The following is a 57671-nucleotide window of genomic DNA, read 5'->3' on the forward strand; positions in this document are numbered from 1 at the left end:
TCAAGGCGCGCGGCCACTTCCCGTCGGACGAGGCCGCGCTCAAACTGATCTGGCTGGCGCTGCGCAACGTCGTTGCCAAGTGGACCGGCTCCCGGCACGATTGGAAGAGCGCGATGACGCAGTTCGCGCTGCTTTACCCGGAACGATTCAACATTGGAGTCTGAATCTCAACCCGCCTCACACACGAAATTCCGGATACCTCCATCCGATCGGGAACACGATCGCCCCCGTTCTTCGCCCCTTTCGCGCCTTTCGCGCCTTTCGCGCCGGCCAACGGCTTCGTGCTTCGTACGATGCGTGATCCGCGATGCGGATTCCGGCCGCGAACGGGCGCTGCGCGCCGGGCTTCGGCACGACACCGGTTCTGTCGTCGGCAGCGCACCGACTCCTCCGTCGCCCGCAAAAACGAAACCCGGCACGCGTGAGCGCACCGGGCTTCAGATACCGGACGGAAATACCGTCCCGCCTTACTTCCGGTCAACCGAATACCGGCCTGGCCCGCTCAACGCGAGCAACAACAACCCGCCGATGATGCTCACGTTCTTGTAGAAGTTGATCATCGCCATGTACTGCTCCATGCCCTGCAGCGCCCAGTAGCGATGGCCGATCAGCGCGGTGGCGAGCGTATAGGCGGCGAACGCCAGTGCGAGCGGACGCGTATAGAAACCGATCGCGATCAACACGCCGCCCACCAGTTCGACCGCCACCGCGATCACGGCCGCCAGCTCGGGCGCCGGATTCCCCGTCGACGCCATATACGCGACCGTGCCCGAGAACCCGTTCAGCTTCTGCCAGCCGAACAGCACGAACAGGATCATCATCAGTACGCGAGCCGCCAGCAGCAACTCGTCCTTCTTCGACTCCAATGAAACGTAACGCATAACAATCACCCTTGAATTGACGGTTCGATGCATCCAGTGCCGCTGCGCGCCCAATCGGCACGCTCTGCCGGCTACGGACCAACTCTTCGCGCAATCGGACGGCAAGCCACGTGGCCTGCCGTCGAAGAATCCGCCCGGTGACGCCGCGAGTAGCGGCGCGCTCCGAATCGGTTCTGGCGAAGCACGGGTGCAGTCTACTGTCCCGCCGCAAATCATCAATCCGTCCAAATATGATTCGCCGTCTCGAATCAGTTGACAATCAGGGAAGACCGGCCCGTTGTGCGACGGGTGGTTGGCCACGCAAACCATCGGCCTCCTTGTTTCTCAGCAACGCGAAAGGTGTCCGTTTTCTTTTACGTTATGGGAATCAGTGGATATTTCCGGATTGAATTGGAACGCGCCATCAAAACGGCGCATTTCACTAGTGACCCATCGGCACCCGCCAATACGCAACTCCTCAACGCCGTCTTTAGCCCGGTTACTCCCCGTCTTTACCAGCGATACCCGTATTATTTTTCAAGTCACGGACATGGCGCGAATGCGCCTCTCCGACCAAAACGCATGGAAACCAGACCTGCGAGACGACTCATCCGCCTTATATTTAGCGAAATCAACGAAAAGCATGTCACCAAACATTCATGCTTTCTCAAACTTCCACTCTACCGAAATTCCTTTAATAAATTCGATATAAATCATGCCTTTGTGAGAAATGCATCACACGTTTCCAGCATTCCACATCCTTCCATTCATCCACCTACATTCCCCTCAAGAAACATTACAAAAAATGACTAATTAATACCGATTTAAGAATACGATAGCGCACCGATTCGTTCTTACGTTTTCCCGACACTCCCGCGAGCCACGCGACGCGTCATACGAGAAAGCGCCATGCACGCGAATCGCCGCGCGCCCGCCCCGATCGCCGCAGGCCGACTCGACCGCCGTACGCCACTGGATCGCCTTTCAACCGGAGCTCACCCATGCCAACGAACACGCCCGTCAACAGTGGCGCGAACGCGAACAGCCTGATGCAACAGGCGGCGCAATCGATCATCAACGGCTCGACCGGCAATCCGGCGATGGACGTCGGCTCGCTCGTCAAGACGCTCGTGAACGCGAAGACGGCCGGACGGGCCGCGATGCTTGCCGCGTCGCAAGCGACCGGCAGCACGCGGATTTCCGCGTTCGGCGCGTTGTCGTCGGCGCTCGGCGCGCTCGAGGCCGGCCTGACGTCGCTGAAGAACGGCGCGCTGCAGTCGACGTTCAACGCCGTCGCGAGCGGCAAGGGCTTGACCGCAACGGCGGGTGCGGGCGCGGTCGCCGGCACCTACACGGTCGGCGTCACGCAGATCGCGACCGCGCAGGCGCTATCGTCCGCCGGCTTCAACGGCAGCAAGGCGCTCGGCACCGGCACGCTGACGCTGTCGCTCGGCAGCCAGTCGTTCAAGGTCGAAGTCCGCGGCACCAACAATACGCTGGCGGGCATCTCGGCGGCGATCAACGGCGCGTCGGGCAACCCGGGAATCAGCGCGACGGTCATCAACGGCACGGACGGCGCGCACCTCGTGCTCGCGTCGTCGAAGACGGGCGCGGCGAACGCGATCAGCGTCGCGGTCGGCAACGTGTCCGGCGACAGCGGCCTGTCGAATCTCGGCGTCACGTCGACGGCCGACCCGTCCGGCGGCGCGTCGAAGATCGAATCGGCGAACGGCGCGGCCGCCTGGCGGCAGAGCGCCGTCGCGCAGGATGCGAAATTCACGCTCAACGGAATCGCATCGGCCAGCGCGAGCAACACGGTATCGGGCGTGCTGACCGGCATCACGCTGAACCTGTCGGCGGCCGCGGTGAGCGCGACCGATACGCAGACGCTGACGGTCAGCACCGACACGAAGTCGCAGGCAGCCACAATCACGAATTTCGTGAGCCTGTACAACACCGCCGTCAAGACGATGGGCGCGCTGTCGAGCTACACGGCAGGCGCAAGCTCGCAAGGCGCGCTGATCGGCGATTCGACGCTGAACACGATCCGTAACGCGTTGGCTTCGATCGTCGCGCGCGGCGCCGACAACGGTACCCCCTCATCGAAGGGCAACGGACACGTGAACCTATTGTCGATCGGCATCAAGCTCGAGCGCGACGGCACGCTGAACGTCGACGGCGCGAAGCTCGACAGCGCGCTCTCCGCCAATCCGTCGGGAGTCGCGCGCCTGTTCAATCCGGAGAATGGAATCGGCACGCGCCTGGCCGACCAGATCTCGCAGTTCACGAAGAAGAACGGAATGATCGACGTGCGCACGACCGCACTGAACGCCGATCTGAAACGTGTCGCGCAGCAGCAGTCGGATCTGTCCGACTATGCCGCGCAACTGACGAGGCAGTATCAGGCGCAGTTCACCGCGCTCAACACGCTGATGACCCGGATGAATACCAACTCGCAATACCTGACGCGATTGTTTGGCGGTGCGAACAGTAACGGCACGCTGTCCAGGAAGTGAGCGGGTCGCGCGGTGCGCGCGGCCCGGAGACATCGTTCATGCCCGGCGGCGCGCCGGCGCCCGCCGGATTCGCATCGTCGCGGCCGGCAACCTGCCCGCGGTTGTCCTTGCAGCGCGCACGCGTCAGCCGAGACCTTCGACGCGGTCGGCGAACAAATCGATTGCACACGATACCTGGCGTCCGAAATAACCGGCGCGTTCGCGCTCGTACGCGCGCAGCAGCGACGTGCATTCGCGCTCGGCCCAGCGCCATACCGGGCCCTGCTTGGCGAATACCGGATGTTCGCGCAACTCGGCGGGTACCGCGTGCTCGTCCTCCCAGCCCCAGAAATAGGCCTGGTACGCACGGGCGAACGGCATGCCCAACTGGTTCGCAACGGTCTCGTCATGGCGCAGCGTGAAGTCGACGATCTCCTTGCGCGTGCGCCCGCCCACGTCGTCGTGGCGCGCCTCGACCCAGCAGTGATACCGCGCGAGTTGCGACAGATGCCGCGCGGTGCGGCGCCGCTCGCGCGTCGTGCACAGCGCGTACAGGTTGCCGCCGCCGAAATCCATCACTTCGCCACCCGCGAACGGCCGATAAGGCTTGCCGGTCAGCAGCGTCAGCACCTGCGCGCCGACGATCGCATAGTCGGCGCAGCGCATGTAGCCGCTGCGCGTCGTCGCTTCCGACACGCTCCGGTGGACGACTTCGTCGATCACGGCGTGCAGCATCGCATCAACCGGTGCCGCCAGGATCGGCGGCTGGCTTGTCGTCGTCACGTGTTGCATGGGCGAATGCGGCTTCAGCGGTTCGTCGGTAAAAGTCACTCCGCGGAATGGTATTACTAACCGTTACGACGAACGGATGCGAGATTGCGCAGATTTGTGCGCTTTTCTCGCCGCGTGCGAGAACATGTCGACAGTCCGTCAGACATCGTCAATACGACGCGCAGCAGGATGGCCGGACGAGCATCGACACCGCGCTCGCGGATCGCGGGCGGTTCGAGTGCGTGATTCGGTGATTTCGTGAAAAACCGCCGAATGACAGCCGGACAGCACGGCCGCGCGGCGGCACGCGTTGCCGCCATCGACGGAATGGGAATCGCGACGATCTCGCCGCGATGGCGACGCATCGCGCAACGCGGATCGCTCCAGCAGGCAACGGGCGTGCCGGCCTCGGGCACGGGGCACGCGATGCGATCACGCGCCGCGCTGCCGGTGCGGCGCGCGCCCTCCGTTATGACGCGGCGATCCGCCGGCGGAAATGCTCGGTGCCGGCCACGATCTTGTCGAGCACCGCGTCGAGCGCCCAGAATCGTTCGCGCACGTCGTAGTCGATCGCACGGCATTTGATCGACCCGAACGTGCCGATCCGCTGGTGATAGAGCTTCGCGAGCGCCGGGTAGCCCAGCGCCTCCGATACCGCCGAGACGACCAGGAACGTCGACAGTTCGTCGGCGAGCGCCGGATTCGACTCGCCTTGCGTACGCAGCCACCGGTAGAGATCGGGATGGAAGTTCGTGAACACGCCGTTGAAACCGGCGGACCCGGCCTTCATCGCGTCCCACGCAATCGCGGCGTTCGCGTTCAGAATCTTCAGCGGCGACCCCGCGGCAAGCGCGACGCGCCGCTTCACCGTCGCGAGATCGCAGCTCACGTCCTTGAGCATCACGAACCGGCCCGTGTCGATGCACGCGCGCAGTTCGTCATCCGACAGAAGCCGCCGGTAAGGCGCCGGGCATTCGTACAGGCCGAGCGGGAGATCCGACGGCAGTCGCGCGAGCAGCCTGTGAAGATGGTCGAGCAACGCGGCGCTGCCCTTGCGTTGCGGATCGAGACGGTTGGTCACGAGCACGACGCCCTGCGCGCCCGATTCGGCCGCCGCGCACAGTTCGACGGCCTGCGCGTCGATATCGTCGCTGATGTGGCCCGACGCGACGACCGGCACGCGCCCGGCCACCCGTTCGACCACGAAGCGCGCGAGTTCCGCGCGTTCGGCCAGGCTCAGGAACTGCATCTCGCTCGATTGCGCGACCGCGAACAACGCATCCGAGCCGTGCGCCAGATACCATTCGATGAGCCGCTCGAGCCCGGCGTAGTCGATCGAGCCGGCGTCGTCGAACGGCGTCAGCATCACCGGCACGATCCCCTCGATGGTCACGTTCGATTGCTGCGAGTGTTGCATCGGTTTCTCCTTCCTTCAGTGAATGCGAATGCAGGCCACGATCACGCCGGCAACGGTCCGGGCGCGGCGTTCGCGGCCTGTTCGGGAATCGGCTTGCGCACGAGCAGCAGGTAGGCCATCGCGCCGGCGAACGCGATCGCCGCCGCGGTGAGCAGCGCCGGCACGAACGACCACTTCTGCGCAATGACGCCGGTCAGGATCGGGGCCAGCGCGCCGCCGATGAAGCCGCCGAAATTCTGGATCGCGCCGAGCGACGCGATGCGGCTCGGCGGCGCGGCCGCCGTCGCGAGCGCCCACGAGCACGCCGATGCCGCGTTGGCGAGAAAGATCACCACCGAAATACATGCGAGCGCAACCGTATTGCTCTGCACGAGCGCGGCCGGGATCGTGAACGCGACCATTCCGAGCATCGCGGCCACCACCGCATTGCGCCGACTCACGACCGGCGAACGGCTGCGGCGCGTGACGAAATCCGACAGCCAGCCGGCGACCAGCGACCCGACGAACCCGCACAGGAACGGCACCGATGCGGCAAACCCCGTGCGCATCAGGCTCATGTGCCGCTCCATCGTCAGGTAGCCCGGCAGCCAGGTCAAGTAGACCCAGTTCAAGTACACGGAGCCGAAGAAGCCGATCAGCATCCCCCACGTCGTGCCGTGCGAGAACAGGCTGCGCCATTCGGCGAAGGTCAGCTTCGGTGCCGCGACGACGCTTTGCGCATCGGCATCGAGATAACCGCGTTCGGCGGCGGACAGTTGCGCGCGCACCGGATCGCGATACAGCGCGAACCACACGACGGCGACGACGAGGCCGAGCGCGCCGGTCGCAATGAACGCCCAGCGCCAGTCGAATGATGCGACGAGAACCGACAGCAGCAGCGGCGCAAGCGCGGTACCGAGCGGCGACGCGGCATTGAAAATGCCCGTCGGCGTGCCGCGCGCGCGCAGCGGAAACCAGTTGCTCACCACGCGCGCGGCCGACGGGAATTGCGGCGCCTCCCCGATGCCGAGCAAGATACGCGCGACGATGAACCAGCCGAAGGTGGACACGAGGCCGCCCGCCGCCTGCGCGAACGACCAGACGATCAGCCCGATGCCGAGCAGCCGGCGCGGGCCGATGCGGTCGACCAGCCCGCCGACCGGAAACTGGCACAGCGCATAGCTCCACGAGAATGCCGACAGCAGCAGCCCCATCTGCGCGAGCGACAGGCCGAGATCGCCGCGGATCGCCGAACTCGCGACGGCCAGCGTGCCGCGATCGAGATAGTTGACGATCCCGCTCGCCATCAACAGCGCGAGCGCGATGCGCTGACCGCGCCGAATCCGTGGCGGCGCGTGCGGAACAGGTTGGTTGTCGTAGTTCATGTCGATTGTCTCCATGTCACTGATATGGGCCGGGTCCGGCCGTTCCGTCGCATGCGGAATTCAGGTATCCATACGGTTGACTTCGTCGCGCGTCGGAATCGACGTCTGCGCGCCGTGGCGCGTGACGCTGATCGCGGCCGCACGCTGGCCGAAGCCGATCGCGTCGTCCATCGACGCGCCGCCGGCCCGCGCGGCCGCGAACCCGCCGACGAACGTGTCGCCGGCCGCGGTCGTATCGACGGCCACCACCGCCATCGCACGATGGCGGCCGCTTCCTGCGCTGCCGCGCCAGCAGACGCCGCGCGCGCCGAGCGTGACCAGCACGTTGCCCACGCCTTTCGCGCACAGCGCATCGGCGGCGCGCGCGGCCGACGCATCGTCGCCCACGGCGATGCCGGTCAGCGACTCGGCCTCGGTTTCGTTGACGACGAGATAGTCGACCCGCGCCAGCAACGCATCGAAGAGCGGCTGCGCGGGTGCGGGATTGAGCAGCACCGGCGTGCGGTGCGCGCTTGCGCAGGCAATCGCGCGCGCCACGGTGGCGACCGGCACCTCGAGCTGGCACACGAGCAGCGCGGCTCCGGCGATCGCGTCGCGCGCCGCGTCGATCCGGTCGGCGTCGACGCACGCATTCGCACCGGGCACGACGACGATGCTGTTCGCGCCGTGGTCGTCGACCGTAATCGTCGCGACTCCGGTCGCCGTGCCGCCGATCCGGTGCAGGTGCGTCACGTTGATGCGCTCTGCCGCCAGCGCGCCGTGCAGGCGTGCACCGAACGCGTCGTCGCCGACGCAGCCGATCATCGCGACCGATGCGCCGAGGCGCGCGGCCGCCACCGCCTGATTCGCTCCCTTGCCGCCATGAACGGTTTCGAACGTCGTGCCCAGCAGCGTCTCGCCCGGCACCGGCAGGCGCGGCGCGCGCGTGACGAGATCGATGTTGACGCTGCCGACGACGGCAATACGCGGTGATCGACGGCCGTTCATTGCTTGATGTAACCGCTTACATTTGCGATCGACAAAATGACCGGAAGGGTCGTCGTCTCTGAAAATTTCGCCATACGGATTGAACGAGTGTCTGAGATAATGGAAAGCAGCAGCAAGATAGCGCTTACATTCTCGCAGGCTCGCTCGAGAATGCAAGCGGGGCCATCACGAATCGAGGGTAAACAATGACGCTTTTGACGGCACACGGCGGCGGGACCGCCGCCACGCGCGGAGACGGCCGATGAGCACGCCCCGGGCACGCCGCGGCAGCGGCCGCTCGGTGCTCGGCGACGTCGCGAAACTGGCCGGCGTGTCGACCGCGACCGTCTCGCGCGTGTACAACGATCCCGGCAAGGTGTCGGCCGACGTGCAGCAGCGCGTGCGCGACGCGGCGCTCGCCCTGAACTGGATCCCGAATGCGGCCGGCCGCGCGCTCGCGTCCACGCGCACCCACATCACGGGCGCGATCATCCCGACCCTCGACGACCAGGTGTTCGCGTCGCAGGTCGCCGGCATGCAGACGGTCATGGCCGAGCACGGCATCACGCTGTTTCTCGGCTGCTCGAACTACGACCCCGCGCAAGCGCTCGCGCAGGTGCGCGCGATGCTGTCGCGCGGCGTGGAAGCCGTGTCGCTGGTCGGCGAAGCGTATCCGCCGGAACTGTTCGAACTCCTCGCGATGCATCGCGTGCCGTACGTCGTCACGTACGCCTATCGCGACGACAGCCCGCACTGCTGCATCGGCTTCGACAACCGCGCGGCGTTCGCACGGCTCACCACGCACCTGCTCGACCTCGGCCACCGCGATTTCGCGATCATCATGCAACCGTCGACGGACAACGATCGCGTGCAGGCCCGCCTGCGCGGCATTCACGACACGCTTGCCGCGCACGGGCTCGCGGTGCGCCCCGTGCATCAGCACGAAGGCACGGCCACGATCGCGTTCGGGCGGGCGAGCCTGCGCGCGATCGTCGGCAGCGATGCGGCGACGCGGCCGACCGCGGTGATCTGCGGCAACGACGCGCTCGCGCTCGGCGCATTGCTCGAAGCGCAGGCGCTCGGCATCGACGTGCCCGCGCAGTTGTCGATCACCGGATTCGACGACATCGCGCTCGCGCGCGAGATCCAGCCGCCGCTGACGACGATGTGGGTCGACACCGACGCGATCGGCCGCCAGGCCGCGCATGCGTTGCTCGACACGCTGGAGAACGGCGCGACGGGGCCCGGCCATGCCGTCCTGCCCGAACTGCGCATACGGGAATCCGCGGCGCCCCCAGCACGGACGCAGGCGCGCGCGACGCGCAAGAAATAGCGGGCAGCGCCTGCTTACTGCATCACGTCGATCGGCAGCGTCTTGTCGAGATTGTCGTGCCACGCGTTGATCGTCTTCGGCACGGTTTTCTTCCACGCGGGCACGTTCGAGTAGTAACGCATCCGGACGTTGTTCTTCGCATCGAACACGAGTAGCCCGATCCACAGATCGGTGCCGCGGCGCATCACGATCGCCGCGTTCGTCGTCGCGATACCGCGCACCCAGTACGACGTCACGTGTGCGCCGAGCCCGTCGAGATCCTTCTCCTCGGCGCTGTAGTTGACCATGTCGACGAGCGTCTGATAGTCGGCGCCGAGCAGCTTGTGCGCGGTCGCGTTCTGCTGCGCGTCGGCGACGACCTTGAGGCTCAGCAGGTCGGCTTTCGGTTCGGCCTGCGACTGCGCGGCGGTCACATAGTCGCCTGCGTACGTCACGCCCGCACCGGCGCCACAATCGAAATCGGCGCCCTGTTGCGTGACGCGGATGCGCCCGCCCTTGCGGTCGAAGTCGAGCCGGCACTTGTTCTGGCGGTAGGTGCCGCTGTCGCCGTGCAACATGATGTCGCCGTCGAGCCCGCCGGTATTCGCGCCGTTGTTGGCGCTCAGCTCGAAATGCAGGCGCGGCACCGTGCCGGTGAACGTCAGTTCGCCGCCGAACGACGGGTTGTCGCTCGTCCGATGCCACGTCTGCTGCCAGCGATCGGCAGCGAGCGGCATGCCGCTCAGGCTCGCGAGCCGTTCGCGGTAGCGGTCGCCCAGGCATGACGCATCGCTGCCGCACTGGTCGCGCTGCTTGAGCCACTTCAACTGCGCGGCCTTCAGCGCGGCCGTATCGCCGCCCTTCGCGAGCGCCGTCTTCCACGCGGCCGACAGATCGCCGTCGAGTTTCGATAGCGCGGGTTTCGCGCAGATCGTCTTCTCGGTCGGCGACGCGGCCTTCCCGCAGTCGAAGCCGGCCGCATGCGCGGCGACCGGTGCGAGCATCAGCATCAGCAGCGCGGCCGCCGCGATGGAGGGCAGCCGCGTGCGCGGCATTTCACAGGCGGGAATCGCGGCTTGCCCGCGCGAATTCGATCGGTTCTGGGTTGTCATCGGCTTGATCGTCGCTGGGTCGCGCGCCCGTAGAAGCTACCTGCACGCGACATTCGAAGTAAAAACGCCCGGCCCGGCATGCAGCGCATGCCGCCGCCCGCCGAAGCGTAACCCGGATGCGCGACGCCGATCAATCGACGTTCGATGTCGTCGCAACCATTTCGGCGACCGCACAGCAGCGCCCGACGCCGTCGCGCAACGCAGCTTCCGTCGCGGGATCGATGATCCCGATGAACACCATCACGCAGTCGTCATGCGCAGTCATGCTTTCGTCTTCCAGTGACGAGCACCGGATGCGCCAAGTCCGATACGCCGCATGACTCAACAATCTCCGCAAATCATGCGGAGATTAATCGCCACATTCACCGCAAAATACCCCGCTACCGTATCCGGCCCGCCCCGCTCGCGCCCGTCGGCGTCGATTGCCCGAGCCGCTCCGCGAGAAACCCGATGAACGTGCGCAGCGTGACGAACCCCTCCCGGTGCTGCGGAAACACCGCATTGAGCGTGATCGGCGGCGGCACGTAGGCATCGAGCACCGGCACCAGCGCCCCGCTGTCGAGCGCCGCGCCGACGATGAAGTGCGGCAGCAGCGCGATGCCTAGCCCCGCGATCGCGGCGTCGCGCACCACTTCGCCGTTGTTCGCGACGAGGGGGCCCTGCACGTCGAACGTGCGTGCCGCGCCGTCGACGCGGAATTCCCAGCCGACCCGCCGCTCGCGCCCGTACAGCACGCACGTATGGCCGGCCAGATCGGCCGGCGTCTGCGGCGCGCCGTGCCGCTTCAGGTAGGCGGGGCTCGCGCACGCGATCATCCGCCACGCGCCGAGCGGACGCGCGATCAGCGTCGAATCCTCGAGCGAGCCGATCCGCAGCACGAGGTCGAAGCCCTCGCCGATCAGGTCGACGCGCCGGTCGGTCAGGTCGAGGTTCAGCCGCACGGCCGGGTGCGCGGACAGGAATTCGGCGATCAGCGGCGACACGTGCGTAATTCCGAACGACAGCGGCGCGCTGATCTTCAGCGAGCCATGCAGCTCCGTGCTGCGCACCGACATCGCCTGCTCGGCGTCGGCGATCTCCGCGAGGATGCGCTGCGCGCGCGCATAAAACTCCTGCCCCGATTCGGTCACCGCGAGATTGCGGGTATTGCGATGCAGCAGCCGCACGCCGAGCGACGCCTCCAGCGCCATCGTGCGCCGGCTGACGAACTGCTTGGACAGCATCAGCTGGTCGGCCGCCGCCGTGAAGCTGCCTGCGTCCACGGTCGCGACGAAGATCCTGAGGTCGTTGAGTTCCATATTGTCCACTCCATAGCGACAGTCATTATCGCTACAGCGATTTATTTGTCAAATCGATTGACCTAAGATTCATCTCAACGAACGGCCGGGCCCACTTTCGAGGTCCGGCGACTTCAAGGACAGAAAATCATGATCGATATCCGTGCAGCAAACCAACGTGGCCGTGCGGAGCATGGCTGGCTCAGCTCCCGTCATACGTTTTCGTTCGCGAATTACTACGATCCGAAGCAAGTCGGCTTCTCCGACCTGCTCGTGATCAACGACGACCGCGTCGCCCCGGGCCGCGGCTTCGGCACGCACCCGCACCGCGACATGGAAATCCTGTCGTACGTGCTCGACGGCGCGCTGGAACACAAGGACTCGATGGGCACCGGCTCGGTGATCGTGCCGGGCGATGTGCAACTGATGAGCGCGGGCACGGGCGTGCGCCACAGCGAGTTCAACCACTCGCCGGACACGCCGGTCCACTTCCTGCAGATCTGGGTCGGGCCGTCCGAAAAGGGTGCCGAGCCGCGTTATCAGCAGACGAATGTCGCGGCCGACGACAAGCGCGGCAAGCTCGCCCTCGTCGTGTCGCCGACCGGCGACGCCGGTTCGCTGAAGATCCGGCAGGACACCAAGATTTACGCGGGCCTGTTCGACGGCGACGAAAGCACTACGCTGGAACTTGATCCGAGCCGCTTTGCTTACGTGCATGTGGCGCGCGGCAGCGTGACGGTCAACGGCGTGACGCTCGGCGAAGGCGACGGCGCGCGCATCCGCGGCGAACACGCGCTGACGATCGCGGACGGCAAGGATGCGGAAGTGCTGGTGTTCGACCTGCGTCCGGTCGAAGTAACGGCCGAATGGGCGTGACGCCCGTTCGGGAAACCGGGCTCCGCTGACCGCGGGGCCCCTTTAATCGGAGATTCGCAACATGGCCAAGGTTCTCGTTCTTTACTACTCGTCCTACGGGCACGTCGAAACGATGGCGCAGCACATCGTGGAGGGCGCGAAATCGGTGCCCGGCGTCGAGGTCACGCTCAAGCGCGTGCCGGAAACGATCCCCGCCGACCAGGCCCGCGCGGCCGGCGTGAAGGTCGACCAGGCCGCGCCGGTCGCCACGGTGGACGAACTCGCCGACTACGATGCGATCATCTTCGGCACGCCGACCCGCTTCGGCAACATGGCCGGCCAGATGCGCACGTTCCTCGACCAGACCGGCGGCCTGTGGATGAAAGGCGCGCTCGTCGGCAAGATCGGCAGCGTGTTCGCATCGACCGGCACGCAGCACGGCGGCCAGGAAACGACGATCACGTCGTTCCACACGACGCTGCTGCATCACGGGATGGTGATCGTGGGCGTGCCGTATGCGTGCAGCGGGCTCGTCAACATGAACGAAATCACCGGCGGCACGCCGTACGGCGCGACCACGCTCGCGGGCACGGACGGCAGCCGCCAGCCGAGCGCGAACGAGCTCGACATCGCGCGCTACCAGGGCAAGCACGTGGCGGAACTCGCGAGCAAGCTCGCGTCGTGACGCGACGGCCCCGCGACCGGGGGCCCGCACACGAACGAACGGCGCCGGGTCGACCGGCGCCGTTCGTCCTGTGCAACGCTTTCGACCGTTACTGGCCCGAAGCCGGCGCGGCCGGCGCCGCCTTCGTCGCGGGCGCCTTCTGCACGGCGTTCTGCGGATAGTTGCTCTGGTCGTTGGTCAACCGGTAGCCGCTGCCGGTGCCGATCGCCTTCAGGTCCGACGCGTGCCGCGCGCGGGCCGCCTTGCGCGCCGCCTTCTTCTGCGCCTTGTCGAGTTGCTTCGGCACCGGCGCGGACGAGGGATCCTGCGCGTATGCCGCCGGCGCGGCGGTCAACAACAGACCGAACGACGCCGCTACTGCCACTGCCACCGAAACCACGCGAGACTGCTTCATGACCGATCTCCTTGTCGATTGTTGAGTGTGGGTCGGACACCGGCGTGCACGCGACGGCTTGCGACAACGGCGCCGATGCAACGTTAGCCGATCGCTGCGCAAATGTCCTCGGGCGTTCCTGAATTCTCCTGATAACGCCCACGATACATGCACGCCGGGGGCGCCGTCCTTTCGGCCTGTCGTCCGCGCCATCCGGGAAACCGATACCCCGTCGGCCGCGCGCTCAGATCCAGCGCGACAGCACCGGCAGCAGGATCGGCACGACGAACGCCGTCAGTACGCCGTTCAACCCCATCCCGAGCCCGGCAAATGCGCCGGCCTCCTCGCTGACCTGGAACGCGCGCGCGGTGCCGATCCCGTGCGACGCGACGCCGAGCGCGAAGCCGCGCACGGCCGGCTCCTCGACCCGCAGCAGATTGAGAATTCCGCGCGCGCACACCGCGCCGAAGATCCCGGTCGAAATCACGAGCACGGCCGTGAGCGACGGAATGCCGCCGATCTCGGCGGCGACGGCCATCGCGATCGGCGTCGTCGCCGATTTCGGCGCGAGCGATGCGATCGTCTGGTGCGACGCCCCGAACAGCGCGGCGATGCCGACCGCCGACACGATCGCGGTCAGCGAACCCGCGAGCAGGCCGACGAGCAACGGCAGCGCGGCGCGCCGCAGCTTCGACCACTGGCGGTACAGCGGCAGCGCGAGCGCGACGGTCGCGGGGCCGAGCAGGAAATGGACGAACTGCGCGCCGTCGAAATACGTCGGATACGGCGTATGCGTGAGCGTCAGCAGCACGACAATCACCGCGACCGCGATCAGCACCGGATTCGCGAGCGGGTTGAAGCGCGCCCGCGCATAGACGGCCTGGGCGAACAGATACGCGACCAGCGTGATGGTCAGGCCGAGCAGCGGGCTCGCGGCGAGATAGACCCAGATCGCGCCGAGCTTCGGGAAGGCCGTCATTGCGCGCCCTCCGCGGTGCCGCCCGCGCGGCGCTGGCGCCGCAGCAGCGCGCGCGTGACGAGCGCCGTCACCGCGATCGCGAGCGTGGTGCTGACGGCCAGCGCGACGACAACCGCGACCGCGTCGCCGCGCACGCGGTCGGCCGACACCATGATGCCGACGCCGGCCGGCACGAACAGCAGCGACAGATGACGCAGCAGCTCGAGCGCGGTCGGCTCGATCGCATCGGCCACCTGCGGGCGCAGCATCACGAAGCCGAACAGCAGCAGCATGCCGATCACGGGGCCCGGCACCGGGAGGCCGAACAGATGGGACACGCCTTCCCCGAGACACTGGAAGATCAGCAAGACCGCGAACGCCTGCAACATGAACCGCTTCTCCCGAACCTGGCCGCGACCGTGCAGCCGCGCGGCCGATGAGCCGGCGACTTGCGACGCCGGCGTGAACGATACGCGCGATCGTACCAACAATGCCGGCACCCGGGCGCGATCGTGCGATTGCGTGCTCGCCATTCGACCGTTTCGCCCGCTCCGACCGACACCCTGCCGGGCATGAATGAAACGCTCGCACGCAAAAAAACGGCGGGCACGTGCCCGCCGTCCTGTCGTTCGGGTTCGAACGACCGTCGATCGCGTTACTTCAGCCGCGTCGCGATTTCATTGGCCATCGCCTTCGTCGCGGCCTTCGTCGGCGCATCGTCGGCCAGCGCGTTCAGCAGACCGAAATCATGGATCGTGCCGTCGTAGCGCGTGGTCGTCGCGTCGACGCCGGCCGCGTCGAGCTTGCGACCGTACGCTTCGCCTTCGTCACGCAGCACGTCGAACTGCGCGACCTGAATCAGCGCGGGCGGCAGGCCCTTCAACTGCGCGATGCTCGCGCGCAGCGGCGACGCGTAGATCTCGTTGCGTTGCGCTTCGTTCTTCGTATAGGCGTCCCAGAACCACTGCATCATCGGCCGCGTCAGGAAGTGGCCCTGCTGATACGCGTGGTACGAACCCGTGTCGAAGTTGTGGTCGGTGACGGGCCACATCAGCCCCTGGAAGCGGATCGCGGGGCCGCCCTTGTCCTTCGCCATCAGCGCGACGACGGCCGACATGTTCCCGCCGACGCTGTTGCCGACCACCGCGAGGCGGCTGCCGTCGACGCCGATCTCCGCGCCGTGCGCGGCCACCCATTTCGTCGCCGCATACGCCTGGTTGATCGCGACCGGGTAACGCGCTTCCGGCGACGGCGTGTAGTTCACGAACACCGCGACGGCGCCCGACTGCACGACGAGATCGCGGACGAGGCGCTCGTGCGTCGGGAAATCGCCGAGCACCCAGCCGCCGCCGTGAATGAACACGAATACCGGCGGCGTGCCCGTCGCGCCTTGCGGGCGCACGATCGTGACCGGCACCGACAGGCCGTCCTGCTCGATCGCGCGGTTCGAGACGTCGATGCCGGACAGATCGACCTTCGCGCCGTTCTGCGCGTCGACCAGCACCTGGCGCGCCTTCGCGGGGCTCAGCGTTTCGAGGCCCGGGCCTTTCTGGCCGTTCAGCGCGGCGAGGAACGCGCTCGTCTTCGCATCGGGACGGACGGCGTCGGCGCCGGCGGCGAACGCGGCAGGTGCGGTGGACAGTGCGGCTGCAACGGCGGCGGCGATCAGCAGCGGCTTGACGATCTTCATGGTGCAACTCCTTGGTTGATGCTTTGAATGACGATGAATGTTTTGCAGTGCGATCGATCAGACGAGCGTGAGCGTGACGTCGATGTTGCCGCGCGTCGCGTTCGAGTACGGGCAGACGACGTGCGCGCGCTCGATCAGCGTTTGCGCGATGTCGCGATCGAGGCCGGGCAACGAGATCTTCAGTTCCACTTCGATGCCGAAGCCGTTCGGGATCGCGCCGATACCGACGCTGCCTTCGATCGCGGCGTCCGCGGGCATCGCGATCTTGTCGCGCGCCGCGACGAACTTCATCGCGCCGATGAAACACGCGCTGTAGCCTGCGGCGAACAGTTGCTCGGGGTTCGCGCCCGCCCCGCCCGCGCCGCCGAGCTCGCGCGGCGTGGTCAGCTTCAGGTCGAGACCGCTTTCGGGCACCGTCGCACGGCCGTCGCGGCCGCCGGTGGCTTTTGCATGGGCGCGGTACAGCACTTTTTCGATCGACATGACAGACTCCTTTTTCAGCAAATGAATGAAACAGCCTTCGAACCGGGGCCCGCGTGCCGGCGGCTTCTCCGTCGACATCGCATCAATTTATCTACTCATAGATAGACAAACAGTCCCAAAAAAGCAGATGGGCGATCCATCTGCGCCAGCCATCTATCTACTACATGATAGATAACGAGATTCAATAAAAAGGCGGCGAACCGCCCGACTGCTTGCGCCGCCCGTCAGGGCCGCGTTTTCCAGACGGCCCCGACATCCTCGAGACGCGCCCGCGTGTGAAACAGCCGGCTGGCCAGCACGCTGCCCTGAAACGCCGCGTACAACGTGCGCGCCGCCGTATCGGGCTCGCCGCTGAACCGCAGCGTGCCTTCCTTCGCGCCTTGCGCGAGCAATTCCGCGAGCCAGCGCTCGTTGGCCGAGAAGAACGCCTGCACGGCCTGCCGCACGTTCTCCGGCAACGTTTCGATGTCGGCCGCGAGCATTCCGCACAGGCAGATCAGGTTGCCGTCACCGAGCGTGCGGCCGAACATCTTCGTGTACAGGCTCAGCTTTACGTCGGCCGGCAAGGCCGGATCGATTGCCCGCACGGCCGCGAGGACTTCGTCGCTGTAGGCCGCCACCGCTTCCAGCACGAGATCGTCCTTCGACGGGAAGTAGTAGTGGATGCTCGACGTCTTCACGCCCACCAGATCGGACAGGTCTCGATAGCTGAAGCCGTTGTAACCGCGCTGCATCATCAGCGTGATCGCATGATCGAGAATCTGTTCGCGGACGGTCGGTTTCGTTTCCATGAATCGAACTTTATCTACTCATAGATAGATAGTCAAGGGTTTTTTAGGAACGTGATTCCATTCGTGCGAGCCCGATGCGCGAGTACAGCGCCGTTCGCACGGCCGGGGCAGCTTACAACCCGCCTGCAGCACGATCGAATCGATGCGACACTTGAAGCCGGGCCACGCGATCGCGGCGTAACGTCCGTCGGCTGGAAGGGACGTGCCGGCACACGACGACCGCATCGCATCCGGCCCGGCATCATCGGCCCACCCGCTGCGTCGGGCCGCTATAAGGAGAACACGTCGATGTATTCGTGGTTTGAACGGCGCCTGCCGACTTTCCCGCTCGAGGATCCCGTCACGCCGCCGAAGGGATTCTTCTCGTTCGTCTGGGCGTGCACGAAAGGCGCGCGCGGCTGGATCCTGCTGATCGCGCTGACGTCGGCCGCGCTGGCCGCGTACGAAGCCGCGCTGTTCGCAATGATGGGGCACTTGGTCGACTGGCTGTCGTCGTCGACACCGGCCGAATTCGGCGGCCGCCACTTCGGCACGCTCGCCGGTTTCGCGGCGATCCTCGCCGGCAGCGCGCTGCTGATCGCGCTGCATACGATGGTCAAGCACCAGGTGCTCGCGATCAACTTCCCGATGCGGCTGCGCTGGCTGTTTCACCGGCTGATGCTCGACCAGAGCCTGTCGTTCTACGCGAACGAGTTCGCGGGCCGCGTGACGACCAAGATCATGCAGACCGCGCTCGCGGTGCGCGATACGCTGTTCATGTCGGTCGACGTCGTGATCGGCGTCACCGCCTACCTGATCGGCATCCTCGTGCTCGCCGCCAGCTTCGACTGGCGGCTGATGATTCCGCTCGTGCTGTGGGCGCTCGGCTACGGCGCGGCATGCGCGTATTTCGTGCCGCGCCTGGGTGCGGTCGGCAGCCGGCAAGCCGACGCGCGCGCGCTGATGACGGGCCGCATCACCGACGCGTATTCGAACATCACGACCGTGAAGCTGTTCTCGCATACGCGGCGCGAAGCCGACCACGCGCGGCGCGCGATGGAAGCGTTCAAGGCGACCGGCGACGCGCAGATGCGGCTCGTCAGCGCGTTCGAGATCGTCAACCACCTGCTGTCGACGCTGCTGCTGATCGGCTCGGCCGGCCTCGCCCTCGCGCTGTGGATGCACGGCGAGGCGAGCGCGGGCGTGGTCGCGGCCGTGATCGCGATGGCGCTGCGCCTGTCGAGCTACTCGCACTGGATCATGTGGGAAATGACCGAGCTGTTCGAGAATGTCGGCACGATCCAGGACGGCATCAACACGCTGACGAAGGTGCGCAGCGTGGTCGACGCGCCCGATGCGAAGCCGCTCGCGGTGCAGCGCGGCGAAATCGTGTTCGACAACGTGCAGTTCGCGCACGAGGACAACGATCGCGCGGTATTCGACGGGCTGAACCTGACGATCCGGCCCGGCGAGCGGATCGGACTGATCGGCCGCTCGGGCGCCGGCAAGTCGACGCTCGTGAACCTGCTGCTGCGCTTCTACGACGTCGGCGGCGGCACGATCCGGATCGACGGGCAGGACATCGCACACGTGACGCAGGACAGCCTGCGCGGCGCGATCGGGATGGTCACGCAGGATACGTCGCTGCTGCACCGGACGATGCGCGAAAACCTGCTGTACGGCCGCCCCGACGCGACCGAGCGCGAGATGCAGGACGCGGCCGTGCGCGCGGAAGCGTCCGAGTTCATCGACCGGCTGCGCGACCGCCACGGCCGCAGCGGCTACGACGTCGAGGTCGGCGAGCGCGGCGTCAAGCTGTCGGGCGGCCAGCGGCAGCGCGTCGCGATCGCGCGCGTGATGCTCAAGGATGCGCCGATCCTCGTGCTCGACGAAGCGACCAGCGCGCTCGACTCCGAGGTCGAAGTCGCGATCCAGCGCAGCCTCGACACCCTGATGCGCGGCAAGACGGTGATCGCGATCGCGCACCGGCTGTCGACGATCGCCGCGATGGACCGGTTGATCGTGCTCGACGAAGGGCGCATCGTCGAGGAAGGCACGCACCAGCAGTTGCTGCAGGCGGGCGGCATTTACGCGGCGCTGTGGGCGCATCAGAGCGGCGGGTTCCTCGGCGAAACGGCGGAAGCGGAAAGCGTGGCGCAGTAGGCCGGGCGCCATGGCGACATGGCGGCCATCGATCGTCGGCGGATATCTTTGCCGATCGATTTCCCGCCGCAGGCGCTCCGTGGCGATCCATAGTGCCAATGGTATATTCTGTATACCTAGCATCAATTCGATATCAAAAGCGCTTGGACATCTTCCAAAAGGAACCGCCATGCTTGAACTGGAACCGCTCTGCTTCTCGTCCGACTGCCCGAGCCGGGTCTTATTCGATCAGATCTCCGACAAATGGTCGATGATGGTGGTGACCGTGCTTGATGGCGGTCCGCTTCGTTTCAACGAAATCCGTCGTCGGCTGCAAGGCGTCACCCAAAAGGCGCTCACTCAGTGTCTGCGCCGGCTGGAGCGCAACGGTCTGGTATCGCGCGAAGTGATTTCGCTTTCGCCAGTGGCGGTGCAGTATCAAATCACGCCGCTGGGCCGCACGCTGCAACAGCCTCTCCGAGCGCTGCACGAATGGACGCTCACGAAGCTGCCCGAGGTCGATGCCGCCCGGCAGATGTTCGATACCGCATCAAGCCAAAGTCCGGACGGAAGGCAGCTCCACTCGATTGCATGAGCGCGTCGTCGGCCGGTCGTGCAGCGCTTCGAGATCAATAGTCCGATGCACGAAGGCCAACCGACAGATGCTGTAGAACGGCGTGGCCCGGTGCGCATGACGGAAAGCAGTCTGCGGTTTTCATCCGGGGCAGTGCGCGGGCTCCGGCGTGTTCGTATGCGGGCATTCGATATCGATTCGTACCTCGAACAGATCCACACATTGACTGCTCGAGCTATTTGGATCTGAAACGCAGAGCACCCCACTGCTCTTGCACGCGCGGCCACTATCGACGGCTCGATAGTCCAGGCGCCGACGGCAATTCCCCGACAGTAGGTATCTTCAAACCTACTAGGGCGACTCAAAGTGCCTAATTGACGCCAAGTGTACGTTTGATACCGTATCGCTTGTCCTCATTGCGAGGCAAGCAACCTGCCAATCGGTCATCCGAGCGCAAGCACTTCTTTGGTCAAGTCATTTGGCCAATCGTCGAGCGCGAGCGGCTGTCCGAGAAAACGTTCACGTCCGAGAAAATATGGAAAATCGAAAGCTTCTTGCCCCCTTGAGCAACAAAGCGCTTACCTTCAAGAACCGAGTCTTCATGGCGCCGATGACGAGAGGTCGATCCAAGGATCAGGTGGCGACCGAACTCACCGCGACGTATTACGCGCAGCGCGCATCGGCGGGCCTGATTTTCACGGAAGGCTCCCAGATCAGCGCCCAGGCGGTCGGCTGGACGAATACCCCGGGGATCTACACCGCCGAGCAAATTGCGGGATGGAAGAAGGTAACCCAGGCAGTTCATGAAGCTGGCGGTCTCATTTTCGCCCAGCTCTGGCATACCGGGAGAGCATCTCATCCTGATTTTCACGGTGGAGAACTACCGGTCGCGCCGTCGGCAACCCCTTTCAATAGCCAGGCATTCACGCCCGAAGGCATCAAACCTTCCGTGACGCCGCGCGAACTGACCGTTGATGAAATCAAGTCCACAATTTCGGACTACGAAAAGGCAGCGCAGGCCGCGAAGGATGCGGGTTTCGATGGTGTCGAGGTTCACGGTGCCAATGGTTATCTGCCCGCGCAGTTTCTGGAAGACGGTTCAAACAAGCGCACCGACGAGTATGGCGGCACCGTCGAGAAGCGGGCGAGATTTCTGCTTGAAGCCACTGACGCGGCAATCAAGGTCTTCGGACCGGCCCGTGTCTCGGTCAGGCTTTCGCCGCGCATTCCGTACAATGACATGGGCGACTCGAATCTCGAGCAGACCTACATGTACGCGGTGGAAGCCCTGGAAAAGAAAAAGCTTGGGATCCTGCATTTCATGGAACCCGCGACCCTGCCTGAAGGCGTGAAACCCCTGGCGCCCGGGGCGCGCGAGCGGTTCTCGGGGATTTTCGTGTTGAATGTCGGTTATGACCAACAGTCCGCGGAACACGTGCTGCAGACCGGCCTCGCCGATGCAATCTCATTTGGCACGCTGTTTATCAGCAACCCTGATCTACCGGACCGCTTCCGCCTGGACGCACCTCTGGTCACCGCGGACGCCTCCACTTATTACAGTGGTTCCGAAGAAGGCTATACAGACTACCCGGCGCTTGCGTAGTCGGTCACGGTCGAAGCGGGCCCGGGCGAGCTCAGGTCTTGATCTTGATCGCCGCGCTCCGTCACGCGCCGTACCCATCGGGCCCGGCGCGGCGCTGCCGGCGATGGCCGCGTAAGCCTCATCGACACGCATGATGTTGCTGACGTGGCGCGCGTTGCGCTGCTCGATGCCGTCCATGCGAACTCGCAACGGGCTTATCACCTTACCGGTCCGGCGACGATCAACATGGCGGAAGTTGCCGAGACACTCTCGCGGCTTCTCGGCAAAACCGTGAGCTGTCAGCACCGCAGTCCGGATGCGCAGCGCGACGCGGGCGTATTTGCGTCAAGTTGACACCAGCGATTGCGATCGGCAGTCTGGCTCGATCAAGCGCTAGCTGCCGCATTCGCGAGATCGACCGTCGATCGCCAGGATCAAGGGTCGAGCCTCTCGGCTCGCCCCTTTATCGGCCCGGACTTACCGTCCCGACGCTACTCGCTCATGGTGAAGTACACGTATAGTTCTCCGCCGACATCGCGGCCTTGGCGTCATTGGCAGGCCCGGTGTAGCGCGGGTACTGCGGATACTGGCACAAGGGTCGCGTGAACGCCACGCTGCCATCCGTGTTCAGCTTCGATGCGACGAGGTTCCCGGGCGCCTTGCCCTTCGTCACCCACTGATCCAATACGGCTACCAGGTTGGTGGAGTCCGCACCCGGGCCGCCGGCGCAGTGATTCACGCCTGGAGCCTGGTAATAGCGAGCGAATGAGCTGACGGTCGATGCGCCCATCGTAGCTTGCAGCTTCTGGTAATACGCTGTCGTTGCACGGTGACTCAATGCCATGTCCGCGGTGCCGTGCCAAAGGAGCAGTTTCCCGCCATGGCTCACGAACGGGCTCACGTCGGCATTCGTCGCGCTATTGAGCGCAGCCATGGTGAACAGGGCCGCAGGGTTCGAATTCCAGTCGTATGCAAGTGAATTCGCATTGGCGTCATTGGCCAGATACGACTTCACCGTCGCATCCTGAAGCAGGAACTGAAGCGAACCATTGCCATTTCCCGTCGGGCCGGTAAACCACTGCGACCATCCGCCCGGGTCGTCTTCGTTGCCCGTCAGCGCCCAGCCTGGATAGCTATACGTTCCGTTCGCGAAACTCGAAGCACTGGTCCAGGTATTCGCCGCGGCAATCTGCGCGTCGGACAAGCATGAATCGCCGGCGTCGGTCCCGCTTGGGCAGCGAAGGACGGAAGGATCGAAATTGCATGCGGATTGATTGGACACTACCCCGTCCACGATCCCGTCTGCTGCATCGCATTTGTCTCGAATCGCTTTCGCCAGCAGGGAAATCTTCCCGGCCGTGAATGCCGCCCCGGGGGCCGCGACCGCCTTCGCGTTGCGATTGAACGCTCCCATGAATGCCGGCCAATCGTATGCCGGTGCGCGGACGATCACACCGTCGAAGAGATCAGGATTCCGCTGGATTGCCATCAATCCCTCACGCCCGCCATTGGAACACCCTTCGTAATAGGACTGGTCCGGCGCTTTGCCATAGATCAGATGCAGCATGTCTTTCGCAGCAGCCGCGGCCGTCGGAACGGAACCCGAACCGAACAGGGATGCCAGAAATGGATCCGTTGCAAACGAAGCATCCGCCGAAGACGAACCGATGTGGCCGCCGTTGCTTTGAACAATCGCGTATCCCGCTTTCAGGACTTCCGGCCCGCTCCACAGGAAATTCTGGATCGAGCCATCGTAACCGCCGCCCCCCGCATACAGCAGTTTCCCGTTCCAGTTGTCGGGCAGTTGCACCTGCATCGCGAGTTGAGGCGAGATCAGCGCCGATACCTTGCAGTAAGCCGGATCGGCACCTGCCGCCGCCACCATCGACGCGTCGGTGACCGACGCACCGCCAGCTGATTTTCCCTTTATCGCGTCGCAAGCCTGTTGTGCCGTCAGCGATACCGGTGACGCAGGCGCGTCGTCACTTCCACCACAACCCGATATCCCCATCGATGCAATGGCGGCCAGCGTGATCGCCACTACCGGACTTCCTCGCTTCGTTCTCACCTTCGTCTCCTCCTGATTGGAATGGCACCGCGTCACGGTCGAGGACGCCAGGACATGCTGCCTGCGTCGTACGTGCGCATTTGTCTCGCGTGTGACATTCAGACGCGACGTGGGCCATTTTCGGGAAAACACCTAACGGAACGTGGGGCGATGTATCGCATGCCATGTTGTCGTGCGACGGACCTTGCGCACCACTTCGGGCCCGGCCGGCTCACTCGGCAACGCGCGGAACGAGCACGGAGCCCGTCGCACGCACGCACGATTGCCCCGCCGCATTCGTGATGGAGCCGTCGAGGTCCAGCAAGCGGCCGCTGCGGTGCGGCCGGATGGCCGAAACCTCCCACGCGAGATCGATCCGCTCATCCGGAAAGACCGGCAGCAATAATTCGAACTGGAAGCGCACGCCAACCACCTCCCCCATTCGGGCGAAGTGCGACGCCGCGAGTCCCATCAGCAATGCGACGGTATAGGTACCGCTGACGATGCGTGTGCCGAAACGGGTGGCCGCCGCGTAGACCGCGTCGTGGTGTACCGGGTTGTCGTCTCCGCAAGCGAGCGCGAAGGCACGAGCGTCACTGTCGTTACAAACATGGCTGCGTGCGAACCGGTACCCGATTTCAATCGCCGAGGTGTCGCTTCTCATGCGCGTGGGTCAAAGTCGAAGATGGGTTCCGAACACGTACGCCGCGACCTCGGCAGAGGAAGCCGTCGTCGTCGACGGCGCCCGCTGCAGCAACGCACGCGGTCGCTGTCGTGGACTACACGCCCGATAAAGCCGTAATGGCTTCCCGACTTCCGACCCGTTCCCGAAGCCGGAATTTCTGGATCTTTCCCGTGCCGGTCTTGGGCAGTACGCCATACACGACGCGCACGGGGCACTTGTAATGGGCAAGGCGTTCCCGGCAAAAGCGGATGATGTCGGCTTCATCCGGAACCGCGGCGCCGGGCTTCAACTCGATGAACGCGCACGGCGATTCACCCCATTTGGCATCGGGCTGAGCAACGACAGCCGCGATCAGAACTGCTGGATGCCGATGAAGCACGTCTTCGACCTCGACGGAGGAAATGTTCTCTCCACCCGAGATGATGACGTCTTTCGAACGATCGGTGATCTGGATATAGCCGTCCGGATGCACGACGGCAATGTCGCCCGTATGAAACCACCCGCCGCTGAACGCTGCCGCCGTAGCAGCCTCGTTCTTGAGATAGCCCTTCATCACGACATTGCCGCGCATCAGCAGTTCGCCTTGCGTCTTGCCGTCCCAAGGCACCGGCGCATCGCTACCCGGCACCGCGACCCGGAGCCCCTCCAGGCAGGCCGACCGACTACCCTGTCTCGCCATGAGGCGCGCCTTGTCGTCCGGCGACAGGCCGCTCCAGGCAGGCTCGACGAAGCAACTCACGGGCGTGCCCGATGCTTCGGTGATGCCGTAGACGTGCTCCACTTCAAAACCCATCTCCGACACTGCCTTCAATACGGCAGCCGGCGGAGGTGAACCTGCCGTTCGCACACGAACCGTATGCGGCAGCGGCAGGCGGTCCGAGTCGGACGAACTGGCCAATGATGCAAGCACGATCGGCGCCGCGCAGAAGTGGTCGACACGGTGCTGCCGAACGGCCTCGAAGATGTTCGAGGCCGTCACCTTTCGCAGGCAGACGTGCGTGCCCGCCGCCGCCGTGATGGCCCATGCGAAGCACCATCCATTCGCATGAAACAAGGGAAGCGTCCAGAGGTATACCGGGCGACGCGGCATGCCCCAATCCGTCAGTTGAAGCATGCTCATCAGATACGTGCCGCGGTGGCTCGGGACCACGCCCTTGGGGTCCGAAGTCGTTCCGGACGTGTAGTTCAGCGCGATTGCATCCCACTCGTCCGATGGCCAGACGCCGGAAAATTCGGGATCGCCTTCGGCCAGGAACGCCTCGTACTCGATTTCCCCGATCGGGTCTCCCGACGTCGCCTCGGTATCGGCGATATCGATGATCAACGGCTTGTTCTCGAGGTGTTCAAGCGCGCTTGCCGCCAACGAAGAAAACTCGCGGTCCACCAGCAGGATCTTGCATTCGCCATGACGCAGGATGAACCGGACGCCCTCCGCATCGAGCCTGCAGTTGATCGCGTTGAGAACGGCTCCGGACAGCGGCACCCCGTGATGCGCCTCGACCATCGCCGGCGTGTTCGGCGCAAGGATGGATACCGTGTCCCCTCGCTCGATCCCGCGCTTGACCAGTGCGCTGGCAAGGCGACGGCATCGCGCCCTCGTCTCTCGCCACGTCTGCGTCGATTGGCCATGAATGATGGCCGTGTGATCGGGATACTGGTCCGCGCATCGATCGAGAAAATGAAGCGGTGTGAGCGGCACGTGATTGGCCGGCGTGCGATCCAGCCCTTTTCCATAGATGTTTTCGCTCATTTCCACGTCTCCTCATCGGTTCATGACTGCGCGTCCGTGGACGTATTCCGTCCTCGATCCGTCAAAGCAGTCTAGAGAAGATTCGGTACACGAAATGTCACCCCCGAGACATTCCCGCGGGCCTCATTGATTTCATCGAAGCGGGACGCCGATTGTCTTGCGCGAGACATTGGCGTCGGGCGCAGATCGCTACTCTCGCCGTGTGGACGTGCGGTTCGCACGATTGGATAGCGAGGTCATGGATGGAACGAGCAGCAGCACCGCCGCAGGAACTCTCGTCGATCAGGGCGGCGGTTGAATGGGCAATCGCGACGCGCCGCAGCGTCAGAGCGTATCTTCCGACGCCCGTGCCCGAGGAGACCATCAAGGCAATTCTCGACGTGGCCCGTTATGCGGCGACCGGCGTGAACATTCAGCCGTGGAAGGTCCACGTCGTCACCGGCGCGGCGCGAGACCGCGTATGCAATGCGATCAAGGAAGTCGACGCCGATCCGTCGCGGGCGGACATGCACGTCGATGAGTGGAACTACTACCCGAACGAGTGGGTATCCCCGTACATCGACAGACGGCGCGCGCTCGGATGGACGCTGTACGGGCTGCTGGGCATCCGGAAGGACGATAAACCGAGGATGCGCGAACAGCACGGGCGCAACTACCAATTCTTCGATGCGCCCGTCGGGCTGTTCTTCACCATCGACCGCGTCATGCAGCAGGGAAGCCTGCTCGATTACGGCATGTTCCTGCAGAACATCATGATCGTCGCGCGCACCTACGGCATCAGCACGTGTCCGCAGGCCGCCTTCATGAAGTATCACAAGATCATCGAGGAGGAACTGGGCATCGGGTCCGACGAAATGTTCCTGATCGGCATGAGCATGGGCTACGCGGACGACAGCCGTATTGAAAATGCGCTCGTGTCCGACAGGGCGCCTTCTTCCTCTTTCACCGTCCATCACACCACCTGAGTCCGCCGGCAGAGCGGTCGTCACTTGCAGCAATCACGATATCCACAAGGAAATGGAGGAGACCATGAGCAACGAAATCGATGTCCAGAAGGTCGTACAAGACGCAAGATTCTCCCGCTTTCACGGCTTGATCCTGTTCTGGTGTGTCCTGATCCTGGTTCTCGATGGCTACGATCTCGCCGTCGTCGGCACGGCGCTCCCGTCGATCATGAAAGATATGGGCGTCAACGCGGCAAAGGCCGGCTTCATGGCGAGTTCGGCACTGTTCGGCATGATGTTCGGCGCCATCTACCTCGGCATGCTGGCCGACAAGATCGGCCGTCCGGTTTCCCTCTGTGCATGCATCGGGTTATTCAGCGTATTTACCGCTGCCGCCGGTCTTACACATGATCCCGTGTCCTTCAGCATCACGCGGTTCCTGGCCGGCCTCGGAATCGGCGGGGTCTTGCCGATCGTCACCGCGCAGATGGGCGAGTTCGCACCGCGGGCCATCCGGGCACGCCTCGTCACGGTCGTGTTTGCCGGCTATTCGATCGGCGGGATTCTCGTCGCGCTGACGGGCAAGCAGATGATCGAATCCTACGGCTGGCAATCGGTCTTCTTTCTCGCAGGGACACCGGTGTTGCTCATCCCGTTCATCCTGATGACGATGCCCGATTCCTTTGCGTTCCTGGTACGGAAAAATCGTGCCGCGAAGATTGAAGCGACGATTCGCAGGATCGCGCCGGACGCGCGGCTTCAACCCGGCGACCGTTTCGTCATGCCGCAGCAGGCAATCAGCAGCACGCCCGTGGCGAGCCTGTTCCGCGATGGCCGCGGATTCAGCACCGTCATGATCTGGATCGCGTTCTTCATGGGGCTCTTCATGGTGTACGCGTTGAGCTCGTGGCTGACGAAACTCATGGCGATGTCGGGCTACAGCCTGGGGTCGGCATTGACGTTCGTCCTCGTCTTCAACGTCGGCGCGGTGGCAGGTGCGATCGGCGGAGGGTGGCTCGGCGACAAGTACAACATCAAGCATGTGCTGGTGGCGTTCTACGCCACGGGAGCCGTCTCGCTGGCGCTGATGGGATACACCCGGTCCACCGCGCTGCTGTTCCCGATCGTGTTCGTGGTCGGCGGCTCGACGCTCGGCACCCAACTCCTGGCCTATGCGTATGCCGGAGAGTTCTACCCGGCGGCGATCCGGTCGACGGGCGTCGGATTCGCGTCCGGCGTCGGTCGCCTCGGCGCGATAGCGGCACCCGTGCTGATCGGCTTGCTGGTCACGATGCGCCTGCCCCTCGAACAGAATTTCCTGGCGATCGCGCTTGCCGGCGCGCTGGGTACCCTCGCGGTCACGATGATCGACCATCGCCGCAGCGCGGTATCTCGGCACGATGTGGACGTGGCTCCCACGCGCATCGATGCCGCATCGTCCGCCAGCAGGTAAGACGACGCGTTTCCCGTCGCGGCCGGTCGACGCAGATTGCGGCTCGCGTTCACGCGCCGACGTTGCAGGATCGCCGGCGCGGAACGCACCGCACCGGCAGCAGAAGCCGGCGTTCGCGCGGGTTGTCGTGCAGGAGACGCCGACGCACCGCGCGTACCGTCCGTGCAGGCGATGTCGCCATCACCCGACCGTCACCGGCAATACCGGGGAGCCGGACACGCCGCGCAAACAAAACGTGATGATGGCCGTCACGTGGGCGCTGGCCTGCTCGGCATCGGGTGCTGCGTTGCCGGTGAGCGGGACGACCAGTCCCTCGAACAGACACCCGACGATGCAGTCCGCCGAAGCCATCGCATCCTGTGCCGGGAACTCGCCGTTCGCCATCCCCTGCTCGATGATCGTCTTGAATACCCTCGCCAGCGCTCTGTGAAAGGTCAGGCGCATTGCCTCGACATCGGGCTCGACAGGTTCGGCGACCAGCGAATAGGCGAGGCGCCGCCCCTGCAACGCACGGCTGGCGAACGTCCAGACGGCGGCACCGAGACGCTCCGCCGCCGTACCGTCGCGCATGGCAATGCCGGCGACGACATCGACTTCACGCTGTGCCGTCGTCCTGACCACCTCGACCATCAGGTCGGTCTTGGATGCGAAATAGCGGTACAGCGTGCCGATCGCGATTCCGGCGGCTTCCGCGATCGCATACATCTGCGCGTCGCGAAACCCCACGTCGGCCACCAGATCGCGCGCGGCCTTTACGATCAACGGATGCTTGTCGGCCCCTCTGCGGCGAACGCGAACACGCGCCTGACTAACTGGAATTTCCATTTCATTTACCGTCACATCCGAAGCACGGGCAGGCATCCCGCCGCGCTTCCCTGCATCATCACGATCGCAAACGTCGAATCGTCCGACCGTTGGCTCCCTGTACGTTTCGTATGATACGCCCAGGCAAAAAATCGAGTATGGGTTCGTGACATGCCGGTACAAACACCTAGCCACCGTGCCTTGACAGTGAATATACTGGAACCTACTCTTAAGCGAATTTCAATTCTATTTAACGGATTGGCCAGTACATCCGGATTGTCCGAACGGCCCATGCACCATGTGATGCGTGGCGTCGGGAGCCCTCGCGCAACGGCACGCTATTGTTCCGAACGATGAACCAACTTTGTGGCATGCAAACCATCGACGCAAAGCGGGAAGCAGCGCCTCCGGCCGCCGAGATGGCACGGCCCTGCAACCGTGCGAATCTCGGCGTCCGAAAACATGACGACGGCCCCGGCGCCCCGGCAGCCGTCACCGTCGACGCCTTTCTCGCACGCTGCTCGTGGTACGTCGATCTGACCGAGGGCCAACGGGAGATGGTCAAGCGCGATTGCTTCGATAGGTCCTACGCTCCCGGTGCGGTCGCTTGCCACCGGGGCGACGCCGTGGACCATTGGCTCGGCGTGATCGAAGGCATCGTCAAGGTCGATACCGCGTCGAAAAATGGCCGCGTCGTCACGTTCGCCGGCATCCCGGCGGGCTCCTGGTTCGGGGAAGGCAGCGTCCTGAAGGACGAACCTCGCGCCTACTCCGTCACCGCGGTCCGCGACAGCCGGTTGGCCTTCATGCCGCGTGCGACGTTTTTCCGGCTCCTCGAGAACAGCCATACGTTCAGCCGCTATGTGATCGACCAGCTCAACGCCCGATGCGGCTACTACATCGGTCTGGTTCAGAACCTGCGGATACAGGAGGCGCCCGCCCGCGTGGCGTTTTGCCTGACCGAACTATTCAACCGACAACTGCATCCCGCCACGACGGCGACGCTCGGTTTCTCGCAGGAAGAAATCGGCAGGCTTTCGGGGCTCTCCCGCCAGAACGCCAATCGCGCGCTACGCACGTTGACCGATGCAGGGCTCATCCTCGCCGAATACGGGGCGGTGCAGATCCTGGATCTCGAGGGGCTGAGAAAATTCGCGCATTCGGAGGATTGAGTCCGGCTTCGTGTGGATAATCGGCGGCAAGACTCGGTACGGCATGCCGTTGCGCCAGGCAACGCTGCTTCGCCGCTTTGGTGGAGATATCTCGTCGAATACGCTGGCAACCAGCGGGTGCCGGTGGGCTTGGCCGCGCGGCCCATCCAGGGTCGAACGGGCACCACACCGTCCCGGGATCAGCGTGCAGTCTCGCGTCGGGCGACGCAGTACACAGCCGCTGCCGTGATCCCGAATATCAGATGAGCGATCAGCGTGATCGCGCCGCGAACCGGGATGAACCACGGAAAGATCGCCGTGAATCCATACAGGTTCACGCCGTACAGGAGAAGCCCGAACGCGCCGCCCGCAACCAGCGCGGCCACGCACGACAGACCGTGGACCAGCCGCACCAGCACGGCCGCATAGACGAGCGAAAGCATCGCATGCACGAGCGTCGCCACGCCCATGACCAGCGGATCGAAGCCGCCGGACGTATCGAGCACGCTTCGCCCCATCACGATCGCGGCCGTCAGGCGCGCGTCGCGCAACAGATTCCGGACGGCGTCATCGCCGGCGATTGCCCAGAGCAGCAATTCGATGACGGTCGATCCAAGCGCCGCGCCAAACGCCGCGCAGAGTATCGGGACCACACTCGCTCGTTTCAATGGTCGTCCTCATGGCGGGCCGGTCGATGCATCGGACCAACCGCCGTGCAACCCGGCTTACGACGCCCCTTCGCAGTCCGACCAGTACGCAAACGGGTCACGATGTTTCGGATAGTGCTCGTCCAGCCATTTCAGCAGCGTCGCCCGGGCATTGTCCATGTCGGCCTTCAACGACGACGTCGTCAGTTCGTGCACTTCGATGGACTTTTCCCGATCGATCACGAAGCAGTTCCAGTCGGGGCCGTCGAGATCCGGATCGTCGGATGCCTTCGACGACTGGCTCCAGCCGAAACGCTTGCGCGCATCGATGTAGTAGCGCGGATGCACCTTCAGATACGACATCTCGCCGCCCTGCAGGCTGCTCTCGGCGCGCAGCACGTCGCGTTCGTCGACGATCTGCGTGACTTCCGGAAGCCGGCGGGAGCGCCATCCGGCAGGCAGCGTCGCCACCGCACGGACGCTGTCGTAGGTGCCCCACTCCAGGCCCCACGCTTCGGCCATGCGTTTCATGAACGCGTCGGCGCTCGGATAACCGCGCAGCTGGATACGGGTCGACAGCGTGACTTCCACGCCGCCGCGACCGCCGGATCCACTCGACACCTCGTCGCCCGTTTCGAACGGATTGCCCGGGCGCGGCGAGTCGCGCTTCGCGTCCGCGGGCGCCAGGCCGGAAAAAAGCTGATCCAGCGCCGCACGCGCTTTCGACGATTTGTCTGGTCTATTCATCGGTTCCCTTTTGTACAAATTTGAACCCGTACTGTAATGGTTGGTGATTGCCCTGCCGTCGGGCAAAGGCTCGATTCCGCTTCACTGCGGCGATCTCGCCGTTTTCCGCGGCTGCATTGTAACGATTCGGCATCCACGATCGAACGAACGGAACGGGCGGCCCGCCGCATACGTGACGCGCGGGCCGAAGCGGTCGCCTGCGCGAACCGCCGGGTGCGCGCTACCGCAGCGCCCTCACCATCCGTTCCATCAACGCGAGGACCTCCGGCCGATTCTCGCCCTTCGCATGCACGAAGTGATAGCTGAGCAGCGAATCGACCTCGTGACGGCTCACGCGCACGAGTGCGCTGCGCTGCAGATACGCATCCGCAAGCGGCGTTCGCGCAAGCGCCACGCCCAGCCCCGCTTCGGCCGCCGCCAGCACGAGGTTGTAATCCTCGAACCGGCGATCCTGCGCGCGCGGCTTGAATGGAATGCCGAGCGCATCGAACCACGTGCGCCAGCCGGTCACGTCGGAATCGTGCAGCAACGGCATGTCGAGCAGCGCGGCGTCGCCCGTTGCGCGACGCATCCCGGCCAGTTGCGCGGCGAGCCGCGGATGTGCGACCGGATACAGCCGTTCCGGCATGAACGGGCGGGTGTCGAGTCGACGCCAGTTGCCGCGCCCGTACCGGATCGACAGATCCGCTTCGCCGCCGGCGATGTCCACGTTGCGCAGTTCGATGCCGAGCTCGATGCGCAACGCGGGCGCTTCACTCTCGAGCGCGGGCTGCCGCTCCAGCAGCCACAGCTGCGCGAACGCGGGCACCACGCTCATCCGGACCAGCCGCGGCGTGCGCGGCATGCGCCACTGATCGGCCGCGCCGTCGATGATCGCGAACGCCTGCTCGATCCGGCCGACGAAGCGCTGGCCGTCCGGCGTCAGGCGCACGCCGCGCGCATGCCGTTCGAACAGCGCCATCCCGAGCCAGTTTTCCACGGCGGCCACCCGGCGGCTGATCGCGCCGTGCGTGACGCCGGAGACGTTGGCGGCCGCGAGAAACGAACCCTCGCGCGCCACCGTGCAGACCGTCTCCAGGCTCGCGAGCGGCGGCCGCGGGCCCGGTATCGGCGCGGCGGCCGAGAGCCCGCCAGCCGCCTGACGCGCATGCGCCGAACCGTCGGCCCGCCGCGCTCCGGAGCTGTGAGCCATATTCATATCCGGATATTGATCTGTGCGCTAGCTTAACATCTCGCGACGCCGCACCATTGCCGCATGAATACGCTTTCGTCACCGACGTCGCGCAGCGCGCGACAACCGCTCGTCGCGGCAGCCGCGATCGCGTTCACGATCGTCTCGTGGGCATCCGCGTTCCCGTTCATCCGGATCGGCCTGCACGGCCTCGCGCCGCTGCAGCTCGCGGCCGCGCGTTTCGCGACCGCCGCGTTGCTCGTGATCGCGTGGCTCGCATGGCGGCGGCCGCCGCTGCCGGCGAAAGGCGATGCATGGCGCTTTCTCGCGTGCGGCCTGCTCGGCATCGCACTCTACAACGCGCTGCTCAATACCGGCGAACAGACCGTGTCGGCCGGCGCGGCGAGTTTCATCGTGAACACGCTGCCGATCTTCACCGCATTGCTGGCCGCCGTGTTTCTGCGCGAGCGCTTCAATCGCTGGGGCTGGCTCGGTTCGCTGATCAGCCTCGCCGGCATCGCGGTGATCGCGCAGGGGCAGCCCGGCGGCCTCGTCCTCGGCTCGGGAAGCACGCTGATCCTCGGCGCGGCGTTGTGCTCGGCCAGCTATTTCGTGTTGCAGCGGCGGCTGATTCCCGTGTACGGCGCGCTGCCGTGCACCGCGTACACGCTGCTGGCCGGCGCGGTGCTGCTCGCGCCCTGGTTGCCCGGCGCGCTCGCGTCGCTCGGCGGCGGGTCGCGCGACACGGCGCTGGCCGTGGTGGTACTCGGCGTCTTTCCCGCCGCGCTCGGTTACGCGACCTGGACCTTCGCGCTCGGCTACTTCGGCGCGGCGCGCGGCCAGCTTTCTCTACCTGACGCCGGCGGTCGCGACGCTGCTGTCGGTGGCGCTGACCGGCGAGCGGCCGGGCATCGCGACGGCGTGCGGCGGCTTGCTGGCGATCGTAGGCGTGATCGTCGTCGCATTGCGCGGACGGTCGTAGGGTCGAGATTGCCGTGAATTGCGGGGCCGACGCGAACGATCCGGATTTGCCGCGACGCCGGTCCCCGAGACGCCCCGGTCTTTGCCGATCAGGATGGACGGTTCGGCCTGCGCGATCGGCACCCATTCGCCGGCGCGGGCGGATTTGACCGTTAGTTGCATAATAGTGGTGATCGTCCTCAATGAAGCAGAACCATGAAACCGGATACGCCATTCGCCAATGACCAAACTGTGCAGACAAATCGACCGAACAGTTCCCGATTGACCGTGCGTCAGTGTCCATGGCTTCGCCGTGGCGACCGGCCGAATAATGGATACGGCCGTAAGGCCGACGACAGCGAACCGCAATCCGGGGGCCGCTGCGGCGCACGATTTCCGGTATCCGGAAGCATCGACATCCGCGCGCCGGCACACGCCGCAACGGCCCGCCACGCGGTGCACCGCAGCACGCGGAAGCGGGTTCCGATATATTCATACGAATTGCATCGCGTCAGGCGCGCGCCCGCTCGCCCGGGCGGCAGGTCACCCGGCCCGACGCCATGCAAGCGACGCCCGTGACGGGTATGGAAAATCGTCCGATCGCCCCGGCCCGCGGCCGGCCGGTCGAGACGTCAATAGAAAGACATTCAATTCGGAGATGGCAGATGGAACGAAGCACTGTCGGCATGCGCTGCAAACCCCTGATCACCGTTGCACTGGCTGCCGCCGCGTTCGCGGCCGCGTCGAGCGCGATGGCCGACCAGGTCGTGAAGATCGGCAGCGTCGAACCGACGACGGGCGGCATTTCGCACCTCGGCAAGGACAATGAGAACGGCGCGCGCCTCGCGGTCGAGGAAATCAACGCGAAGGGCCTGACGATCGGCGGCAAGAAGGTCACGCTGCAACTCGACGCGCAGGATGACGCGGCCGACCCGCGCCAGGCGACGCAGGTTGCGCAGAAGCTCGTCGACGACAAGGTCGTCGCCGTCATCGGCCACCTGAATTCGGGCACGTCGATCCCGGCATCGAAAATCTACAGCGACGCGGGCATCGTGCAGATCTCGCCGTCGGCCACGAACCCGACCTACACGCAGCAGGGCTTCAAGACGACCTACCGCGTCGTCGCGACCGATGCGCAGCAGGGCCCGGCGCTCGCGAGCTATGCGCAGTCGAAGGGCGTGAAGAGCGTCGCGGTGATCGACGACTCGACCGCGTACGGCCAGGGTCTCGCGAACGAGTTCGAGAAGAAGGCGAAGGCGCTCGGCCTGAAGGTGCTGTCGCACGACGCGACCAACGACAAGGCGGTCGACTTCCGCGCGATCCTGACGAAGGTGAAGGGCGAGAACCCCGACGCGATCATGTACGGCGGCATGGACGCCACCGGCGGCCCGCTCGCGAAGCAGGCGAAGCAGCTCGGCCTGCGCGCGAAGATCCTGTCCGGCGACGGCGTGTGCACCGACTCGCTGGCCGAACTGGCCGGCCCGGCGGCCGACAACGTGCTGTGCTCGCAGGCCGGCGCGGCGCTCGAGAAGATGCCGGGCGGCGCGAGCTTCCTCGCGAAGTACCAGAAGCGCTTCAACCAGGGCATCAAGTTCGACGCGCCGTTCGCGTACGACGCGGTCTATATCGCGGTCGATGCGATGAAGCGCGCGAACTCGACCGACCCGGCGAAGATCCTCGCGGCGATGCCGGCGACGAAGTACGACGGCGTGATCGGCACGACGACGTTCGACTCGAAGGGCGACCTGACGCACGGGATCATCTCGATCTACGGCTACAAGAGCGGCAAGAAGACCTTCCTCGACCAGGTGAAGATGTAACCCGACGCGGCGCCGGCACGACGGGAACGCCACCCGTCGGCGCCGACGCCGTGCGGGCCGATTCAGGCTTTACGGAGACGAAGCATCATGTGTGCAATGGCGTATGCGGAATTCCAACAGGAGTTGAAGAAGGCGCAGTTGACGGCGCGCGAGTTCGCCCGCCTGATCCGGATGAACGAAAGTTCGATCACCAACTATTCGAGCAAGGGCACCGTCCCTTCCCACCTCGCGGTCATCGCGAAACTGATCGGCACGCTGGCCGCGCATGAAATCGACTTCCGGCGCGTGATCCGGCAAATGCGGATCGAGCCGAAACGGCCGCGCGGCGTCGGGGTGTTTCCCGCGGCGGAAAAACCGCGCGCCGGGAAGACCGTCGACGGCGAATCGTGAACCGCCGCGTTCATTGACGATACCCCTGCAATTTCCGGTGCGAAGTGGCGCTTCAACCCGTCTGCCGCGCACCAAGAGGCTGCCAAGCGGGAACGTGCTCGATACCCTGCAGGAAGTTCTCGAGGTCGCGCCGCGATAGCGCGATTGTCGCGGCATTGTCGAGCGGATGAAACAGGAAGACCGGTTCGTCGGCCAGGTCCGTGTCGATCACCAGCTGAACCTTGCCGGCGTGGTCATTGACCAGCGCGAGCGGACTCAGCGATCCAGGTCGAACACCGAGCAGCTCGTAGAGATGCTCGGACGAAGCGAACGACAGGCGCTTGCTGTTCAGCAAACCGGCCACTGCATGCAGGTCGAGTGCCTTGTCCGCGATCGTGACGACGAGGTACAAGCTGCCCTGCTTATCCTGCAGCAGCAGATTCTTGCAGCGTGCGCCATCGATCGAAAGCGCGAGCGCCCCGGATTCAGCCATATTGAGTACCGGCCGATGGTACTCGCACTCAAACCGCACGCCGCGTTGCTCGAGCAGTTCGAGCAATTCATCCCGCTCCATCATTTCCCGTTCGAATCAGAGGATTTCCAAAAAGCCGGCCGCCGCGCCGCGTGCCCGGCCAGACATCCGTCACCGCGGCTCGAAGACCGGATACGAAGCCTTGTCGATCTCCGCCAACGCGTCGGTCCTGGACAGCAGGCCTGACTCGTCGAGGATAACCGCCAGCGGGCGGCCTTCCGCAACCGACTGACGCGCCAGCTTGCTCACGCGTGCGTAGCCGAGCGTGGGCACGAGCGCGGTGGCAACCGCCATCGAATCCATCAGATGCTGCTCGTTGCGCGCGATATCCGCCTTGATGCCGGCGACGCATTTCCGGGCAAATCGCTGGATGCCGTTGGTCAACAGCGTGATGCTGTCGAACACGCGGGACGCCACGACCGGCTCGAAATGATTGATCTCCAGTTCGCCGTACTGGACCGCCTGTGCGACCGCGACATCGTTGCCGATCACCGCAAAGCTCAGCTGGATCATCGCCATCGGCAACACCGGGTTGACCTTGCCCGGCATGATCGACGACCCGGCTTGTGCTTCAGGGAGCCGCAGTTCGCCCAATCCCCCCGCCGGGCCGGACGACAGGACGGTCAGGTCCGATGCGATCTTCGCGAGCGATGCCGCACATGTCCGAAGCTCGCCCGAGACCCGCGAGTACACGTCCATGTTCTGCATGGCATCGAACGGATTGACCGGTGCGACATAGTCGACACCCGTGATCTCCGACAGATGCTTGAAGACAGCCGGCCGATACCCGGCAGGCGCACCGAATCCGGTCCCGATCGCCGTGCCGCCCAGCGGAAGCGTACGCAGCTTGCCGCGCACCGCCGTCAGTTCCTCGGTCAGACGCCGGGTCAGCGACGCATAGCCGCCGAAAAGCTGGCCGAGCCGCATCGGCTGCGCATCCTGCAAACATGTCCGGCCAAGATGCAGGACATCGGCAAACTCGGCGGCCTTGTCGTCGAACCGTTCGGCAAGATGGTCCAGTGCGGCGACGAGCGGCCCGAGCAGCGCATATGTCGCGATCTTCATCGCGGCTGGATAGACGTCGTTGGTGGACTGCGAGCGATTGACATGGTCGTTCGGATGGACCACGTCGTACGACCCGGCGGCATGACCGAGGACCTGTTGCGCGCGGTTCGCGATCACTTCGTTGAAGTTCATGTTCGTCGACGTGCCGCCGGAGCCCTCGAGCAGATCGACGATCAGCGAGTCGGAAAACCTGCCGTCGATGATTTCCCGGCACGCCTGGCCTATCGCATCGCATTGCTGCTGCGTAATCACGCCGTTGTCGCGGTTCGCGAGCGCCGCCGCCCATTTGCATTGCGCGAACGCCGTCGGGAACGCCGCATAGTGCGCGATACCCAGCGGCGAAACCGTCAGATTGTCAACGCCCCGCACCGAATTGACGCCATACAGTTTGTCGGCCGGAATCGTGACTTCGCCGACATAATCGCGTTCCGTACGGGTTTCAGCTTTGGCCAGACTGTTCATGTGAGTTCCTGTTTCCAACATCGATGAGTTGTTCGATTTCCTGACCGAGGGCTCGTTTCACACGCGGCAGGAATGACTGTTCGATCACTTCGCATGCCGTATCGCATGCATCTTCGAAGAAGGCGCCGTATTCGTCCCGACGCGCCACCAGATACAGCGACCGCTCGAGACCGAGCCGGTCGACGACGTGGGTCTTCACCTGGTCCGCATAGGCGGCCCCCTGCAGCAGGCACATCGGCGACGTCACGGCCCATCCGATGCCCTCGGCCACCATCGAGGTCAGCGCGTCGGCATTGTCGAGCTCCAGGCGGGTCGGGGTACGTACTTCGATGCGTCGCAGATAACGCTCGATCTGCATGCCGACCTGTGAATTCCGGTTGAAACGCACGATCGGCAATGCGTTGGCAAGCGCCCTGATGTCGTCGACGGTCCGGATCGACTTGCGAAAATCCTTGGGCGTGACGACCAGATATTTCTCGGAAAGGAGGCGGAATCGCACGATGTCGTTGGCATCGATGAGCGCATCGCTCGTGACGATGAGATCGAGATCGCGCCGCAGCAACGCTTCGCCTTGCTGCGGACTCAGCCCCGTCCGGATCGACAGTTGCGAAACCTTGCCCAGCAGGCGCTTCGTGAAGACCGAACCGCAGGTCGCGGCGAACGAATCGACCAGCCCGATGCGCAGGTCCGGCTTGATGCCTTGCCCGGCTTCGACGACCTGCGCCCTCAAGTTGGCGATCTCCTCGCTGAGCACCGCCCCCCGGTTCCGCAACGCGATGCCGAACGGCGTCAGCGCGAGGGGACGGGTCGTACGATTGACGAGCACGACGCCCAGTTCATCCTCGAGTTGCCGAACGATCTGCGAGACACCGGATTGGGATATGCCCATGCGTGCGGCCGCACCCGACATGCTGCCCTCTTCCGCAACCGCGACAAAGACTTGCACGGCATACATATCGATGGGCTTGTTGGCGGACATGATGGGCTCCACGGGTTGCGATCAACTGTTGCGATGTGCAGCCGGCAGGATGGCGTCGCGCTTGCCGTCGAGCGCCACTTCATCGCTGCCGTGGCCTGAACCCACGTCAGACAGATTCTCGCGGCCGGTTTCCGGCGCAAACAGATGGCAGAACACGCCACCGAACACCAGCACGGCCACGCATGCGCCGAGCGCCGCGTGAATGCCGACGTGCTGCACGGCCACCGGCAGAAGAAACGTGCTGATCGCGGACCCGAACCGGCTCGAGGCGACGGCCAGCCCCACGCCCGATGCGCGCAGGTGGGTCGGGAAAAGCTCGGGCGGATAGACGAACTCCAGGTTGGCTGCGGCGGAAAGAATACAGGCGAAAATGCCGAACGCGAGTATCGTGCCGAGCGGCCCGAATCCCGCATACGCCAGCACCGCGAGGCCGAGCGCGGCGAGGTAGAAGCTCCCGACGAGGAACGCGCGGCGCGACAGTCGGTCGGCGATCAGCAATCCGAAGATTGCACCGGCAAAGAGCAGTACGTTATAGACGAGGCCGCCGACAAAGCCATCCTTGACCTGCAACGCCTGAAGCACCTTCGGCGCAAACGTCCCGAGCGCGAAATACGGAATGACCTGGCACGTGTAGAAGATGCAGCCGACCAGCGTGTTTCTGCGCCAGCGCGACGAAAACAGTTCCGACCACGCGCCTCGACGTTGCGGAGGTGCGTCCGGCGATATGGGCAGAACGGTATCTGCGCCCAGTTTTGCGCGGATGATTGCAAGCGCCTCGTCCTTCCGCCCGCGTTTCATCAACCACATCGGCGACTCGGGAACGCCGAGGCGGAACGGCAGAATCAGCAGGGCAGGCAGGCCGCTCGCAGCCAGCATGATGCGCCATGCGTCGGGGCCGATGTCGCGAATGGCGAAACCGGCGAGGTACGCGCCCACATAGCCGGCCGCCCACGCCGCGGCGAGGACGCTCAGTAGCCGGCCGCGATATCGGCGCGGCGCAAACTCCGTGACGAGCGATTTGCTCACGACATAGTCGGCGCCCAGAATGACGCCCAGGAGCAAGCGCAACACCAGCAACTGGGCCGGTGACGTGACGAAATATTGCGCAGCGGATATCGCCGCGAAGAGCAGCATGTCGAATGCGAAGATGGTCCGGCGGCCATACTTGTCCGCCACGGGGCCCGCAAACATGCTGCCGACAAAAAGACCTGCAAGGGACGCCGCGCCGAGCGCCCCCATCCAGAGCGCGTCCAGATGAAGCGTGCCGGCCGCCATGCTCACGGCGATCCCGATAATGCCCAACACGAAGCCGTCGCTGAACTGTCCGCCTGTCCCGCTGAATGCCACCCGCAAATGGAAGCCGCGCAGCGGAACATCCTCCATCAAGATCTGCTTGCTCACTTTCGTCTCCTGTGACTCTGGTCATCTCGACGCGTTTGCTCGCGCCTTCGGAAACCAGTGTAGAGACTCAAATTCACAAATACAGCATGTCTCCATTCATCATCAGTGATTCTAATAGTAGGTCGCGCAGTCCCTGAACGTAGGCGCCGTTTGCACCCGTGTGAAGCGCTCGACGACCGGTCGCGCGCACCCGCTCCCGTAAACGACGCGGGGCGCGGCGATGCGTCTCCGGCATCGTCGCGCCCCGGCCAGTGCCTCGGCAGGCGGACGCTGCGTCAGAACTGATGCAGCATTGCCTGAATGCGGGAAGGATCTTTCGTCAACGTCAGCGCGAGCATGAGGAGAATGCGCGCCTTCTGCGGGTTCAAGTCATCGCCGAGGAGCCCGAGGTAAGCCGGATCGGCCGGCACGAATCCGCCTCCCGTTCGAGACGAACGAACCACGATCGCCCCTTTCTCGATCGCCTGCTTGATCGAGGGAAGCGTCAGCAGCGATTCGCTGCCGGCTCCGACGCCCGCGACGACGATACCCTGCGCGCCATGTGCGACGGCAGCGTCGTACATGAATCCACCGTCGTTCTGGTAGCCGTAGACGATATCGACTTCCGGCAGCGCGTCGAACTTCGATACGTCGAACGGCGTCGCCGTGGTGTGACGCTTCAGGACGGACGTGTCGAAATGCGGCACTTCGTCGACCAGCGTGCCCATGTAGCCGGCGTCGTTCCCTTTGAATGTATCCAGTGTGGTGCCGTTGGTCTTCGTCGTGTAGCGCGCGGCGCCGATCCGGTCGTTCAGCACGATCATCACGCCGCAACCGCGTGCGTCCGGTGAAGCGGCCACGGTTACTGCTTGCAACAGGTTGCTCGGGCCATCCGCGCCGATCGCCGTCGACGGCCGCATCGATCCGGTCACCACCACGGGCTTGTCGCTCTTGACGACGAGGTCGAGGAAGTACGCGGTTTCCTCGAGCGTATCCGTGCCATGGGTAATCACGACACCCGCGACATCGGGATCGGCGAGCAACTGGTTCACGCGCCTGGCGAGCTTCAGGAGAATATCGTTCGTGATGTTTTCGCTGCCGACATTCGAGATCTGTTCGCCGGATACCTGCGCAATCTTGCCCAGCGACGGCACCGACGCGAGAAGCGCCCCGGCGGTCAGCACACCCGGCTTGTAGCCCGTCGTTTGCGTTTCGCTGCCTGCGGTGCCCGCGATCGTGCCGCCGGTTGCCAGCACCACGACGTGCGGCAATTCACCGGCTGCATTTAATTTCGCCATCACCGGTCCCACCGACAGCAAGCAAAGCGCGAAGCCGGCGAATAGCTGGCGCATGAAGTGGTGTGCAAAAGCGCGGTTGTGTCTCACAACGACCCCCAGATCAAAAGTATGGAACGGGATAGCGCATCGATATGACGCACTACCTGACATCGGGAATCGGTGAGTCGACGCTTGACGCACCCGTCCGACACGAACGAGTGTAGTGACACATTCGCGTGGCCAAATCTGCGCCCCGGCATCATTAGAAAAACTGAATGTCCGATGCACGGACGATGAAGATCGGTGCGCCGGTGCGCGCGGTCTGAATGTCGTGCGAGCGATTCGGCTGATCAGACGATTCCGACCTCAGCTCGCTGTCCCGCCCGCACATGATCGAGCAGCGCCTGCAACGGATGACGCACCTGTTTCGACGACAGACGTTTCACCTGGCTGCGGCACGAATACCCGGTCGCCAGCGCTTCGCCCTCCTGTTCCGGCCCGTCGACGTGCGCGGCCCACGACTGCGCATAGATCGTCTTCGACGTCGCGAGATTGCGCGCCTCGTGCCCATACGTGCCCGACATTCCGCAACACCCGGCCGCCTGGACCTGCAAGCGCAACCCGCGACGCGCGAACACCTGCGCCCATTGCTTGCCGCTGTCCGGCGCATTGGTTTTCTCGGTGCAGTGCGGCAACAACCGATATGAAACCGTCGCCCCACCCGCACCGGCTTCTGGCAGCGCATCCAGCAGCCATTCCTGCGGCAGCGCGACCTTCGGTACGTCGGCGAGCCCCGTCACCTTCAGGTATTCCTGCCGATACGTCAGCGTCATCGCCGGATCGAGGCCGACCAGCGCGACGCCCGAGCGCGCCAGCGCGGCCAGTTGCGTCGCGTTGCGGATCGCCGCCTTCGCGAATGCATGAAGAAAGCCCTGCACGTGCAGCGCCTTGCCGTTCGGCGCGAGCGGCGCGAGCCACACCTGAAAGCCCAGGCGCGCCGCCAGCTCGATCAGCGCCGCCAGTTGCTCGGTATCGAAATAGCGCGTGAACGTATCCTGCACGATGACGACGCTGCGTGCGCGCTGCGCATCGCTCAGCGCGGCGAGCGCATGCGGGTCGGCCGGCTTCACGCGCCACGCGCGGATCACGGCCGCGAGATCGAAGCGGCTCAGCAGCGGGCTGTCGACCATGCCGACCTGACGCTCGAGCAGCGCCCGCACCCAGCCGGCTCCCATCAGCCCGTTGTACAGCGCGGGCACGTGCGCCATCCACGGCATCGTGAATTCGAGCGAGCCGATCAGGTAGTCGCGCAGCGGCCGCAGGTAGCGCTGGTGATACAGCTCGAGAAAGCGCGAGCGAAACTCGGGCACGTTGACCTTGACCGGACACTGCCCCGCGCACGACTTGCATGCGAGGCAGCCCGCCATCGCGTCGTACACCTCGTGCGAGAAATCCGTGTCGCCATGACGGGCGTCGCGGCTGTTGCGCCACCGCTCGACCAGACCGCGCAGGAGCGGCTGCCGCGTGCGCGCCGCCGCGACGACGTCGACGCCGGCCTGCCCTTGCAGGCGCAACCATTCGCGCATCAGCGACGCACGCCCCTTCGGCGACTGCACGCGTTCGCGCGTCGCCTTCCACGACGGGCACATCGCGTCGTCCGGATCGAAGTTGTAGCACGCGCCGTTGCCGTTGCAATGCATCGCGGTGCCGTAGCTCTGCCACACGCGCTCGTCGATCTGCCGATCGTGATCGCCGCGCGTCGGCACCTCGTCGATCTTCAACAGTCGCAACGTATGATCCGGCGGCGTCGCGATCTTGCCCGGGTTGAACTGGTTGTGCGGATCGAACGCGGCCTTCAACTGCTGCAGCGACGGATACAGCTCGCCGAAAAACGCCGGCGCATATTCGGAGCGCACGCCCTTGCCATGCTCGCCCCACAGCAGGCCGCCGTGACGCTGCGTGAGTTCGGCCACCGCGTCCGACACGGGCCGCACCAGCGCCGCCTGCTTCGGGTCCTTCATGTCGAGCGCCGGGCGCACGTGCAGCACGCCCGCATCGACGTGGCCGAACATCCCGTACTGCAACCCGTGGCCGTCGAGCAGCGCGCGGAATTCGGCGATGTACGCGGCGAGGTTCTCGGGCGGCACCGCGGTGTCCTCGACGAACGGCTGCGGGCGCGCCTCGCCCTGCACGTTGCCGAGCAGGCCGACCGCGCGTTTGCGCATCGCATACACACGCTTCACCGCATCGTTGCCGGCCGCGAGCGTATGGCCGAGACGCTCCACGCTCGTATCGGTGCGCAGATGCTCGACGAACGCGCGCACCCGCGCATCGACGTCGCGTTCGTCGTCGCCGCTGAATTCGATCAGGTTGATGCCGAGCGTGGGACGCGCGTCGTCCTGCGGGAAATACTCGGCCACGCTGCTCCACACGAAGTCCTTCATCGCGAGCATCAGCACCTTCGAGTCGACCGTCTCGATCGATAGCGGCCGATGTTCGAGCAGCGCGCGCGCGTCGCGCAGCGCGTCCATGAAGCCCGCGTAACGCACGTTGACCAGCACCGAAAACTTCGGGATCGGCAGCACGTTGAGCTTCGCCTCGACGACGAAGCCGAGCGACCCTTCCGCGCCGCACAGGACGCTGTTCAGGTTGAAACGGCCGTCCGGTTCGCGCAGGTGCGCGAGGTCGTAGCCGGTCAGGCAGCGGTTGAGCTTCGGAAACTTCGCGTCGATCAGCGCCGCCTTGTCGTCGCTGATGCGCCGCGCGGTGCGATACACCTTGCCGACGCGGTCCTGCCGCGCACAGCGGCGCGCCAGTTCTTCATCGTCGAGCGCGCCGCTGTGCAGGTGCTCGCCGCCCATCAGCACGAAATCGAGTTCGAGCACGTGATCGCGCGTCTTGCCGTACGTGCAGCTACCCTGCCCGCTCGCGTCGGTGTTGATCATCCCGCCGACGGTCGCGCGGTTCGACGTCGACAGCTCCGGCGCGAAGAACAGCCCATGCGGCTTCAGCGCCGCATTGAGCTGATCCTTGACGACGCCCGCCTGCACGCGCACCCAGCGCTGCTCGACGTCGATTTCGAGGATCCGGTTCATGTTGCGCGACAGGTCGACGACCACGCCGTCGGTCAGCGACTGCCCGTTGGTGCCCGTGCCGCCGCCGCGCGCGGCCACCGCGACGTCGCGGTGCGCGGGTTCGGCCAGCAGCCGGGCCAGCAGCCGGACGTCGTCCGCATGCGCGGGACAGATCACCGCCTGCGGCTGGCGCTGGTAGATCGAGTTGTCGGTGGCCTGCACGGTCCGGTTCGCGTGGTCCGTGTGAATCTCCCCGGCGAATCCCGTCGCCCGCAGCGCGGCGAGGAAATCGCGGTAAACGTTCGCGGGCGGGCTGGCGGGACGGGGCAACGGGGCGATCGACATGGGGCAAAAACGCAATGTGGGTGGAGCAGGGTGATTCGCGTGCGCCGAAACATGACTTCGTTGCAAGTTTCCGCACGACCGAGAATTCGAGTATCTTCGGATATTCGGCCAGAAACAAACGAATTCCCCCCCGGCGAAGCTTGCATAAAACTCATGAATTACCGTCGCCTGACCCCGTCGATGTCGTTGCTGCTCGTGTTCGAGGCCGCCGCGCGGCATGAAAGCTACACGCGCGCGGCCGAGGAGCTGTCGCTGAGCCAGAGCGCGATCAGCCGGCAGGTCCAGACGCTCGAGGATCAGCTCGGCGTGCCGCTGTTCCGGCGCGAGGGTCGCTCGGTGAAGCTGACCGACGTCGGCCGCCGCTATTTCGCCGAACTGACCGGCGCGCTCGGGCGCATCCGCGGCGCGACGTTGCAGGCGATGTCGCACCAGGCGGGCGCCGGCTCGCTGCGGCTGGCCACCCTGCCGACCTTCGGGTCGAAATGGCTGCTGCCGCATCTGCACGGCTTCTATGCCGCGCATCCGGGCGTGACCGTGCACCTTCATTCGCGAATCGGCGCGATCGATTTCCTCAACGACGACCTCGACGCGGCGATCACCGTCGGCGCCGGCGACTGGCCGGGCCTGCATGCGCACCGGCTGTACAACGAATTCCTGATCGCGATCGCGCCGCGCGCCACGGGCAGCGGCCGCAAGGCCGACGCGCGCACGCCGGCCTGGGCCGCGAAGCAGACGCTGCTGGGCGTGACGAGCAATCAGCAGGCCTGGGCCGAGTGGTTCTCGCACTATCGGCTCGATCATCGCCAGATGCGCATCGGCCCGAGCTTCGAGCTGACGTCGCACCTGATCCAGGCCGTGCATGCCGGAATGGGGATCGGACTGGTGCCGAAGGTGCTCGTGGAGGACGAATTGAGCCGCGGCGAGCTCGACTCGATCGGCGACGCGATTACCAGCCAGCGCAGCTATTACCTGGTCTACCCGCCGGGCAACGACGCGCTGCCGTCGCTCGTCGCCTTCCGCGAATGGCTGCTGACGTCGTGCTGACGTGCCGCTGGCGACGTGCCGGTCAGGCGCGCCATTCGCCGAGAATCTGCTCGGCGAGGTAGTCGCACGGCGGGCGCGCGGACTGCGCGCTGCGCGCGAGCACGACCTCGAGTTCGCCGAGCGACGGCAGCCCGTGGCTCTCCGACAGCTGCAACAGGTGATCGGGCACGCAGCAGCGCGCGAGCGGCGCGACGGCGAGGCCGGCCTCGACCATGCTGAGCAGGCCGAGAAAGCTCGGGCTTTCGTATGACATCCGGTACGGAATCTTCCGCCGGTTCAGCGCCTTGACCGCGTGATCGCGCGCCATGCTGCCGCCGTGCGTGAAAAACGCCACCGGCAGCGGCCGCTCTTCCCACACATTGCGTTTCGGCGAGCCAGCCCAGACGAGCGGCTCCATCCGGATCAGCTCGCCCGTCACGCCTTTGATGCGCGTCAGGCACGCGAGGTCGACCGTGTTGTCCTTCAGCATCGGCACGAGCGCGCTGCTCGGCTGGCCGATCACGCGCACTTCCACGCGCGGATGCATCGCGGCGAACTTGCCGAGCACCTGTGGCAGCAGCGACGCGATGTAGTCGTCGGGCACGCCGATCGTCACGCGGCCGCGCATCTCCGGCCGCACGATCGACGCCCACGCCTCGTCGCGCATCGCGAGCATCCGGCGGCCGTAATCGGCGAGCATCCTGCCGTCGTCGGTCGCCGTCACGTTGCGCGTGTCGCGGATGAACAGCAGCTTGCCGAGCGCGTCTTCCAGCGTCTTGATCTGCATGCTCACCGCCGACGGCGACCGGTGCACGGCCTGTGCGCCCTGCGCGAACGATCCGGATTCCGCGACGGCCACCACCATCGCGAGCACATCGAGGTCGAGCTTCTTCATGTCGATTCAGAAAAACTGATCAATCGATTCAGTTTATCCCGTTTTACTGTTCACCTCCATCGCCGGACAATCGACGTCGTCAGCACTCACTCGATGCAGGAAGCGGAAAACATGCACACGTCCGGATCGCTCTACGGGTTTCTCGTCATCGGCGGCATGCTCGCGGTCACGCCGGGGCCGAACATGGTCTACGTGATGTCGCGCTCGATCGCGCAAGGACGGGCGGCCGGGTTCATTTCGCTCGCCGGCGTGATGATCGGCTACCTGTTCTACATGTTCGCCGCGGCGTTCGGCATCACGACGCTGTTCATGAGCGTGCCCTATGCGGGCAGTGTGCTGGGCGCGGTCGGGGCAATCTATCTGCTGTATCTCGCATGGCAGGCGGTGCGGCCCGGCGGCCGCTCGCCGTTCGAGGTGAAGGCGCTGCCGACCGAGCAGCCGCTGCGGCTGCTCGCGATGGGCGCGACGACCAGCGTGCTGAACCCGAAGCTCGCGATGCTGTTCGTGTCGCTGCTGCCGCAGTTCATCGACTACGGGCAAGGCAGCGTGTTCGGCCAGTCGCTGTTTCTCGGCTCGCTGCTGATCGCCGCGTTCGCGTCGGCCAACGGGCTGGTGGCGCTCTGCTCGAGCAGCCTCGCGAAGTTCCTGCACGGCCGCCCGACGCTGCTGCTCGCGCAGCGCTGGACGATGGGCATCATCCTCGGCAGTCTCGGCGTGCGGATGGTGATCGAGGCATCGAAGCTGGCCGGCGTCGCGTGAGCGGCACGCCGCCGCGCGGGCCCGCGCGATCGCGGGCCGCGCGCGTGCGTCGGGCAGGCGTCACGCGGCAACGGCCTGCCGCTGCGCCTCCAGCTCGCGCACGAGCGGCAGCACGCGGCGGCCGAAGTATTCGACTTCCTCGATGAAGTGCAGGAAGCCGGTCAGCACGAGATCGACACCGATCGCCTTCAGTGCGACGATCCGCTCGGCGATCTGCCGCGGCGTGCCGATCAGGTTCGTGCGAAAGCCGTCGTTGTACTGCACGAGATCCTCGAACGTCGATTTCGCCCAGTTGCCCTCGCCTTCGGGCGACGCCTTGCCGGCCTGCTTCACCGCATCGCCGAACGCGTGCACGGCCTCGACGTGCGCATGCCGGATGATGTCGTCGAGCACGGCCTGCGCTTCTTCCTCGGTGTCGCGCGCGATCACGAACGCGTTGACGCCGATGCGCACGCGATGGTCGTTCGCGGCCGCCTTCGCGCGAATGTCGTCGATCTGCGCCTTCAGGTTCTCCGGTGTATTGCCGTTCGTGAAATACCAGTCCGACACGCTCGCCGCGTTGTCGCGCGCCGCGCGCGAGCTGCCGCCCTGGAAGATTTCCGGATGCGGCTTCTGCACCGGCTTCGGGCTCAACGTGTAATCGTTGAAGCGATAGAAGTCGCCCTTGAACGTGAAATTGTCCTGCGTCCAGATGCCCTTGAGCGCCTGGATGAATTCCTTCGAGCGCCGATAGCGTTCGTCGTGCTCGAGCCACGGCTCGCCGATCGCGGTGAATTCGCCCTTGAACCAGCCGCTCACGACGTTGATCGCGATGCGCCCGTTCGAGATGTGGTCGATCGTCGCGAGCTGCTTCGCGACCACGGCCGGATGCCACGGCCCCGGCAGGATCGCGGCGAGCACCTTGAGCTTCGTCGTCGCATGCAGCAGCGCCTGGCTGAACGACACCGACTCGTGCTGGTATTCGGCGCCATAGCCGGCCGTGAAGCGGATCTGGCTCAGCGCATAGTCGAAGCCGGCCGCTTCGGCCGTGCGCGCGAGCTTCTGGTTGTATTCGAGGCTCCAGTCGGTACGCTGCTCGATCGTGCTGACGACGAGGCCGCCGCTGACGTTCGGCACCCAGTACGCGAATTTGACGCCGTCGGCGGAAGGGTCGGGAAGGCTCATGAAGGTGTCCTGGTCGGAGGGGAAACGAAAGCGGCTTACGCGGCCGCGACGGAAAGCGCGTGCGGGCGCAGTTGCGGCACCGCGCGGTCCACGGCGAGCGCGATGCGCTCGCGCAACGCCGGGCTGGCGATCTGGTACCGGTCGAAATCGCTTTCGGACGCATACACGCCGATCGGCAGCGTGCGCGCCTGGAAGAAGCTGAACAGCGGGCGCAGCTGGTGGTCGATCACGAGCGCATGACGCTCGCTGCCGCCGGTGGCCGCGAGCAGCACCGGCACGTCGACGAGCGCGTCGTGACGCACGAGGTCGAACAGATGCTTGAAGAGGCCCGTGTACGACGCGCGATACACCGGGCTCGCGACGACGAGCGCATCGGCCGTCTCGATCGCGCGGATCAGTACATCGAGATCGGCCGGCACCTGTGCGCGGGTAAGCGCGCCGGCCAGCCGGCTGCCGATCTCGCCGAGTTCGATCCGCCGCGTATCGATCGGCAGCGCGGCGCCGAGCGCCGTGACGATCGCGTCGGTCAGCGCCAGCGTGCGCGACGGCCGCTGCAGGCTGCCCGATATCGCGACGACGTTGAGGGGTTGGCTCATGCAATGCGTTCCCATGGTGGAGCCGCGTGGAGCGCGGCGATACCGGTTCGGGTCAGCAAGGAGCGTGCCATTGGCGCGGGGGCGTGACGGAAAGGTCGTCTGCATCACGAAACTTTTCGCCAACGCCCGCCGGAAATGGCGCTTCGCCAAATACGCGACGGCGGCAAGCGTTCCGGCTCGCGCTTCACATCGATATTCCGCAACACGATGAACCGTGTGCAGCGAGTCTGCTGATGTACTGCTGATCAGGCAGCAGCCCGTCGCGCGCGATAACGCCCGATTCGACGCCGTGACGTCACCGCACCGACGCTCTTCCGCCCCATTGCAGGTTCCGCAGCAATCGCGCTTTGGTTATCAGAAATCGATGCTTTTCGCGCGCGGCGAAACGTTCAACACTCTGCTGACTACGCAGCAGCCAGACCGCGGCGCCCGCCGGCACGGGGCCGCCTTGCCCGGCCATCCAACGGTTCATCGCCATGACTTCCATTTCCACATCGCCGCGCCCGCTCAACCTTCGCGTCGTCACCGCTTCGCGCGATCCGGCCGGGCTTCAGCCCGCCGAGCGCGCGGCGCCGGCGCTCACGTTGCCCGAACGTCACGCGCCGGCCCGCGCGCCTGCGCAGGTGTTCGCCGATCCGCGTTCGCTCGCGCTGCTCGAACAGGTTCGTCGCGTCGCGCCGAGCGACGCGAACGTGCTGATCGTCGGCGAGACGGGCACCGGCAAGGAACTGATCGCACGCCACGTGCACGAGCTCGGCGCCCGTCGCGACGGGCCGTTCGTCGCGGTGAACTGCGGCGCATTCTCCGAAACGCTCGTCGACAGCGAACTGTTCGGGCACGAGAAAGGCGCGTTTACGGGCGCGTTCAGCGCGAAGCCCGGCTGGTTCGAAGCCGCGCACGGCGGCACGCTGTTTCTCGACGAAATCGGCGATCTGCCGCTCGCGATGCAGGTCAAGCTGCTGCGCGTGCTGCAGGAGCGCGAGGTCGTGCGGCTCGGTTCGCGCACGGGCATTCCGGTCGACGTGCGGGTGGTCGCTGCGACCAACGTCGACTTGCAGCAGGCGGTCGCGGCCGGGCAGTTTCGCGGCGACCTGTTCTACCGGCTCAACGTCGTGCAGCTCGCGGTCCCGCCCTTGCGCGACCGCCCGGGCGACATCCTGCCGCTCGCGCGCCACTTCTTCGGCATTTATCGCGACCGGCTCGGCGGCGGCCCGCGCCGCATCGATCCGCGCGCCGAGCGCCGGCTCGAGGCGCACGGCTGGCCCGGCAATGTCCGCGAACTGGAGAACGTGATCCATCATGCGCTGCTGACGAGCCGCCACGATGCGCTGCAGGACACGGACCTGCACATCGCGCCGCCGTGCCTGCCGGCTGCTGCCGCGCCCGTAGCCGATTCGTCCGCCGACGCACAGGCGGCGCTCGAACACGCGCTGCGCGACCTGTTCGACGACGGGCACGGCAACCTGTTCGAACGTATCGAGGACACGGTGATGCGTGTCGCGTTCGAATTCAGCCACCGCAATCAGATCCGGGCCGCGCAGTTGCTCGGCATCAGCCGCAACGTGCTGCGTGCGCGGCTGATTCGCGCGAAGGCGATCACCGCACTGAAATAGCGGCACCGGCCCGCGCGCCGCTCCGCCCCGGGCGCCATGGCGCCGCGATCCGTGCCGCGACGTCCGAACCTGATGTATCGTGGCGCGAAGCGTACGCTTCGTTGCCTGCCCCTCGCCCGGTCGCCCGTCATGCGACCGTCAGCGACCGGCAACAGGTCGCGCACGAACCTCCGCAACACGAAAACGAAAGTCGTCCGGCGCCCGTGCGCGCCCGGCCGAGCCCCGTTCACCCGTCCGGAATCCGTCGCCATGAAAAAGCTTGTGAACCGCCCGTCCGACGTCGTGCGAGAAATGCTGGAAGGCATCGCACGGCAATCGCCGCATCTCGCGATCCTCGGCGACGAGCACGTGCTCGTCCGCCAGCCGCTGCCCGAGCCGTCGCAGCGGCCGGTCGCGATCCTGTCCGGCGGCGGCAGCGGCCATGAGCCCGCGCACGGCGGCTATGTCGGCGAAGGGATGCTGAGCGCGGCCGTATGCGGCGAAGTGTTCACGTCGCCGTCGACCGACGCGGTGCTCGCCGCGATCCGCGCGAGCGCCGGCCCGAACGGCGCGCTGCTGATCGTGAAGAACTACACCGGCGACCGGCTCAATTTCGGGCTCGCCGCCGAGCTCGCGCGCGCGGAAGGCATTCCGGTCGAAATCGTCATCGTCGCCGACGACGTGTCGCTACGCGGCCGCGTCGAGCGCGGCCAGCGGCGCGGGATCGCCGGCACCGTGCTGATCCACAAGCTCGCGGGCGCTGCCGCCGCGCGCGGGCTGCCGCTCGCCCGCGTCGCGAGCATCGCGCGCGACGCGGCGGCCGAGCTCGGCACGATGGGCGTCGCACTCGACGGCTGCACGATCCCGGGCGCCGACAAGTCGGGCTTCAGCCTCGCCGATCACGAGATCGAGCTGGGCCTGGGCATCCACGGCGAGAAAGGCGTCGAGCGCCGCGCGCCGCTGCCGGCCGATGCGCTGGCCGACACGCTGTTGTCGAGCATCGTCGCCGATCTCGTGCTCGACCGCGACGAACGCGTCGCGCTGTTCGTCAACGGCCTCGGTGCGACGCCGGACATGGAACTCGCGATCGTGCTGCGCGCCGCGTTCGACAATCTGAGCCGGCGCGGCATCGTCGTCGCGCGCGCGTGGGCCGGCACGTTCCTGTCCGCGCTGAACATGCCCGGCTGCTCGATCTCGGTGCTGCGGCTGAACGACGAGCGCGCGGCGCTGCTCGACGCGCCGACGCAGGCGCGCGCATGGCCGGGCGGCGGCCTCGTGAACACGCAGATTCGCGTGGCCGCGGCCGCGTCGCAGGACGCGCCGCAGCCGCCGCTCGATGCGGCCGGCCGCGCGTGGGCCGCGCGCCTGCAACCTGCGCTGCACGCCGTCGCGCAGACGCTGATCGACCACGAGCAGACACTGACGGATCTCGATGCGGCAGCCGGCGACGGCGATCTCGGTGCGAGCATGCGGCGCGCCGCGCAGGCGATCCTCGAATTGCCCGACACCGCGTACGGCACGCCGTCCGGTGCGCTCGCGGCGCTCGGCGCCTCGTTGCGGCGCGCGATCGCCGGCAGCTCCGGGCCGTTCTATGCGACCGCGCTGCTGCGCGCGTCGCGCCGGCTGGCCGATATCGCCGAGCCGTCGCCGCGCGACTGGGCCGCGGCATTCCGCGCGGCGGTGGATTCGATCGGCGAACTCGGCGGCGCGCGAGCGGGCGACCGGACGATGCTCGATGCGCTGGTGCCGGCCGTCGACGCCTTCGGCCGCGCGCTGGACAGCGAGCGCGACCCCGCGAGCGCATGGACGGCGGCCGTCGAAGCGGCCGAGCAAGGTGCGGAGGAAACGACGCGCATGACGCCGCGCGCGGGACGGGCAAGCTATCTGGGCGAGCGGGCGATCGGTACGCCGGACGGCGGTGCGGTGGCTGTGTCGTACTGGTTGCGGGCGTTGCAGCCGCACGTCCGGTAACGGACGCGCGGCCGCGCTCAGACGCCCTCGACCAGCACCGCGCGATAGCGGGCGCCCTTGAAGCGGTGCTGGACGACCTTCTGGTATTCAGCGCCGTGATACCACGCGTGCGCGGCCTCCTTCGACGGGAACTCGACGATCACGACGCCTTCCGGGCCTTCGCCCTCGAGGATCTCCTGCGGACCATATGCGGCGAGCACCTTCACTGGATGGCTGGCAAGGGTCGCACCGACCTGGCTCGCGTAGATGTCGAGTTCATGCTGGTCCTGCGTGCTTTCCCGTGTAAAGACGATGTAGGTCGCCACGATATGCGCTCCGGATGAATGATGAAAAAAAGGGACGCCACGCGCTGCACGGCCCGATGAATCGCGCGCGGCAGTGCGCAGCTTACCGCCGTTCGCCGGCCGGCGCCGCGGCGAGCCGGCCACGGCCTGCGCGGGCCGCCCGGCCCCGGCACGGGAAAACCCCGATCCCCACATCGTCCTATGACATCGGGCGTCGCGAATTGGCGGGATTACTTTGATCCTCGTCGGCGCCCGCCCGGGCGCATGCTGATAGCGAGGACCCCTCATGCGATACGTGCCATCGTGGACTTCCGTTTCCGCCGCGTCGTCGATTCCCGACGACGCGACCACCCAACGCGGCGACGAGCCGCACTGTCTGCCGCGGGTCGCGATCGCGGCCGCCGCCCTCGGCAACGCGACCGAATGGTTCGATTACGGTATTTACGCGTATGGCCTCGCGTACATTTCCGCCGCGCTGTTTCCCGGCAACACCGCGAGCGCGACGCTGTTCGCGCTCGGCACGTTCGCGGTCTCGTTCCTGATCCGCCCGCTCGGCGGCCTGTTCTGGGGGCCGCTCGGCGACCGGCTGGGCCGCAAGCGCGTGCTCGCGTTGACGGTCCTGACGATGTCGGGCGCCACGTTGCTCGTCGGCATGCTGCCGAGCTACGCGACGGCCGGCTGGCTCGCACCGGCCGCGCTGATCGTGCTGCGCATGGTGCAGGGCTTCTCGACCGGCGGCGAATACGGCGGCGCGGCCACCTTCATCGCCGAATATGCGCCCGATTCGCGGCGCGGCCTGTGCGGCAGCTTCCTCGAATTCGCGACGCTCGCCGGCTTCTCGCTCGGCGCGTTCCTGATGCTCGGCTTCGCGCTGCTGCTCGGCGATTCGGCGATGCATGCGTGGGGCTGGCGCCTGCCGTTCCTGGTCGCGGCGCCGCTCGGCCTGATCGGCTTCTACCTGCGCTCGCGCCTCGAGGAAACGCCGGTGTTCCGCGAACTCGAGGAACAGGCGCACCGCCGCGAGAAAAGCGTCGCCGCCCCGCTGCCGATCCGGCAGCTGCTGGTGCGCTATGCGAAGCCGCTGCTGCTGCTCGGCGGCCTCGTCGTCGCGTTGAACGTCGTCAACTACGTGCTGCTCGCGTACATGCCGACCTACATGCACAAGGAGCTCGGCGTCAGCGAGAACATGTCGCTGCTGATCCCGCTGATCGGCATGCTCGCGATGATGGTGCTGCTGCCGTTCGCCGGCTGGCTGTCGGACCGCGTCGGCCGCAAGACGATGTGGTGGATCTCGCTCGTCGGGCTGTTCGTCGCGGCCGTGCCGATGTTCACGCTGATGACGCACGGTCCGCTCGGCGCCTTCATCGGCTTCGCGGTGCTCGGCGTACTCTACGTGCCGCAGCTCGCCACCATTTCCGCGATGTTCCCCGCGATGTTCCCGACCCACGTCCGGTATGCGGGCATGGCGATCGCCTACAACGTGTCGACGTCGCTGTTCGGCGGCACCGCGCCGATCGTCAACGACTGGCTGATCGGCAAGACCGGCAACGCGCTGATTCCCGCCTACTACATGATGGCCGCCTGCGCGGTCGGGTTGATCTCGCTGCTGGCGGTGATCGAGACGCGCGGGTGTTCGCTGCGCGGCGACACGCTCCCCGGCCAGCCGGGCTGACCCGCACGCCGGCGGCGCCCGGCTTCCCATAAACGGCATCCATGGCATCGCCCGCCGTCCGGTAACGGACGGCGGGCGATGTGCATTTCGGGCGGCGAAGCCCGCTGCCGGATTGTTGTTCTCCGGACAACACGATGTGCGCGCGTACGGCGCTGTCGGCACGTGTCGGCCGTCACTACAATCGCTGACACGTTCGATCGAAATCCGGTCGAACCGAAGCGCGACCGTCACGATCGCGCTCGCGAACCGCGCGGTGCCGCGCGGCTTAATTCCCTCGACGAACAGGATTACTGAACATGAACGCACCCATCCGCAACGTCCAGCCCGTAATCGCCCGCCTGGGCAACGAAGGCTCGGGCGAGCTCGTTTCGTCCCGCTACGCCGTGCGCATCGGCGAGGTCGATGTCGTGCTGATCAGCGACGGCGTGCTGCCGCTGCCGACTTCCACCATGTCCACCAACGTGAGCGAAGCGGACCGCAACGCATGGTTCGACGGCCGTTTCCTGCAACGCGACATGTTCGACTGGGCGCTCAACATCGCGCTCGTGCGCAGCGCCGATCGCCTGATCCTGATCGATTCGGGCGTGGGCGACGGTTTCGAATACTTCACGCGCGCCGGGCGCTCGGTCATGCGCCTGGAATCGGCCGGCATCGACCTGGCCGCGATCACCGATATCGTGATCACGCACATGCACATGGATCATGTCGGCGGGCTGAACGTCGACGGCGTCAAGGCGAAGCTGCGCCCGGACGTACGCATTCACGTCTCGGCCGCGGAAGTGGCGTTCTGGAAAAATCCCGACTTCAGCAAGACGGTGATGCCGGAAACCGTTCCGCCCGCACTGCGCAAGGCGGCGGCGAGGTTCGTGGAACTCTATGGCGAAAACATCGTGCAGTTCGACCGGACCGTGGAAGTCGCCCCGGGCGTGTCGGCGCGGGTGACGGGCGGCCATACGCCGGGGCACTGCGTGGTCGACGTCGCATCGAACGGGGAAAAGCTGACGTTCGCGGGCGACGCGATTTTCGAAGTCAACTTCGACAATCCCGACTGGCAAAACGGCTTCGAACACGATCCGGACGCGGCGGTCGACGTGCGTCTCGCGCTGTTCAACGAAGCCGCGGAAACCGGCTCACTGCTCGCCGCGGCCCACGTCGCGTTCCCGTCCATCGGCCACGTTGCAAAAACGGGCGACGGGTTCCGTTTCGTTCCGGTCGTGTGGGATTACTGAGTGACGAGCGGTAGCCGACACACACCGCAGGCGATGCACTGACGGTTTTTCCAAACCGTATCGGCAAGAAAAAACGCCGCCGCACTTGCATGCGGCGGCGTCACCTCACGCGCCGAAGCGCGTGTCAGAACCGTTGAACACTCACGCGACGGCGGAAATATTCCGCTCGGCGACCTCGTCCACCGCGTCCTTCACGATGCCGACGATCTCGTCGGCTTCCTCGCGCGTCATCACGAGCGGCGGCGCAAAGCCGAGAATGTCGCCATGCGGCATCGCACGCGCGATCACGCCGCGCTGCAACGCGGCCGCCGACACCTGCGCACCGATCTTCAGCGCGGGATCGAACGGTGTGCGCGCGTCCTTGTCGGCCATGAACTCGAGCGCGGCCAGCATGCCGACGCTACGCACCTCGCCGACGAGCGGATGCGCACCGAATGCGTCGCGCAGCTTCGCCCCGAAGTAGCCGCCCACGTCGGCCGCGTTGCCGACCAGGTTCTCGCGCTCCAGAATCGCGAGGTTCGCGAGCGCGGCGGCCGCGCATACCGGATGGCCCGAATACGTCCAGCCGTGCCCCATCGGCCCGTGTTCCTGCGAGCCGCGCGCGATCACGTCCCACACCTTCTCGCCGACGATCACGCCCGACAGCGGCGCATAGGCGCTCGTCAGGCCCTTCGCGACCGTGATCAGGTCGGGCTCGATCCCGAAGTGCTGCGCGCCCATCTTCGAGCCGAGACGCCCGAACCCGCACACGACTTCATCGGAGATCAGCAGGATGTCGTGCTTGCGCAGCACGGCCTGGATCGCCGGCCAGTAGCCGGCCGGCGGTTCGATGATGCCGCCCGTGCCCATCACCGGCTCCGCGATGAACGCGGCGACCGTGTCGGCGCCCTCGCGTGCGATCAGCTTCTCGAGTTCGTCGACGCAGTACGCGACGAACTGTGCTTCGTTCATGCCGGCCGGCGCCTTGCGATACCAGTGCGGACACACCGTATGCTTCACGCGGTCGATCGGCAGGTCGAAATGCTGGTGGAAGCTCGGCAGGCCCGTGAGGCTGCCCGTCACGATGCCCGAGCCGTGATAGCCGCGCTCGCGCGAGATGATCTTCTTCTTGTTCGGGCGGCCGAGCACGTTGTTGTAG

The 57671-nt window shown here is 65.6% G+C and carries 51 protein-coding genes and 2 pseudogenes (1 of these 53 running past the window's edge); 20 read left to right on the top strand and 33 right to left on the bottom strand.

Annotated elements, in window-relative coordinates; genetic code table 11:
* Positions 1–164, top strand: a pseudogene (locus C4B30_RS26205) (IS256 family transposase); the annotation flags it as partial.
* Between the two features lie 303 nt (positions 165–467).
* Here C4B30_RS26205 and C4B30_RS26210 read toward each other — a convergent pair.
* Positions 468–881, bottom strand: a complete 414-nt coding sequence (locus C4B30_RS26210) for a DoxX family protein (RefSeq protein ID WP_027786342.1) — start codon at positions 879–881, stop codon at positions 468–470.
* A gap of 980 nt (positions 882–1861) precedes the next feature.
* Here C4B30_RS26210 and fliD point away from each other — a divergent pair.
* Positions 1862–3376, top strand: coding sequence for a flagellar filament capping protein FliD (gene fliD / locus C4B30_RS26215; protein ID WP_027786341.1), 1515 nt, complete (start codon positions 1862–1864; stop codon positions 3374–3376).
* Between the two features lie 123 nt (positions 3377–3499).
* Here the strand turns inward: fliD and C4B30_RS26220 are convergent, their stop codons facing one another.
* The 4 genes from C4B30_RS26220 to rbsK all read right to left on the bottom strand — a co-directional run bounded on the left by C4B30_RS26220 (position 3500) and on the right by rbsK (position 7894).
* The gene (locus C4B30_RS26220; protein WP_027786340.1) at positions 3500–4147 is read right to left on the bottom strand and encodes a hypothetical protein; all 648 of its coding nucleotides are present in this window, start codon (positions 4145–4147) and stop codon (positions 3500–3502) included.
* A gap of 448 nt (positions 4148–4595) precedes the next feature.
* Positions 4596–5543 (bottom strand): dihydrodipicolinate synthase family protein, encoded by a 948-nt coding sequence (locus C4B30_RS26230; protein WP_027786339.1) that lies wholly within the window; start codon positions 5541–5543, stop codon positions 4596–4598.
* A gap of 41 nt (positions 5544–5584) precedes the next feature.
* A complete protein-coding gene (locus tag C4B30_RS26235; RefSeq protein WP_080681418.1) occupies positions 5585–6922 on the bottom strand; it encodes an MFS transporter in 1338 nt (445 codons plus the stop codon).
* Positions 6923–6967: 45 nt separating this feature from the next.
* Positions 6968–7894, bottom strand: a complete 927-nt coding sequence (gene rbsK / locus C4B30_RS26240) for a ribokinase (RefSeq protein WP_027786337.1) — start codon at positions 7892–7894, stop codon at positions 6968–6970.
* A gap of 241 nt (positions 7895–8135) precedes the next feature.
* Here rbsK and C4B30_RS26245 point away from each other — a divergent pair, with 241 nt between their 5' ends.
* Complete coding sequence (locus C4B30_RS26245; protein WP_027786336.1) at positions 8136–9206, top strand: LacI family DNA-binding transcriptional regulator; 1071 nt, start codon at positions 8136–8138, stop codon at positions 9204–9206.
* A 14-nt stretch (positions 9207–9220) separates the two neighbouring features.
* Here the strand turns inward: C4B30_RS26245 and C4B30_RS26250 are convergent, their stop codons facing one another.
* From C4B30_RS26250 to C4B30_RS26260, 3 genes are all read right to left on the bottom strand, one after another.
* Positions 9221–10240 carry a lysozyme inhibitor LprI family protein gene (locus C4B30_RS26250; protein WP_034185516.1) on the bottom strand — a complete coding sequence of 340 codons (1020 nt, stop codon included), beginning with the start codon at positions 10238–10240 and terminating at the stop codon, positions 9221–9223.
* 187 nt (positions 10241–10427) lie between these two features.
* Entirely contained in the window at positions 10428–10562 is a 135-nt protein-coding gene (locus C4B30_RS36120; RefSeq protein WP_256980735.1) for a hypothetical protein, read from the bottom strand.
* A 115-nt stretch (positions 10563–10677) separates the two neighbouring features.
* Positions 10678–11595: a LysR family transcriptional regulator gene (locus C4B30_RS26260; protein ID WP_027786334.1), complete on the bottom strand. Its 918-nt coding sequence runs from the start codon at positions 11593–11595 to the stop codon at positions 10678–10680.
* Between the two features lie 129 nt (positions 11596–11724).
* Between C4B30_RS26260 and C4B30_RS26265 the strand changes: the two genes are divergently transcribed.
* Together C4B30_RS26265 and wrbA are read left to right on the top strand one after the other, a co-directional pair.
* Positions 11725–12450 carry a pirin family protein gene (locus C4B30_RS26265; protein ID WP_027786333.1) on the top strand — a complete coding sequence of 242 codons (726 nt, stop codon included), beginning with the start codon at positions 11725–11727 and terminating at the stop codon, positions 12448–12450.
* A gap of 61 nt (positions 12451–12511) precedes the next feature.
* Positions 12512–13114: an NAD(P)H:quinone oxidoreductase gene (gene wrbA / locus C4B30_RS26270; protein WP_027786332.1), complete on the top strand. Its 603-nt coding sequence runs from the start codon at positions 12512–12514 to the stop codon at positions 13112–13114.
* An 88-nt stretch (positions 13115–13202) separates the two neighbouring features.
* Here the strand turns inward: wrbA and C4B30_RS26275 are convergent, their stop codons facing one another.
* The 6 genes from C4B30_RS26275 to C4B30_RS26300 all read right to left on the bottom strand — a co-directional run bounded on the left by C4B30_RS26275 (position 13203) and on the right by C4B30_RS26300 (position 17409).
* On the bottom strand, positions 13203–13508 hold the full coding sequence (locus C4B30_RS26275; protein WP_027786331.1) for a hypothetical protein: 306 nt from the start codon (positions 13506–13508) through the stop codon (positions 13203–13205).
* 223 nt (positions 13509–13731) lie between these two features.
* The gene (locus C4B30_RS26280) at positions 13732–14466 is read right to left on the bottom strand and encodes an LrgB family protein (protein ID WP_027786330.1); all 735 of its coding nucleotides are present in this window, start codon (positions 14464–14466) and stop codon (positions 13732–13734) included.
* The gene (locus tag C4B30_RS26285; RefSeq protein ID WP_027786329.1) at positions 14463–14834 is read right to left on the bottom strand and encodes a CidA/LrgA family protein; all 372 of its coding nucleotides are present in this window, start codon (positions 14832–14834) and stop codon (positions 14463–14465) included. Before C4B30_RS26285 ends, C4B30_RS26280 begins: the two co-directional genes overlap by 4 nt.
* Positions 14835–15100: 266 nt before the next feature.
* The gene (locus tag C4B30_RS26290; RefSeq protein ID WP_027786328.1) at positions 15101–16135 is read right to left on the bottom strand and encodes an alpha/beta hydrolase; all 1035 of its coding nucleotides are present in this window, start codon (positions 16133–16135) and stop codon (positions 15101–15103) included.
* A gap of 57 nt (positions 16136–16192) precedes the next feature.
* On the bottom strand, positions 16193–16618 hold the full coding sequence (locus C4B30_RS26295) for an organic hydroperoxide resistance protein (protein ID WP_027786327.1): 426 nt from the start codon (positions 16616–16618) through the stop codon (positions 16193–16195).
* Positions 16619–16842: 224 nt separating this feature from the next.
* Entirely contained in the window at positions 16843–17409 is a 567-nt protein-coding gene (locus tag C4B30_RS26300) for a TetR/AcrR family transcriptional regulator (RefSeq protein WP_027786326.1), read from the bottom strand.
* A 288-nt stretch (positions 17410–17697) separates the two neighbouring features.
* Between C4B30_RS26300 and C4B30_RS26305 the strand changes: the two genes are divergently transcribed.
* From C4B30_RS26305 to C4B30_RS26315, 3 genes are all read left to right on the top strand, one after another.
* Positions 17698–19551: an ABC transporter ATP-binding protein gene (locus C4B30_RS26305; RefSeq protein ID WP_105133130.1), complete on the top strand. Its 1854-nt coding sequence runs from the start codon at positions 17698–17700 to the stop codon at positions 19549–19551.
* 169 nt (positions 19552–19720) lie between these two features.
* Entirely contained in the window at positions 19721–20125 is a 405-nt protein-coding gene (locus C4B30_RS26310) for a winged helix-turn-helix transcriptional regulator (RefSeq protein WP_027786324.1), read from the top strand.
* A gap of 514 nt (positions 20126–20639) precedes the next feature.
* The gene (locus tag C4B30_RS26315; RefSeq protein ID WP_027786323.1) at positions 20640–21707 is read left to right on the top strand and encodes an alkene reductase; all 1068 of its coding nucleotides are present in this window, start codon (positions 20640–20642) and stop codon (positions 21705–21707) included.
* A 478-nt stretch (positions 21708–22185) separates the two neighbouring features.
* On the opposite strand, the gene C4B30_RS26325 is transcribed toward C4B30_RS26315, so the two are convergent.
* From C4B30_RS26325 to C4B30_RS26335, 3 genes are all read right to left on the bottom strand, one after another.
* Complete coding sequence (locus C4B30_RS26325; protein ID WP_230469156.1) at positions 22186–23727, bottom strand: tannase/feruloyl esterase family alpha/beta hydrolase; 1542 nt, start codon at positions 23725–23727, stop codon at positions 22186–22188.
* A gap of 238 nt (positions 23728–23965) precedes the next feature.
* Positions 23966–24397, bottom strand: a complete 432-nt coding sequence (locus C4B30_RS26330) for a MaoC family dehydratase (protein WP_027786320.1) — start codon at positions 24395–24397, stop codon at positions 23966–23968.
* A 115-nt stretch (positions 24398–24512) separates the two neighbouring features.
* A complete protein-coding gene (locus C4B30_RS26335) occupies positions 24513–26168 on the bottom strand; it encodes an AMP-binding protein (protein WP_027786319.1) in 1656 nt (551 codons plus the stop codon).
* Positions 26169–26410: 242 nt separating this feature from the next.
* On the opposite strand from C4B30_RS26335, the gene C4B30_RS26340 reads away from it, so the two are divergent.
* Entirely contained in the window at positions 26411–27133 is a 723-nt protein-coding gene (locus C4B30_RS26340; RefSeq protein ID WP_027786318.1) for a nitroreductase, read from the top strand.
* Positions 27134–27197: 64 nt separating this feature from the next.
* Complete coding sequence (locus C4B30_RS26345) at positions 27198–28565, top strand: MFS transporter (protein ID WP_027786317.1); 1368 nt, start codon at positions 27198–27200, stop codon at positions 28563–28565.
* Positions 28566–28745: 180 nt separating this feature from the next.
* Here C4B30_RS26345 and C4B30_RS26350 read toward each other — a convergent pair whose 3' ends face one another.
* Complete coding sequence (locus tag C4B30_RS26350; protein WP_027786316.1) at positions 28746–29390, bottom strand: TetR/AcrR family transcriptional regulator; 645 nt, start codon at positions 29388–29390, stop codon at positions 28746–28748.
* Between the two features lie 350 nt (positions 29391–29740).
* On the opposite strand from C4B30_RS26350, the gene C4B30_RS26355 reads away from it, so the two are divergent.
* Positions 29741–30541: a Crp/Fnr family transcriptional regulator gene (locus tag C4B30_RS26355; RefSeq protein WP_227789474.1), complete on the top strand. Its 801-nt coding sequence runs from the start codon at positions 29741–29743 to the stop codon at positions 30539–30541.
* 179 nt (positions 30542–30720) lie between these two features.
* On the opposite strand, the gene C4B30_RS26365 is transcribed toward C4B30_RS26355, so the two are convergent.
* The 3 genes from C4B30_RS26365 to C4B30_RS26375 form a co-directional block, all read right to left on the bottom strand.
* On the bottom strand, positions 30721–31188 hold the full coding sequence (locus tag C4B30_RS26365) for a hypothetical protein (protein ID WP_027786315.1): 468 nt from the start codon (positions 31186–31188) through the stop codon (positions 30721–30723).
* Between the two features lie 57 nt (positions 31189–31245).
* The gene (locus tag C4B30_RS26370; RefSeq protein WP_027786314.1) at positions 31246–31914 is read right to left on the bottom strand and encodes a hypothetical protein; all 669 of its coding nucleotides are present in this window, start codon (positions 31912–31914) and stop codon (positions 31246–31248) included.
* A gap of 220 nt (positions 31915–32134) precedes the next feature.
* A complete protein-coding gene (locus tag C4B30_RS26375; RefSeq protein ID WP_027786313.1) occupies positions 32135–33112 on the bottom strand; it encodes a LysR substrate-binding domain-containing protein in 978 nt (325 codons plus the stop codon).
* Between the two features lie 57 nt (positions 33113–33169).
* Between C4B30_RS26375 and C4B30_RS26380 the strand changes: the two are divergent.
* The 3 genes and pseudogenes from C4B30_RS26380 to C4B30_RS26390 all read left to right on the top strand — a co-directional run bounded on the left by C4B30_RS26380 (position 33170) and on the right by C4B30_RS26390 (position 36255).
* Positions 33170–34067, top strand: a pseudogene (locus C4B30_RS26380) (DMT family transporter).
* 643 nt (positions 34068–34710) lie between these two features.
* A complete protein-coding gene (locus C4B30_RS26385; RefSeq protein ID WP_027786312.1) occupies positions 34711–35865 on the top strand; it encodes a branched-chain amino acid ABC transporter substrate-binding protein in 1155 nt (384 codons plus the stop codon).
* 87 nt (positions 35866–35952) lie between these two features.
* Positions 35953–36255 (top strand): hypothetical protein, encoded by a 303-nt coding sequence (locus C4B30_RS26390; protein WP_027786311.1) that lies wholly within the window; start codon positions 35953–35955, stop codon positions 36253–36255.
* Between the two features lie 52 nt (positions 36256–36307).
* Here the strand turns inward: C4B30_RS26390 and C4B30_RS26395 are convergent, their stop codons facing one another.
* The 6 genes from C4B30_RS26395 to ydiJ form a co-directional block, all read right to left on the bottom strand.
* Positions 36308–36793 (bottom strand): prolyl-tRNA synthetase associated domain-containing protein, encoded by a 486-nt coding sequence (locus C4B30_RS26395; protein ID WP_158683530.1) that lies wholly within the window; start codon positions 36791–36793, stop codon positions 36308–36310.
* 84 nt (positions 36794–36877) lie between these two features.
* Positions 36878–38314 carry an aspartate ammonia-lyase gene (locus C4B30_RS26400; RefSeq protein ID WP_218827939.1) on the bottom strand — a complete coding sequence of 479 codons (1437 nt, stop codon included), beginning with the start codon at positions 38312–38314 and terminating at the stop codon, positions 36878–36880.
* Positions 38271–39272, bottom strand: coding sequence for a LysR family transcriptional regulator (locus tag C4B30_RS26405; RefSeq protein ID WP_027786309.1), 1002 nt, complete (start codon positions 39270–39272; stop codon positions 38271–38273). Before C4B30_RS26405 ends, C4B30_RS26400 begins: the two co-directional genes overlap by 44 nt.
* 21 nt (positions 39273–39293) lie before the next feature.
* Positions 39294–40673, bottom strand: a complete 1380-nt coding sequence (locus C4B30_RS26410) for an MFS transporter (protein ID WP_199779087.1) — start codon at positions 40671–40673, stop codon at positions 39294–39296.
* Between the two features lie 275 nt (positions 40674–40948).
* Positions 40949–42100 (bottom strand): asparaginase, encoded by a 1152-nt coding sequence (locus C4B30_RS26415; RefSeq protein WP_279610183.1) that lies wholly within the window; start codon positions 42098–42100, stop codon positions 40949–40951.
* A gap of 179 nt (positions 42101–42279) precedes the next feature.
* Positions 42280–45348: a D-2-hydroxyglutarate dehydrogenase YdiJ gene (gene ydiJ, locus C4B30_RS26420; protein ID WP_027786307.1), complete on the bottom strand. Its 3069-nt coding sequence runs from the start codon at positions 45346–45348 to the stop codon at positions 42280–42282.
* A gap of 153 nt (positions 45349–45501) precedes the next feature.
* Here ydiJ and C4B30_RS26425 point away from each other — a divergent pair, with 153 nt between their 5' ends.
* Positions 45502–46392 carry a LysR substrate-binding domain-containing protein gene (locus tag C4B30_RS26425; RefSeq protein ID WP_027786306.1) on the top strand — a complete coding sequence of 297 codons (891 nt, stop codon included), beginning with the start codon at positions 45502–45504 and terminating at the stop codon, positions 46390–46392.
* Positions 46393–46414: 22 nt separating this feature from the next.
* Here the strand turns inward: C4B30_RS26425 and C4B30_RS26430 are convergent, their stop codons facing one another.
* Positions 46415–47266 carry a LysR substrate-binding domain-containing protein gene (locus C4B30_RS26430; protein ID WP_105133131.1) on the bottom strand — a complete coding sequence of 284 codons (852 nt, stop codon included), beginning with the start codon at positions 47264–47266 and terminating at the stop codon, positions 46415–46417.
* Positions 47267–47377: 111 nt separating this feature from the next.
* Between C4B30_RS26430 and C4B30_RS26435 the strand changes: the two genes are divergently transcribed.
* Positions 47378–48025, top strand: coding sequence for a LysE family translocator (locus C4B30_RS26435; protein WP_027786304.1), 648 nt, complete (start codon positions 47378–47380; stop codon positions 48023–48025).
* Positions 48026–48085: 60 nt separating this feature from the next.
* Here the strand turns inward: C4B30_RS26435 and sfnG are convergent, their stop codons facing one another.
* The 3 genes from sfnG to C4B30_RS35930 form a co-directional block, all read right to left on the bottom strand.
* Positions 48086–49189 (bottom strand): dimethylsulfone monooxygenase SfnG, encoded by a 1104-nt coding sequence (gene sfnG / locus C4B30_RS26440; RefSeq protein ID WP_027786303.1) that lies wholly within the window; start codon positions 49187–49189, stop codon positions 48086–48088.
* Between the two features lie 35 nt (positions 49190–49224).
* Positions 49225–49785 (bottom strand): FMN reductase, encoded by a 561-nt coding sequence (msuE, locus tag C4B30_RS26445; RefSeq protein WP_027786302.1) that lies wholly within the window; start codon positions 49783–49785, stop codon positions 49225–49227.
* A 295-nt stretch (positions 49786–50080) separates the two neighbouring features.
* On the bottom strand, positions 50081–50263 hold the full coding sequence (locus C4B30_RS35930) for a hypothetical protein (protein ID WP_227789475.1): 183 nt from the start codon (positions 50261–50263) through the stop codon (positions 50081–50083).
* Between C4B30_RS35930 and C4B30_RS26460 the strand changes: the two genes are divergently transcribed.
* Positions 50262–51398, top strand: coding sequence for a sigma-54 interaction domain-containing protein (locus tag C4B30_RS26460; RefSeq protein WP_080681413.1), 1137 nt, complete (start codon positions 50262–50264; stop codon positions 51396–51398). The two genes, C4B30_RS35930 and C4B30_RS26460, sit on opposite strands and share 2 nt — an antisense overlap.
* Positions 51399–51647: 249 nt before the next feature.
* The gene (dhaL, locus tag C4B30_RS26465) at positions 51648–53348 is read left to right on the top strand and encodes a dihydroxyacetone kinase subunit DhaL (RefSeq protein ID WP_027786301.1); all 1701 of its coding nucleotides are present in this window, start codon (positions 51648–51650) and stop codon (positions 53346–53348) included.
* A 17-nt stretch (positions 53349–53365) separates the two neighbouring features.
* Here the strand turns inward: dhaL and C4B30_RS26470 are convergent, their stop codons facing one another.
* A complete protein-coding gene (locus C4B30_RS26470) occupies positions 53366–53653 on the bottom strand; it encodes a DUF1330 domain-containing protein (RefSeq protein WP_027786300.1) in 288 nt (95 codons plus the stop codon).
* Positions 53654–53918: 265 nt separating this feature from the next.
* Between C4B30_RS26470 and C4B30_RS26475 the strand changes: the two genes are divergently transcribed.
* Positions 53919–55304: an MFS transporter gene (locus tag C4B30_RS26475; protein ID WP_027786299.1), complete on the top strand. Its 1386-nt coding sequence runs from the start codon at positions 53919–53921 to the stop codon at positions 55302–55304.
* 296 nt (positions 55305–55600) lie between these two features.
* Positions 55601–56533: an MBL fold metallo-hydrolase gene (locus C4B30_RS26480; RefSeq protein ID WP_027786298.1), complete on the top strand. Its 933-nt coding sequence runs from the start codon at positions 55601–55603 to the stop codon at positions 56531–56533.
* Between the two features lie 141 nt (positions 56534–56674).
* Here the strand turns inward: C4B30_RS26480 and C4B30_RS26485 are convergent, their stop codons facing one another.
* A protein-coding gene (locus C4B30_RS26485) for an aspartate aminotransferase family protein (RefSeq protein WP_027786297.1) crosses the window boundary here: on the bottom strand, positions 56675–57671 show its 3' portion. It continues 398 nt past the right edge of the window; the window shows 997 of its 1395 coding nt (coding positions 399–1395); the start codon falls outside the window, past its right edge; its stop codon occupies positions 56675–56677.

Source organism: Burkholderia sp. BE12, assembly GCF_002959955.1.
Taxonomy (GTDB): domain Bacteria; phylum Pseudomonadota; class Gammaproteobacteria; order Burkholderiales; family Burkholderiaceae; genus Burkholderia.

Coding starts and splice junctions, on each gene's coding strand:
- dhaL (WP_027786301.1), top strand. CDS start 51,648: ATGAAAAAGCTTGTGAACCGCCCGTCCGACGTCGTGCGAGAAATGCTG.
- fliD (WP_027786341.1), top strand. CDS start 1,862: ATGCCAACGAACACGCCCGTCAACAGTGGCGCGAACGCGAACAGCCTG.
- C4B30_RS35930 (WP_227789475.1), bottom strand. CDS start 50,263: ATGGCGATGAACCGTTGGATGGCCGGGCAAGGCGGCCCCGTGCCGGCG.
- C4B30_RS26480 (WP_027786298.1), top strand. CDS start 55,601: ATGAACGCACCCATCCGCAACGTCCAGCCCGTAATCGCCCGCCTGGGC.
- C4B30_RS26290 (WP_027786328.1), bottom strand. CDS start 16,135: ATGAAGATCGTCAAGCCGCTGCTGATCGCCGCCGCCGTTGCAGCCGCA.
- C4B30_RS26350 (WP_027786316.1), bottom strand. CDS start 29,390: ATGGAAATTCCAGTTAGTCAGGCGCGTGTTCGCGTTCGCCGCAGAGGG.
- C4B30_RS26340 (WP_027786318.1), top strand. CDS start 26,411: ATGGAACGAGCAGCAGCACCGCCGCAGGAACTCTCGTCGATCAGGGCG.
- ydiJ (WP_027786307.1), bottom strand. CDS start 45,348: ATGTCGATCGCCCCGTTGCCCCGTCCCGCCAGCCCGCCCGCGAACGTT.
- C4B30_RS26430 (WP_105133131.1), bottom strand. CDS start 47,266: ATGAAGAAGCTCGACCTCGATGTGCTCGCGATGGTGGTGGCCGTCGCG.
- C4B30_RS26405 (WP_027786309.1), bottom strand. CDS start 39,272: ATGTCCGCCAACAAGCCCATCGATATGTATGCCGTGCAAGTCTTTGTC.
- C4B30_RS26460 (WP_080681413.1), top strand. CDS start 50,262: ATGACTTCCATTTCCACATCGCCGCGCCCGCTCAACCTTCGCGTCGTC.
- C4B30_RS26385 (WP_027786312.1), top strand. CDS start 34,711: ATGGAACGAAGCACTGTCGGCATGCGCTGCAAACCCCTGATCACCGTT.
- C4B30_RS26230 (WP_027786339.1), bottom strand. CDS start 5,543: ATGCAACACTCGCAGCAATCGAACGTGACCATCGAGGGGATCGTGCCG.
- C4B30_RS26425 (WP_027786306.1), top strand. CDS start 45,502: ATGAATTACCGTCGCCTGACCCCGTCGATGTCGTTGCTGCTCGTGTTC.
- C4B30_RS26305 (WP_105133130.1), top strand. CDS start 17,698: ATGTATTCGTGGTTTGAACGGCGCCTGCCGACTTTCCCGCTCGAGGAT.
- C4B30_RS26330 (WP_027786320.1), bottom strand. CDS start 24,397: ATGAGAAGCGACACCTCGGCGATTGAAATCGGGTACCGGTTCGCACGC.
- C4B30_RS36120 (WP_256980735.1), bottom strand. CDS start 10,562: ATGACTGCGCATGACGACTGCGTGATGGTGTTCATCGGGATCATCGAT.
- C4B30_RS26275 (WP_027786331.1), bottom strand. CDS start 13,508: ATGAAGCAGTCTCGCGTGGTTTCGGTGGCAGTGGCAGTAGCGGCGTCG.
- C4B30_RS26260 (WP_027786334.1), bottom strand. CDS start 11,595: ATGGAACTCAACGACCTCAGGATCTTCGTCGCGACCGTGGACGCAGGC.
- C4B30_RS26295 (WP_027786327.1), bottom strand. CDS start 16,618: ATGTCGATCGAAAAAGTGCTGTACCGCGCCCATGCAAAAGCCACCGGC.
- C4B30_RS26370 (WP_027786314.1), bottom strand. CDS start 31,914: ATGAATAGACCAGACAAATCGTCGAAAGCGCGTGCGGCGCTGGATCAG.
- C4B30_RS26435 (WP_027786304.1), top strand. CDS start 47,378: ATGCACACGTCCGGATCGCTCTACGGGTTTCTCGTCATCGGCGGCATG.
- wrbA (WP_027786332.1), top strand. CDS start 12,512: ATGGCCAAGGTTCTCGTTCTTTACTACTCGTCCTACGGGCACGTCGAA.
- sfnG (WP_027786303.1), bottom strand. CDS start 49,189: ATGAGCCTTCCCGACCCTTCCGCCGACGGCGTCAAATTCGCGTACTGG.
- C4B30_RS26475 (WP_027786299.1), top strand. CDS start 53,919: ATGCGATACGTGCCATCGTGGACTTCCGTTTCCGCCGCGTCGTCGATT.
- C4B30_RS26355 (WP_227789474.1), top strand. CDS start 29,741: ATGCAAACCATCGACGCAAAGCGGGAAGCAGCGCCTCCGGCCGCCGAG.
- C4B30_RS26285 (WP_027786329.1), bottom strand. CDS start 14,834: ATGTTGCAGGCGTTCGCGGTCTTGCTGATCTTCCAGTGTCTCGGGGAA.
- rbsK (WP_027786337.1), bottom strand. CDS start 7,894: ATGAACGGCCGTCGATCACCGCGTATTGCCGTCGTCGGCAGCGTCAAC.
- C4B30_RS26280 (WP_027786330.1), bottom strand. CDS start 14,466: ATGACGGCCTTCCCGAAGCTCGGCGCGATCTGGGTCTATCTCGCCGCG.
- C4B30_RS26220 (WP_027786340.1), bottom strand. CDS start 4,147: ATGCAACACGTGACGACGACAAGCCAGCCGCCGATCCTGGCGGCACCG.
- C4B30_RS26300 (WP_027786326.1), bottom strand. CDS start 17,409: ATGGAAACGAAACCGACCGTCCGCGAACAGATTCTCGATCATGCGATC.
- C4B30_RS26390 (WP_027786311.1), top strand. CDS start 35,953: ATGTGTGCAATGGCGTATGCGGAATTCCAACAGGAGTTGAAGAAGGCG.
- C4B30_RS26245 (WP_027786336.1), top strand. CDS start 8,136: ATGAGCACGCCCCGGGCACGCCGCGGCAGCGGCCGCTCGGTGCTCGGC.
- C4B30_RS26345 (WP_027786317.1), top strand. CDS start 27,198: ATGAGCAACGAAATCGATGTCCAGAAGGTCGTACAAGACGCAAGATTC.
- C4B30_RS26310 (WP_027786324.1), top strand. CDS start 19,721: ATGCTTGAACTGGAACCGCTCTGCTTCTCGTCCGACTGCCCGAGCCGG.
- C4B30_RS26250 (WP_034185516.1), bottom strand. CDS start 10,240: ATGCCGCGCACGCGGCTGCCCTCCATCGCGGCGGCCGCGCTGCTGATG.
- C4B30_RS26315 (WP_027786323.1), top strand. CDS start 20,640: ATGGAAAATCGAAAGCTTCTTGCCCCCTTGAGCAACAAAGCGCTTACC.
- C4B30_RS26235 (WP_080681418.1), bottom strand. CDS start 6,922: ATGGAGACAATCGACATGAACTACGACAACCAACCTGTTCCGCACGCG.
- C4B30_RS26265 (WP_027786333.1), top strand. CDS start 11,725: ATGATCGATATCCGTGCAGCAAACCAACGTGGCCGTGCGGAGCATGGC.
- msuE (WP_027786302.1), bottom strand. CDS start 49,785: ATGAGCCAACCCCTCAACGTCGTCGCGATATCGGGCAGCCTGCAGCGG.
- C4B30_RS26210 (WP_027786342.1), bottom strand. CDS start 881: ATGCGTTACGTTTCATTGGAGTCGAAGAAGGACGAGTTGCTGCTGGCG.
- C4B30_RS26335 (WP_027786319.1), bottom strand. CDS start 26,168: ATGAGCGAAAACATCTATGGAAAAGGGCTGGATCGCACGCCGGCCAAT.
- C4B30_RS26375 (WP_027786313.1), bottom strand. CDS start 33,112: ATGAATATGGCTCACAGCTCCGGAGCGCGGCGGGCCGACGGTTCGGCG.
- C4B30_RS26415 (WP_279610183.1), bottom strand. CDS start 42,100: ATGTCAGGTAGTGCGTCATATCGATGCGCTATCCCGTTCCATACTTTT.
- C4B30_RS26400 (WP_218827939.1), bottom strand. CDS start 38,314: ATGTTGGAAACAGGAACTCACATGAACAGTCTGGCCAAAGCTGAAACC.